At 56.9% G+C, this 57671-nt stretch carries 52 protein-coding genes and 4 pseudogenes (2 of these 56 cut by a window edge); 35 read left to right on the plus strand and 21 right to left on the minus strand.

The window, feature by feature from the left end:
- The 4 genes and pseudogenes from GTU79_RS11050 to GTU79_RS11065 form a co-directional block, all read left to right on the plus strand.
- A pseudogene (locus GTU79_RS11050) lies at positions 1 to 9 on the plus strand (dihydrodipicolinate synthase family protein); it begins 878 nt to the left of the window's first position.
- Between the two features lie 24 nt (positions 10 to 33).
- Positions 34 to 1347, plus strand: coding sequence for an MFS transporter (locus GTU79_RS11055; protein ID WP_203521892.1), 1314 nt, complete (start codon positions 34 to 36; stop codon positions 1345 to 1347).
- 53 nt (positions 1348 to 1400) lie between these two features.
- Entirely contained in the window at positions 1401 to 2996 is a 1596-nt protein-coding gene (locus GTU79_RS11060; protein WP_203521891.1) for a UxaA family hydrolase, read from the plus strand.
- Between the two features lie 260 nt (positions 2997 to 3256).
- Positions 3257 to 4030, plus strand: coding sequence for a triose-phosphate isomerase (locus tag GTU79_RS11065; protein ID WP_132922195.1), 774 nt, complete (start codon positions 3257 to 3259; stop codon positions 4028 to 4030).
- A 66-nt stretch (positions 4031 to 4096) separates the two neighbouring features.
- Here GTU79_RS11065 and GTU79_RS11070 read toward each other — a convergent pair whose 3' ends face one another.
- The 4 genes from GTU79_RS11070 to GTU79_RS11085 form a co-directional block, all read right to left on the minus strand.
- Positions 4097 to 4948, minus strand: a complete 852-nt coding sequence (locus GTU79_RS11070; protein WP_203521890.1) for a sugar phosphate isomerase/epimerase family protein — start codon at positions 4946 to 4948, stop codon at positions 4097 to 4099.
- A 60-nt stretch (positions 4949 to 5008) separates the two neighbouring features.
- The gene (gene dhaL / locus GTU79_RS11075; RefSeq protein WP_203521889.1) at positions 5009 to 5653 is read right to left on the minus strand and encodes a dihydroxyacetone kinase subunit DhaL; all 645 of its coding nucleotides are present in this window, start codon (positions 5651 to 5653) and stop codon (positions 5009 to 5011) included.
- 2 nt (positions 5654 to 5655) lie between these two features.
- Complete coding sequence (locus GTU79_RS11080; RefSeq protein ID WP_203521888.1) at positions 5656 to 6657, minus strand: dihydroxyacetone kinase subunit DhaK; 1002 nt, start codon at positions 6655 to 6657, stop codon at positions 5656 to 5658.
- 129 nt (positions 6658 to 6786) lie between these two features.
- On the minus strand, positions 6787 to 7248 hold the full coding sequence (locus GTU79_RS11085; RefSeq protein ID WP_203521887.1) for an RpiB/LacA/LacB family sugar-phosphate isomerase: 462 nt from the start codon (positions 7246 to 7248) through the stop codon (positions 6787 to 6789).
- 490 nt (positions 7249 to 7738) lie between these two features.
- Here GTU79_RS11085 and GTU79_RS11090 point away from each other — a divergent pair, with 490 nt between their 5' ends.
- On the plus strand, positions 7739 to 8653 hold the full coding sequence (locus tag GTU79_RS11090) for a sugar phosphate isomerase/epimerase family protein (RefSeq protein ID WP_203521886.1): 915 nt from the start codon (positions 7739 to 7741) through the stop codon (positions 8651 to 8653).
- A 22-nt stretch (positions 8654 to 8675) separates the two neighbouring features.
- Here GTU79_RS11090 and GTU79_RS11095 read toward each other — a convergent pair whose 3' ends face one another.
- The 3 genes from GTU79_RS11095 to GTU79_RS11105 form a co-directional block, all read right to left on the minus strand.
- On the minus strand, positions 8676 to 9611 hold the full coding sequence (locus GTU79_RS11095; protein ID WP_203521885.1) for a 2-hydroxyacid dehydrogenase: 936 nt from the start codon (positions 9609 to 9611) through the stop codon (positions 8676 to 8678).
- Positions 9612 to 9678: 67 nt separating this feature from the next.
- Positions 9679 to 10068: an MFS transporter gene (locus GTU79_RS11100; RefSeq protein ID WP_214513931.1), complete on the minus strand. Its 390-nt coding sequence runs from the start codon at positions 10066 to 10068 to the stop codon at positions 9679 to 9681.
- A 59-nt stretch (positions 10069 to 10127) separates the two neighbouring features.
- Positions 10128 to 11000: an MFS transporter gene (locus tag GTU79_RS11105; protein WP_214513932.1), complete on the minus strand. Its 873-nt coding sequence runs from the start codon at positions 10998 to 11000 to the stop codon at positions 10128 to 10130.
- Positions 11001 to 11360: 360 nt separating this feature from the next.
- On the opposite strand from GTU79_RS11105, the gene GTU79_RS11110 reads away from it, so the two are divergent.
- From GTU79_RS11110 to GTU79_RS11135, 6 genes are all read left to right on the plus strand, one after another.
- Positions 11361 to 11912, plus strand: coding sequence for an SIS domain-containing protein (locus GTU79_RS11110; RefSeq protein ID WP_203521883.1), 552 nt, complete (start codon positions 11361 to 11363; stop codon positions 11910 to 11912).
- Between the two features lie 99 nt (positions 11913 to 12011).
- On the plus strand, positions 12012 to 12971 hold the full coding sequence (locus GTU79_RS11115; protein WP_203521882.1) for a sugar-binding transcriptional regulator: 960 nt from the start codon (positions 12012 to 12014) through the stop codon (positions 12969 to 12971).
- A gap of 498 nt (positions 12972 to 13469) precedes the next feature.
- Positions 13470 to 14420 (plus strand): substrate-binding domain-containing protein, encoded by a 951-nt coding sequence (locus tag GTU79_RS11120; protein WP_132922186.1) that lies wholly within the window; start codon positions 13470 to 13472, stop codon positions 14418 to 14420.
- A 63-nt stretch (positions 14421 to 14483) separates the two neighbouring features.
- On the plus strand, positions 14484 to 15992 hold the full coding sequence (locus tag GTU79_RS11125) for a sugar ABC transporter ATP-binding protein (RefSeq protein WP_203521881.1): 1509 nt from the start codon (positions 14484 to 14486) through the stop codon (positions 15990 to 15992).
- Entirely contained in the window at positions 15982 to 16947 is a 966-nt protein-coding gene (locus GTU79_RS11130; RefSeq protein ID WP_214513933.1) for an ABC transporter permease, read from the plus strand. The genes GTU79_RS11125 and GTU79_RS11130 overlap by 11 nt, the downstream gene beginning before the upstream one ends.
- A 66-nt stretch (positions 16948 to 17013) precedes the next feature.
- The gene (locus tag GTU79_RS11135) at positions 17014 to 17898 is read left to right on the plus strand and encodes a sugar phosphate isomerase/epimerase family protein (RefSeq protein ID WP_203521879.1); all 885 of its coding nucleotides are present in this window, start codon (positions 17014 to 17016) and stop codon (positions 17896 to 17898) included.
- A gap of 115 nt (positions 17899 to 18013) precedes the next feature.
- Here the strand turns inward: GTU79_RS11135 and GTU79_RS30215 are convergent, their stop codons facing one another.
- The 7 genes from GTU79_RS30215 to cfa all read right to left on the minus strand — a co-directional run bounded on the left by GTU79_RS30215 (position 18014) and on the right by cfa (position 26463).
- On the minus strand, positions 18014 to 18319 hold the full coding sequence (locus GTU79_RS30215) for an ABC transporter permease (protein WP_253073538.1): 306 nt from the start codon (positions 18317 to 18319) through the stop codon (positions 18014 to 18016).
- An 82-nt stretch (positions 18320 to 18401) separates the two neighbouring features.
- Positions 18402 to 19040: an ABC transporter permease subunit gene (locus GTU79_RS30220; RefSeq protein ID WP_253073539.1), complete on the minus strand. Its 639-nt coding sequence runs from the start codon at positions 19038 to 19040 to the stop codon at positions 18402 to 18404.
- Positions 19037 to 20617 (minus strand): sugar ABC transporter ATP-binding protein, encoded by a 1581-nt coding sequence (locus tag GTU79_RS11145; protein WP_203521877.1) that lies wholly within the window; start codon positions 20615 to 20617, stop codon positions 19037 to 19039. Before GTU79_RS11145 ends, GTU79_RS30220 begins: the two co-directional genes overlap by 4 nt.
- Positions 20618 to 20882: 265 nt before the next feature.
- Entirely contained in the window at positions 20883 to 21986 is a 1104-nt protein-coding gene (locus tag GTU79_RS11150) for an autoinducer 2 ABC transporter substrate-binding protein (protein WP_243701428.1), read from the minus strand.
- Positions 21970 to 22956: an ABC transporter permease gene (locus tag GTU79_RS11155; protein ID WP_203521876.1), complete on the minus strand. Its 987-nt coding sequence runs from the start codon at positions 22954 to 22956 to the stop codon at positions 21970 to 21972. Before GTU79_RS11155 ends, GTU79_RS11150 begins: the two co-directional genes overlap by 17 nt.
- 274 nt (positions 22957 to 23230) lie before the next feature.
- Entirely contained in the window at positions 23231 to 24877 is a 1647-nt protein-coding gene (fumA, locus tag GTU79_RS11160; RefSeq protein WP_203521875.1) for a class I fumarate hydratase FumA, read from the minus strand.
- Between the two features lie 437 nt (positions 24878 to 25314).
- A complete protein-coding gene (gene cfa / locus GTU79_RS11165; RefSeq protein ID WP_203521874.1) occupies positions 25315 to 26463 on the minus strand; it encodes a cyclopropane fatty acyl phospholipid synthase in 1149 nt (382 codons plus the stop codon).
- Between the two features lie 205 nt (positions 26464 to 26668).
- On the opposite strand from cfa, the gene GTU79_RS11170 reads away from it, so the two are divergent.
- Positions 26669 to 27433, plus strand: coding sequence for a helix-turn-helix domain-containing protein (locus GTU79_RS11170; RefSeq protein ID WP_203521873.1), 765 nt, complete (start codon positions 26669 to 26671; stop codon positions 27431 to 27433).
- 23 nt (positions 27434 to 27456) lie between these two features.
- Here the strand turns inward: GTU79_RS11170 and GTU79_RS11175 are convergent, their stop codons facing one another.
- Together GTU79_RS11175 and GTU79_RS11180 are read right to left on the minus strand one after the other, a co-directional pair.
- Complete coding sequence (locus GTU79_RS11175; protein ID WP_203521872.1) at positions 27457 to 28149, minus strand: CidB/LrgB family autolysis modulator; 693 nt, start codon at positions 28147 to 28149, stop codon at positions 27457 to 27459.
- Entirely contained in the window at positions 28139 to 28555 is a 417-nt protein-coding gene (locus GTU79_RS11180; protein ID WP_203521871.1) for a CidA/LrgA family protein, read from the minus strand. The genes GTU79_RS11175 and GTU79_RS11180 overlap by 11 nt, the downstream gene beginning before the upstream one ends.
- 315 nt (positions 28556 to 28870) lie before the next feature.
- Here GTU79_RS11180 and GTU79_RS11185 point away from each other — a divergent pair.
- The 13 genes and pseudogenes from GTU79_RS11185 to GTU79_RS11250 all read left to right on the plus strand — a co-directional run bounded on the left by GTU79_RS11185 (position 28871) and on the right by GTU79_RS11250 (position 42651).
- A pseudogene (locus GTU79_RS11185) lies at positions 28871 to 29913 on the plus strand (dipeptidase).
- A 96-nt stretch (positions 29914 to 30009) separates the two neighbouring features.
- Complete coding sequence (gene pqqA / locus GTU79_RS11190; protein ID WP_071789594.1) at positions 30010 to 30081, plus strand: pyrroloquinoline quinone precursor peptide PqqA; 72 nt, start codon at positions 30010 to 30012, stop codon at positions 30079 to 30081.
- Between the two features lie 54 nt (positions 30082 to 30135).
- Positions 30136 to 31050, plus strand: a complete 915-nt coding sequence (pqqB, locus tag GTU79_RS11195) for a pyrroloquinoline quinone biosynthesis protein PqqB (protein WP_203521869.1) — start codon at positions 30136 to 30138, stop codon at positions 31048 to 31050.
- Between the two features lie 2 nt (positions 31051 to 31052).
- A complete protein-coding gene (pqqC, locus tag GTU79_RS11200; protein ID WP_214513934.1) occupies positions 31053 to 31811 on the plus strand; it encodes a pyrroloquinoline-quinone synthase PqqC in 759 nt (252 codons plus the stop codon).
- Positions 31811 to 32089 carry a pyrroloquinoline quinone biosynthesis peptide chaperone PqqD gene (gene pqqD / locus GTU79_RS11205; RefSeq protein WP_413726918.1) on the plus strand — a complete coding sequence of 93 codons (279 nt, stop codon included), beginning with the start codon at positions 31811 to 31813 and terminating at the stop codon, positions 32087 to 32089. Before pqqC ends, pqqD begins: the two co-directional genes overlap by 1 nt.
- Entirely contained in the window at positions 32082 to 33221 is a 1140-nt protein-coding gene (gene pqqE / locus GTU79_RS11210) for a pyrroloquinoline quinone biosynthesis protein PqqE (RefSeq protein WP_203521867.1), read from the plus strand. The genes pqqD and pqqE overlap by 8 nt, the downstream gene beginning before the upstream one ends.
- A complete protein-coding gene (locus GTU79_RS11215) occupies positions 33218 to 33904 on the plus strand; it encodes an insulinase family protein (protein ID WP_214513935.1) in 687 nt (228 codons plus the stop codon). Before pqqE ends, GTU79_RS11215 begins: the two co-directional genes overlap by 4 nt.
- Before the next feature lie 17 nt (positions 33905 to 33921).
- Positions 33922 to 35328, plus strand: a complete 1407-nt coding sequence (locus GTU79_RS11220) for a hypothetical protein (protein WP_214513936.1) — start codon at positions 33922 to 33924, stop codon at positions 35326 to 35328.
- Positions 35226 to 35864, plus strand: coding sequence for a hypothetical protein (locus tag GTU79_RS11225; RefSeq protein ID WP_214513937.1), 639 nt, complete (start codon positions 35226 to 35228; stop codon positions 35862 to 35864). The genes GTU79_RS11220 and GTU79_RS11225 overlap by 103 nt, the downstream gene beginning before the upstream one ends.
- A gap of 673 nt (positions 35865 to 36537) precedes the next feature.
- Positions 36538 to 38534 (plus strand): annotated as a pseudogene (locus GTU79_RS31800) (membrane-bound PQQ-dependent dehydrogenase, glucose/quinate/shikimate family).
- 1084 nt (positions 38535 to 39618) lie between these two features.
- Positions 39619 to 40725, plus strand: a complete 1107-nt coding sequence (locus GTU79_RS11240; RefSeq protein WP_214513940.1) for a Gfo/Idh/MocA family protein — start codon at positions 39619 to 39621, stop codon at positions 40723 to 40725.
- A gap of 176 nt (positions 40726 to 40901) precedes the next feature.
- Positions 40902 to 41938: pseudogene (locus GTU79_RS11245) on the plus strand (IS630 family transposase).
- 152 nt (positions 41939 to 42090) lie between these two features.
- Positions 42091 to 42651, plus strand: coding sequence for a DsbA family protein (locus GTU79_RS11250; RefSeq protein WP_203521861.1), 561 nt, complete (start codon positions 42091 to 42093; stop codon positions 42649 to 42651).
- A 10-nt stretch (positions 42652 to 42661) separates the two neighbouring features.
- Here the strand turns inward: GTU79_RS11250 and GTU79_RS11255 are convergent, their stop codons facing one another.
- Complete coding sequence (locus tag GTU79_RS11255) at positions 42662 to 43087, minus strand: MarR family winged helix-turn-helix transcriptional regulator (RefSeq protein WP_203521860.1); 426 nt, start codon at positions 43085 to 43087, stop codon at positions 42662 to 42664.
- A gap of 283 nt (positions 43088 to 43370) precedes the next feature.
- Here GTU79_RS11255 and GTU79_RS11260 point away from each other — a divergent pair, with 283 nt between their 5' ends.
- Entirely contained in the window at positions 43371 to 44798 is a 1428-nt protein-coding gene (locus GTU79_RS11260; RefSeq protein WP_203521859.1) for a non-oxidative hydroxyarylic acid decarboxylases subunit C, read from the plus strand.
- 24 nt (positions 44799 to 44822) lie between these two features.
- Positions 44823 to 45056 carry a non-oxidative hydroxyarylic acid decarboxylases subunit D gene (locus GTU79_RS30225; RefSeq protein ID WP_253073646.1) on the plus strand — a complete coding sequence of 78 codons (234 nt, stop codon included), beginning with the start codon at positions 44823 to 44825 and terminating at the stop codon, positions 45054 to 45056.
- Between the two features lie 11 nt (positions 45057 to 45067).
- Here GTU79_RS30225 and GTU79_RS11265 read toward each other — a convergent pair whose 3' ends face one another.
- Both GTU79_RS11265 and GTU79_RS11270 read right to left on the minus strand, forming a co-directional pair.
- Positions 45068 to 46639, minus strand: coding sequence for an MFS transporter (locus GTU79_RS11265; protein WP_203521858.1), 1572 nt, complete (start codon positions 46637 to 46639; stop codon positions 45068 to 45070).
- Between the two features lie 87 nt (positions 46640 to 46726).
- The gene (locus tag GTU79_RS11270) at positions 46727 to 47641 is read right to left on the minus strand and encodes a LysR family transcriptional regulator (protein ID WP_214513941.1); all 915 of its coding nucleotides are present in this window, start codon (positions 47639 to 47641) and stop codon (positions 46727 to 46729) included.
- A gap of 135 nt (positions 47642 to 47776) precedes the next feature.
- Between GTU79_RS11270 and GTU79_RS11275 the strand changes: the two genes are divergently transcribed.
- A complete protein-coding gene (locus tag GTU79_RS11275; RefSeq protein WP_203521856.1) occupies positions 47777 to 48433 on the plus strand; it encodes an O-methyltransferase in 657 nt (218 codons plus the stop codon).
- Between the two features lie 36 nt (positions 48434 to 48469).
- Here GTU79_RS11275 and GTU79_RS11280 read toward each other — a convergent pair whose 3' ends face one another.
- Positions 48470 to 49477, minus strand: a complete 1008-nt coding sequence (locus GTU79_RS11280; protein WP_203521855.1) for a Gfo/Idh/MocA family protein — start codon at positions 49475 to 49477, stop codon at positions 48470 to 48472.
- A 393-nt stretch (positions 49478 to 49870) separates the two neighbouring features.
- Here GTU79_RS11280 and GTU79_RS11285 point away from each other — a divergent pair, with 393 nt between their 5' ends.
- From GTU79_RS11285 to GTU79_RS11305, 5 genes are all read left to right on the plus strand, one after another.
- A complete protein-coding gene (locus GTU79_RS11285; protein WP_203521854.1) occupies positions 49871 to 50893 on the plus strand; it encodes a TRAP transporter substrate-binding protein in 1023 nt (340 codons plus the stop codon).
- Between the two features lie 62 nt (positions 50894 to 50955).
- Positions 50956 to 52830: a TRAP transporter large permease gene (locus tag GTU79_RS11290; protein WP_203521853.1), complete on the plus strand. Its 1875-nt coding sequence runs from the start codon at positions 50956 to 50958 to the stop codon at positions 52828 to 52830.
- A 54-nt stretch (positions 52831 to 52884) separates the two neighbouring features.
- Positions 52885 to 53934 (plus strand): LacI family DNA-binding transcriptional regulator, encoded by a 1050-nt coding sequence (locus tag GTU79_RS11295; RefSeq protein WP_253073540.1) that lies wholly within the window; start codon positions 52885 to 52887, stop codon positions 53932 to 53934.
- Positions 53935 to 54113: 179 nt separating this feature from the next.
- Positions 54114 to 54878 (plus strand): SDR family NAD(P)-dependent oxidoreductase, encoded by a 765-nt coding sequence (locus tag GTU79_RS11300; RefSeq protein WP_214513943.1) that lies wholly within the window; start codon positions 54114 to 54116, stop codon positions 54876 to 54878.
- Between the two features lie 75 nt (positions 54879 to 54953).
- Complete coding sequence (locus GTU79_RS11305) at positions 54954 to 55370, plus strand: RbsD/FucU family protein (protein WP_132922156.1); 417 nt, start codon at positions 54954 to 54956, stop codon at positions 55368 to 55370.
- Here GTU79_RS11305 and GTU79_RS11310 read toward each other — a convergent pair.
- The gene (locus GTU79_RS11310) at positions 55348 to 56271 is read right to left on the minus strand and encodes an AraC family transcriptional regulator (RefSeq protein WP_203521850.1); all 924 of its coding nucleotides are present in this window, start codon (positions 56269 to 56271) and stop codon (positions 55348 to 55350) included. The genes GTU79_RS11305 and GTU79_RS11310 overlap by 23 nt on opposite strands.
- Before the next feature lie 102 nt (positions 56272 to 56373).
- Here GTU79_RS11310 and GTU79_RS11315 point away from each other — a divergent pair, with 102 nt between their 5' ends.
- Both GTU79_RS11315 and treZ read left to right on the plus strand, forming a co-directional pair.
- Positions 56374 to 57108, plus strand: coding sequence for an SDR family oxidoreductase (locus tag GTU79_RS11315; RefSeq protein WP_203521849.1), 735 nt, complete (start codon positions 56374 to 56376; stop codon positions 57106 to 57108).
- A 108-nt stretch (positions 57109 to 57216) separates the two neighbouring features.
- On the plus strand, positions 57217 to 57671 hold the start of the coding sequence (treZ, locus tag GTU79_RS11320) for a malto-oligosyltrehalose trehalohydrolase (RefSeq protein ID WP_214513944.1). 1333 nt of this gene lie beyond the right edge of the window; the window shows 455 of its 1788 coding nt (coding positions 1–455); the start codon lies at positions 57217 to 57219; the stop codon falls past the right edge of the window.

A 57671-nucleotide genomic window follows, 5' to 3' on the forward strand; every position in this document is an offset into this window, starting at 1 on the left:
GCTGGTTAATAATTATTTCCCTCTGGAGGAATTATGAAAACCATAACTGTCTTTGATAATCCGGTGTTAAATTCCGCAGTTACCAAAGCATGGAAAAGATTAGTACCACTCATGTTTTCCCTGTATTTTATCGCGTTTATCGATCGTGTGAACGTCGGTTTTGCCAAAGAGGCGATGCAGACCGATATAGGCTTATCCAATGCGGCTTTTGCGCTGGGAGCCGGTATATTCTTTGCCGCCTACGCGCTTTTTGGCATACCGGCAAATCTGATCCTAAACAAAATCGGGGCGCAAAAATGGCTGAGTTTTACCGCCGCCTTATGGGGTGTTCTGTCTGCCCTCACCGGTTTGGTACATAATGAAACTCAGTTCGTCATTCTGCGTTTTTTGCTCGGGCTGGGTGAAGCGGGTTTTTATCCGGGAATTTTGCTGTTGGCTTCCATCTATTTCCCAAACAAAATTAGGGCGTCGGTGGTGGGCATCTTTGTCTTGGGCGTACCGCTGGCCCTGACTCTGGGCTCGCCTATTTCCGGCGCATTACTCGAGTTGCATGGATTCCTGGGCAGACCGGGATGGTTCTGGATGTTCCTGCTCGAGGGTATTCCGGCGGCGCTTATGGGCATATTCGCCTTTTTTTATCTTGATGATAACCCGGCAAAAGCGCGCTTCCTGACGCAGGAAGAAAAAACTGCGTTGATTGCCCAATTAAGCACGGAACAGCAGCAAACGGTGACCGGTAGCGCGTTAACCGCGTTGAAGAGCATCAAGGTTTGGCATCTGGCGCTCATTTACGGCACCATTCAAATCAGCGTGTACGGCCTGATGTTTTTCCTGCCGTCGCAGGTTGCCAGCCTCATGGGTTCAACCATCGGTTTCAAGGTGTCGCTGGTGGCGGCCATTCCCTGGGCCTGCTCTGCATTCGGCGTGTACTTTATTCCACGAATCGCGGATAAATATCCGGCGCAGCGCGTAAGTATTTCTGTGCTATGCATGCTGGCCGCGGCCCTTGGCCTGGCCCTTTCGGCGTTCAGCGGGCCGGTTATGGCAATGGCGGCGCTGTCGCTTTCCGCCATCGGCTTCCTTTCCGTTCAGCCTATTTTCTGGACTTTCCCTCCCCAGATTGTATCCGGCTCCGCATTAGCCGCGGCGATAGGCTTTTGTACCACTATGGGAGCCTTCTGCAGTTTCCTTGCACCGATGATTCGCGTTGAAGTCGAGCAGTGGTTTAACAGCAATACCGCCGGACTTATGGCTTTGGCGTTCATCACGGTATTTTGCGCGCTGCTCATCGCCTGTCTCAGTAAAAAGAAGGCCGCGGGAAAAGTGGCTCAGCCACATCATTCCTAAATGCAATTGAAAAACCTTGCGTTCAGTTGCCTGAAAACCCAGAGGAAAATATCATGCAAAACATATTAAAAATCGACTCAACTGATACCCTCATTGTTGCCCTGAAGGATTTAAAAAAAGGTGAGAAAGTCAGCTGGGATGATGAAGAATATGTCCTGAAAACGGATGTAAAAGCCAAGCACAAATTCGCCACTCGGGAGATCCCGGTCGGCGGCGTCGTTTCTTTATACGGGGTGCCGGTTGGCAAAGCAATAAAAGCCATTGCCCAGGGCGCGGCCGTTACCGTTGATAATATAAAACATTTCGCGGCTCCTGTTAGCCTGGATGATAGCGAATCCTATCAATGGGACGTTCCCGATGTGTCGGAATGGAAAGATGCCACTTTTAAAGGCATTATTCGTGGCGATGGCCGGGTAGGGACGGCGAATTACTGGCTGGTCTTCCCGCTGGTTTTTTGTGAAAACCGGAATGTGCAAAAAGTCACCGATGCGTTGAATGAGGCGTTGGGCTATGCCGATAATGGATTGAAGGATTTCGCGCATCAGTTGGCTGCAAGCAGCGGCGAGCGGCAAGCTTCCGTACGCCCCTTTCCCCATCTGGACGGCGTTCGCTGTTTTACCGTAACGTCGGGGTGCGGCGGCGCGACCTCAGACAGCATGACCATGTGTGACGTTCTGGCCGCATATGCGGACCACCCCAATGTCGCGGGGGTAACGGTTTTCGCACTGGGCTGCGAAAAGGCGCGTATCGTTGATTTCAAGGCTGCGCTCAAAAAGCGCAACCCGGACTTTAGCAAGGAAATCATCTATTTCCGGCAACAAGACTGGGATAGTGAAGAAAAAATGATGCGGGATGCCCTTAAGGCGACCTACGGGGCCATTCAAAAAACGCCGGTGGCGGAACGCGTTGATGTCCCGCTTTCCCATTTGAAGCTCGGGGTAAAATGCGGCGCTTCAGATGGTTTTTCCGGTATCAGCGCCAACCCGGCGATGGGGCTGGTTTCCGACTGGCTGGTGGCCCTGGGCGGCGCCTCGGGCTTAGCCGAATTTCCGGAACTCTGCGGGGCGGAAGGGGATATTGTCAAACGCTGTATGACCCGTGAATTGAAAGAGAAATTTTTGAGCCTGATGAAACATTATGAACATGTGGCCAATTTCTTTGATACGTCCATTTCCGATAATCCAAGCCCGGGAAATATCGCTGACGGCCTGATTACCGATGCCATCAAATCGGCCGGCGCAGCCAAGAAGGGCGGCCGGGCGCCTGTCAGTGCCGTTTGCGATTATGCGGAGCCCATGGCGGAGTCAGGATTGTCCCTGGTGTGCACGCCGGGTAATGACGTACTTGCGGTGACGGGTTTGGTTGCGGCCGGATGCAATGCGGTTATCTTTTCAACCGGGCTGGGAACGCCGACGGGAAACCCCATTGTTCCGGTGTTGAAAATTTCAACAAACTCGGCGATCGCAAAACGGCTGGTGGATATGATTGATTATGATTGCGGCCCCATTATTGATGGCACACCGCTGCCGATAATCAGCCGCGGACTGTTCAAGACATTAATCGAAGCCGCCAGTGGTTCCTATAAAGTGAAAGCGGATCGGCTGGAGCAATCCGATTTTATGCTGTGGAAGCGCTCCCTCGATTTGTAGCCTGCGCACCCGCTCCGCTTGCAACAATAACCGTAATGCTGCAAGTCGATTATGTTGGCAACAGGGTATTTTACCTTGTTGCCTGTCATGATGGATTCTTTTTCTTCCATAGGAAGGGGCTTGCCATGATTTGGCCATCGCGCGCTATGAGTACAGTTTCATTCGTCGGTAGCATTTTTTGATCCTGTGATTTATGGCGCATAATTTTTTTGAGCAATAGTTCAATATTTGTTCATATGAACAAGTATTGAAGAGCGAACATGGCGGCAAAATTAATCGGTACCAGTTGGAAAATGAACAAAACGCTTCCTGAAGCGTTGGATTACTGTGCTGCTCTGGCGCAGGGTGCGCCGCTGCCCCATCAGTTGCAGCCGTTTGTTATTCCCCCTTTTACCCTGGTGCGAGAGGTGACCCAGGCGTTCAAAAAGGCGGGCATCAATTGTCTAACAGGTGTGCAGAATATGCACTTTGCCGATCAAGGGGCTTTTACCGGTGAGATCTCACCCCTGATGGTGAAAGACACCGGCGCTACCCTTGTGGAGATAGGTCACTCCGAGCGACGGGAATTTTTCGGCGAAACCGACGAAACGGTGCAGCTTAAGGCCGCCGCCGCGCTGCGCCACGGTTTGACGCCGCTTATTTGTATCGGCGACAGCCTGCGCGAGAAACAGTGGGGCGTTTCCGAAGAGACGGTCGTCCGCCAGATGAAAGCCGCGCTGGCGGGATTGGCGCCCGAAAGCGTGGCGCGGGTGATAATCGCTTACGAACCCATTTGGGCCATCGGGGAGCATGGCGTGCCGGCGACAAACGACGAGGCGCGGACAATGCATCAGCGCCTGTATCGCGCCCTGGAGGAGAGCTACGGCGGGAAGATTGCCCATCGGGTACCGCTGCTCTATGGCGGCAGCGTTAACCATGACAATGCGCTGGCGCTGCTGTCTTTGCCGCACGTGGACGGCCTGTTTATCGGCCGGGCCGCGTGGGACGGGGCGTCTTATCTGCAACTGCTGAAAACTATCGCAACGCGTTGTTAGATTGCCCCCCACGGTGCCCGGCGCCGCCGTGCCGCCCTCCCATCGGAGGGGCGGGGCACAGACGAATCATCCGAGCGCCCGGCCCAGCATGGTTTCCAGCGCCTGGCGCGATTGCAGCAAGACTTCGCGGCTTTGTTCCACCGGAACAGGGTTGGCGCCGCGCAGCGGCATGGTGTTGGCCTGGCGGTGCATACGCAGCGGGATCTCCAGGCTGCATGGGATATTGTGCTGCTCCAGCGCCGGCAGCAGCGGCCGGTAGTCCAGCTGTCCCCGGCCGATAGCCGTGAAGAAGAACTCGCCGTTTTGGGTCCGTATATCTTTGATATGGCAATGGCGCATGCTTCCCAGCATCTCAAATCCGTGCTCAATGGGCGCCACGTCCGGCCGCAGCGAGACCATATTGCCGGCGTCGAAGTTAAAGGCGACGGCGTCGTGCCCCACATCTTCCAGCAGTTGCCGCCCTTCCTGGGCGACTGAAAACGCATCGTAATCGGGATCGCCGCCGTTCTCCACGCATATCACGCAGCCGTGATCGGCGGCTTCGGGGGCCAGGGCCCGTAAATTATGCACCAGCCGGTCATAATCCCCTCGTTTGGCGGTGCAGGTATTCAAATAGGTCGCGCCGATTTTAGAAGCGAAGCTAATACGTTTGCTAAATTGCGCCACCGCATCCTCTCCCGCCAGGTTGATGGTGCAGCCCAGCGCCACGGAGCGTAGCCGATATTTATCAAACAGCGCCTTGACCCTGGCGGCGTTCTCGTCGCCGAACAGCGCCGGGTCGAGATCGCCGACATAACCTTGGTTATAGGCCAGTTCAATGATGTTAAAGCCTGTTTCATGCACGATTCGAAAGGTGGTTTCCTGGTCGATACCGTCGAACATGGCGGTATTTACGCCGACGATTAACGGGTATGTCATAGATAAGTCCTCATGATCCGGCGGTGGCTGGCCAATGCATTGGGGATCGCCACGACGTTGTTACAGGGCGACCGGTTCATGTCGTTTGATGCCTTCCGCCATGAAAGAGAGGATAAGCGACATGGAAACGGCGCCGGGATCGGGATGGCCGATGGAGCGTTCGCCGAGGGCTTTCGCGCGGCCGAATGCCGCCACCATCTGTTTGGTCCCTTCGGCGCCCTGGCCGGCCGCCCGGGCGATTTTCGGCAGTGCGGCATACAGCGGTTCGGATCCCAGCGACTGCGAAACCGCCGCCGCCGCCGCCAGCGCGTCAACCATGGTTTTATCACCGGGTTTGGCGCCGCCGCGTTTGCATACCGCGTCCAATCCGCTGCTCAGAAAACGGCTCAAGAGCGGCGTGGTCAGGACGGTTTCTCCGGTCAGGCTTTTGCCGCCGGCGCGGAACAGGGTGCCGAAAATAGCCCCCGATGCGCCGCCCATGCTGGACATCAGTTCGGTGCCCACGCGGGTCAACAGCACACCGATATCCTCGGCCTGCCCCGGCGCCTGGGACAGTAGCTTTTCCACCGCGGTAAAACCGCGCTGCATGCCGACACCATGGTCGCCGTCGCCCACCGCCATATCCAGGCGGGTGAGTTCCGGTTCGCTGGCAATCATTTTATTGGCGACAAACCGAAGTAAGGATGACATTTCAGTGGCGTTCATGCTTATTTCCTCCAGGCAAAACTATGGCAAGGTGCGTCATAGAGTGATTTCAGTTCGTCATCCAGCTTGAAAAACGTAATGGAGTAGCCGGACATTTCTTGCGAGGTACAATAGCTGCCTATCAAAGTATCGTGGATACGGATACCGCGCTCCGCCAGCAGTTGATGGACCTTGCGGTTGGCGATAAGCAGTTCGCTGTAGGTTGACGCCCCCAGATTGTTTACCAACAGGCAGATTTCATCACCGGTGGCCAGGGCCAGATCCCCGTAAAGACTGTCCACCAGTTCGGTCACCAGTTGGTCGGCGGGAACCATTTTCTGGCGGCGTACGCCGGGCTCGCCGTGAATGCCCATGCCCAGCTCAAACTCATCTTCCGGGATGTCGAAGTTAAACTCCCCGGTTTGCGGCAGCGAACAGGGGGATAACGCCACGCCGATGGTGCGGGTATTATCATTGGCCTTTGCCGCCAGCCGGCAGACTTCATCCAGCTCGCGGCTATGGCGACCGGCGGCGCCGGCGATTTTCAGCACCATCATGTCCCCGGCCACGCCGCGCCTGTCCTGCATGCGATGGGCGGGAGCCGAGGCCATATCGTCATTGACCCGCACCGTGCGTGTTGGAATGCCTTCTTCTTCCAGCAATTCGGCGGCAATATCGAAGTTCATGTTATCGCCCGCGTAGTTGCCGTAGATAAAAAGCGCCCCTTTGCCGCGATTGGCGCTCTTTACCGTGTCCATGATGACGTTAGGGGCCGGGGAGGTGAATATGTCTCCCAGGGCGGCGGCGTCCGCCAGCCCGTCGCCCACATAGCCGGCGAACATCGGTTCATGCCCGCTGCCGCCGCCGGTCAACACCAGCACCTGTTCATCGCGTAATCCCGCGCGCACCACGGCGCTGATCCCATCAATTTTTTGCAGACTGCCGCCGCAGGCGGCGATCAGCCCTTCCAACTGCTCCCGGCAAACATCAATGGGGTTATTCAGTAATTTTTTGGGTTTTCTCATAACCAACTCCACAGAGGTCCAAAGATATTCGCGTCAGGTTTATCGTTAATGACATTAACGAGGTTTTAATAATGAAAACCCGACGATCTTAAATATGCGGCCAATTAACCTGTCCCTGTATTCAATGACTTAATTACCGGTAGCGGTGTGTTTATGAAATTTTTTGTCGTAATACTGGATGCGTTCCACCTTCGGCGCCGAGCCGCCGGCTTCGAATTCCGAGGCCAGCCAGGACGTTAAGATGCTTTTTGCCAGTTCGGGGCCGATCACCCGGGCCCCCAGGGTGATGATTTGCGCATTGTTGCTTTTGCGCGCGCGTTCCGCGGAATAATTATCGTGGCAAAGGGCGGCACGGATACCCGGCACTTTATTTGCGGAAATAGACATGCCGATACCGGTACCGCACAAGAGAATACCTCGCTCATGCGTGCCGTTAACGATCTGTTCCGCCAGGTAAACCGCAATATCCGGATATATATTACCCGTATCGCTATAGTCTTTTACCTCCAGTCCTTTATTACGCAGGAATTCCACCAGGGTATCTTTTAATCCCGTAGCGGCATCATCGCCGCCGATAGCAATAGGTAGCATGGCTTCTCCAGAAGGCTGAGCTGCTCCGGTATATCGCAGCCCTGATTGATGAATAACACGCCGATACTCGGCCAAACAAAAGAACATATGTGATACTTTTGTTCATTTTATAGTTAATTTTATTATTAAAAATTGAGATAAGTCGCAAAACCGGCTGTGGAGGGCGTGGAAGCTACGTAATTGTTAACTGAAACGTATCAATAGGCTTATTAAAAATATCAATCATTGAACAAAAGTTCTTACTGGACGCTATCTCCGGACAAATGCTCTTTTTTACAGAGCGGCTTCGCCGCGGCTGCCTTCACCGCAAAAATCAAAACGAGATGTGCCTCAAGTTTATTTTTTACGTTCCATGCCATTTTTATACACATGTTCATACATGTAACATATGTATATGTACTTCAATCATTCGAGTTACGGGAAAGCCAACGCACCTGCAACTTGAAGTATGACGAATATAGCCGCGTGTTTTACCTTATAGGGGGGCGCCATGACCAAAACCCACAGGCTGTATCCTTCCGCGCATATCGCCGAGCTTTTTTTCCCCTTAACCCGGGATGAAAACGCCGTGGCGCAGGTGGTTCGGCGCATCGCCGACGGGGGGTATTATCGTGGATTTGAAACCGGCATCATCCATCAGCCGCCTGTTGCCGAAACGATCCGCGCCATCGCCGGGCAACATGGGTTAAACGTAACGCAATGGCTGACGTTTGAGCTGCTGAAAGACCGGCTTAACCTTAGCAGCCTCGATACCGCCCTGCGGGAAAAATCCATTAAGCGGGCCTGCGAACTGGTGCATCTGGCGGCGGCCTGCGGCACCAGTAAGCTGTCGCTGGTGAGCGGCGACGATCCGGGAGATGAGCGACGGGAAGAGGCCAAAAAGGGATTTGCCGAAGCGCTGGTGCGGGTAGGCGAGACCGCCCGGCAATACCCGGACATGCTGGTTCAGGTGGAGCCGCTGGATCGCTTCGCCCACAAGCGCCAGCTGATAGGGCCCACCGGCGAGACGGTGGAATGGATGATGCGCCTGCGCCCCGATTGTCCGCGTCTTTATCTGGCGTGGGACAGTGCCCATGTCGCGCTGAACCAGGAGGACCTGGCGGACTCCCTGAAGCTTGCCGCCCCTATCATGTCGCAGATGCATTTGGCCAATGCCATCCTCGACCCGCAGGCGCAGGGATACGGGGATTATCATATGAAGTTCGGTGAACCGGGATTTTTAACCGCCGGAGTGGCGGCGCGCATCATCCGGACTGCTCTGGCGCTCCCGCTGTCGCCGGAACTAAAGGCAATTTCCATCGCCGTTGAGATGCGAACGGGTGAAGGGGATGATTTATGGGATAACGAACGGCAATGCCGCGCATTTCTGCAGAGGGCGTTGGCCGCCGCGGAAAACCCCGGCTGATCCCGAAGCCGGGCCGCTGCGGTTATTTGCCGATGGGGGTCAGCAGGGGCTCGCCGGCGTAAAAAGCCGTTATATTGCCTAAGACCAGTTCGGCCATCGCCCTGCGCGTATGCTGTGTTGCGCTGCCGATATGCGGCGTCAGCACTACATCGTCCCGTTTTAATAATGCCTGCGGTACGTCGGGTTCACTGGCAAATACGTCCAATCCGGCCCCGGCGATGGTCCCGTTCTCAATCGCGGCAACCAGCGCGGGTTCATCGATAATGCTCCCGCGGGCAATATTGATGAGAATGCCGTTTTTACCCAGCGCGGCTAATACCTCGTGATTGATTAATTTCAGGCTATCCGGCCCGCCGCTGGCACAGATCATTAAAAAATCACTATTATCCGCTAATTCCATAATAGAGGGGAAAAACGTACATTCCGGATCGTCAGCGGGATATTTGTCGTAATAACCCACAGGCATATCAAACCCTTTTGCCCGTTTGGCAACCGCATGGCCCACCCGGCCGAATCCCACAATACCCAAGCGGCGTCCGCTGACTTTGGCCGTCAATTTATAGGGTTTGCCGTGCCATTCGCCGTTTTCAATAAACCGCTGCGCGCCGAAGATTTGTCTGGACGCCGCAAGCATTAACGCCATTCCTAAATCGGCAACATCATCAGTCAATACATTCGGCGTGTTGGTCACTTGTACCTGTTGTTGGAATGCGGCATGTGTATCCACGCCGTCATAACCGACGCCAAAAACAGCGATGAGTCGCAAATTGGGTAATTGGTTAATCAGCACAGCGTCAACCGTTGATTCCCCGCTGGCCAATATGACCTCAATATCATTGGCGATCGCGTTGAATTCTTCCGCGCCCATTTTAATATACTCATAGAGATCGTAATGCGATGACACGAGATCCGCTAACGCATCAGGCACTTTGTTTACTCGTAAAATGGCGTTCGGCATAGTGATATCCCGCTGTGTTGTTTATAAAAAATCAACGTAATATTGAAAAGTCGTTGTGACTCCTTGGCTATTTCTGATAAAGTAATTGGCCCTTTTTCGTCGGCAGCCGGTTAAAGTTGATGCATAACGTTCCTAACGTATAACACCCGGCACAAACCGCGAAGTAGACGAGCACGCTCTCATAACTGCCCGTGGCCTGCAGAATGACCCCGACCAAAATAGGGACCAGTATGCCGGCGCAGCTGTTAGCCATATTCATTATTCCGCCGATCAACCCAACGCGGTCCTTGGGGGCCAGAATGGCGGGGAAACTCCAATACAGGCTACCGAACATCATAAAGAAGGCGGCGACTGATAATAAACCGACGGCGAGCACCGGATCTTTGATGGTGGACAAGGCAAATAACACACCCAAACCCACAATACCGGATAGAGACAACAGGCTCTTTAACGCCACGTTATGGCTTACGCCCCGTTTAACCAGATAGTCAACAAAGAAGCCACTGAATAAACACCCTAATGCCCCAGAATAAAAATGAGGAAAGTCGAGTTTCCGATAGACGCCAGATTCAAACCTTGCGCCTGTGCCAAATAACTTGGTCCCCAGGTGAGCAATCCCCAATAAACCATACCCCATGATGCGCGGCCCACCATAATGGCGATCATGGTAAACCAGCTGATACCCAACCCTTTTGTCGGTGTCGTATCATTCGGGTCATCACCGGCGACAATATTCCCCGCTGTAATATAAGCCAATTCTTCCTTATCGACTTTTGCATGCTGTGACGGGCGGTCCCTTAGAATTCTCCAGGCGACGGCGCCTAATAACATGGTAAAAAGGCCGACAATAACAAACGTGATACGCCAGGAGTCGAATAATACAATGAGGTGCGCGACCACTATACCGCCCACCGCCACGCCCAACGGGCTGCCCGCATCCATGATAACGGCGCCTCGTCCTCTTTCCGATTGAGTTAACCAGGTCGAGCTGAGTTTAGCGCCGCTCGGCGAGACGGGGGTTTCCATTGCGCCTAAGCCGAGCCGGGCAATTATCAGGGATATTCCGCCGGTGGCCAAACCGATTACTGCCTGAAAAAATCCCCAGCCTATAAGCGCGCCGGTAATAACTTTCCGGGGTCCAAAGCGATCCAGCATCCATCCGCCGGGAACCTGCAATAATGCATATGTCCAAAAAAAGCTACTGAGGATAAGACCTTGCATGGTAGGAGAAAGGCTAAATTCCTCTTTTATATAAGGCATTCCTATTGATAGCGTAATACGGTCCATTAAATTAACCGCTAACAGGAAAAACATTGTTGTAAATATAACCCAGCGAAAATGGGTTGGTTTTTGTGGCGGTGTTGACGGGCTTATTATGGAATGAGTCATGGTCCACCCTCGATTTAATTCGAAATCTATGGTAGTTATTTCATCGTTAAGTTGTTCATAAGTTCAATGCGTGAACTTATGTTTGGTTACTAAAACACATATAATGAAATAAGAATGCGGTATTTATCACATATCATCGATAACCAAGGACCGAAGAAAAGAGTGCTGTCGCCGCGCCAGCAATCCTGATAAAGATCACGTTTGTCTAAAAAAGCCCGCCAAAACAATTGTAAAAAAAATTATCCATATGTATTATCAGCTCCAGCCTCCGCCGCCGGCAGGCAAGCGCCCACCTCACAGACAGCGATAAACAGCACCGCGGGCGATATCATTTTCGGAAGATTTCAGAAGAGGCAAGCCATGACGTCATTTTATGAACGGGCGCTGCGGGAACTGGCAATCGTCTTTGAAAATTTAAATGGAAACTCGGTGCAGCAGGGGCTGGATCTTATCCAACAGGCGCGGCGTATTGCCGTCTACGGCGTCGGTCGCGAGGGACTCCAGATAAAGGGATTTGCCATGCGTCTTTATCATCTTGGACTCCACGCCGCGGTGGTGGGGGATATGACCACGCCCCCTATTGGCCAAGGCGATTTGCTGATAGTTTCGGCCGGGCCGGGCTGGTTTTCCACCGTTGATGCGCTGCTGACCACCGCCCGTCGGGCGGGCGCGGCGACGCTTTGTATCACCGCCCAGGGCACCGGCGCCTGTGCGGCGAAGGCCGATGGGGTGATTACCCTGCCGGCGCAAACCATGGCCGACGGGCAGGGCGCCGCGAACTCGGTATTACCCTTGGGGTCTTTATATGAAGGCGCGTTATACCTGTTGTTTGAGGGCATGATTGTCCACTTGCAGCAAAAACTGGCCGTTTCCTCTGCCGTGATGTCCGGCAACCATACCAACCTCGAGTGAAAGCCGGGTCGTCGGGGGATTAACCTCCTGGCCTGGCGAGTTTGCCATTCATCAGTGATATAATGTCGCCGTTTGCTATTGCGTTCAAAGGGGGGAAGCGTGCAGGGAGAATTCAGCGGAGAAACGGAAAATGACCATTTGCGGGCGCGTATCGCCTGGTTTTATTTTGTCGGCGGTCTCACGCAGCAGCAAATTGCCGACCGACTGCGTATCACGCGCCTGCGGGTAAATAAAACCATTGGGCAAATCCGTGCTGACGGCAGCGTACTGGTGGAACTGCGCATGCCGTTGGTGGACTGTATCGACCTCGAAGAAAAACTCAAGGCAAAATTCAATCTCGAGGATGTGAGCGTGACGCCCTCCATGCCGGATTATATCGAACAGCAGCGCACCATCGGCGAGGCGGCGGGCATGATGCTCGATACGCTGATCCAGGGTTATAAAGGAATCGGCGTCGGCTGGGGCAGGACCCTGAGCTTCAGCGTGCGCCGCATTACCGCCAAACTGCCGGCGGGGTCCTGGGTGGTGGGGCTGATGGGCGGCGTAACCCGGGGATCCGGCACCAATACCTTCGAGGTTTCCACCGCGCTGGCACGGGCATTGGATGTGGAATGCCACTATCTCACCGCGCCTATCTACTGCCACTCCATGGAAAGCCGCGCGACGCTGCTGATGCATGAGGAACTGGCCGAGGTGATGCGCCGGGCCGAGGATGCGCAGGTGGTGCTGGTTTCCTGCGGCGATTTGTCGGAACGGTCGCCCATTACCCCGATAAACATTGTGCGCGAACATTTGGCCGAATTAATCGAGCTCGGCAGCATCGGGGAAATCCTGGGGTGTTTCCTGGATAAGGATGGCGGCGTTATTTCCCACCATGTTAATGAATCCATTATGGCGCTTCCGCTGGAGAAATTGAGGAAAAAACCCGTTTCCATTCTGGCTTCTGGCGGGCGCAATAAAATCAAAATCATTCGCGCTATCCTGCGCGGTAAATATATCAACCGACTGGTGACGGATGAAGATGTTGCCCGCCAGCTATTAATAGAACGGGATGATTAACATTCTATAATGATCGGTGCAATGTAAGCCCACCGGAAGATTATCCTTCGGCGCCGTTGCCGGCGCTGCCGTTATTAATAGGCAACGCTGAATGGCTTCTTTTTCAAAGGGTAATAGCGCCCCATCTCCCGGTTATCAAGTTATTATTAACCTGCTAATTAAATTCACCTTTGTCGCGGCTTCTTTCTTTCAGCCGCCGGCGGAATCGATTCACCTCCCAGTATAAATTTCCCTGCATTTTTTTATTTGGCGAAAGAGTTCAAATCTATTAATCCGAATGCGTTGACAATGCTGTTTATGTGAGCTTGGCCGCAGATTAAGCCTAGATAAAATGAGAAAACGAAGGTAAGAGATAAATGTATTTTAAATTTTACAAATGTACTATTTTTATCTCCAGGCATCTGAGCAGGGTTTTTTCGGAGAGCTTAAGACGCTCTTTATCGATCATCGGTTGTTCAACCTCCCCATGCGGATAACGTTTTTTCTATGGAGTGAACTATGAATAAAATTACTCTGGGTATTATGGCCGCCGCCGCTTTGATGTTACCGTTCGTGGCTTCATCGCAGGACGATCAGGCCGGCCTTAAAAAGAAAGACAGTTACAGATTTGTTATCATCCCCAAAGTCGTCCACCCTTGGTTCGACAAGGTGAATAACGGCGCCAAGCAGGCGGCCGCCGTCATCAAGGCTCAGACCGGTTCCGATGTCCAGATTATCTATAGCGCGCCGCAGCAGGCCGATGTGGTTTTGCAAAACCAGATTCTGGAAAGCTCCATTGCTACACGCCCGGACGGTATCGCCATCGATTTACTGGACGAGAAGGGCAATCGGGCTTCACTGGAGGAAGCGGTGGGCCAGAAGATTCCCGTGACGATATTTGACTCCGTCGCCCCGGCTGATATGAACCTGACCAGCATCGGCAATGATTTTTGCGAACAGGCGCAAATCGCCTCCCGTCGTTTGGCCGAGCTGCTGAACGGTAAAGGGGAAGTGGCGATTATGATGGGCGTCCCCAGCGCGCCGAACCATGCCATCCGCGCCGACTGCCATCAGAAAACCTTTGCCACCTATCCCGGCATCAAGGTGGTGGCTACCGGTATCGATAACGACGATATAGAAACGGCGCAAAAACAGGCCGCCGCCATCATGCAGGCACATCCGAATCTCAAGGGGTGGGTGGCATCGGATGCGGCGGGTCCCATCGGTATCGGCCAGGCAATCAAAGAAGCCAATAAGGCGCATCAGGTGTTGATGGTGGGTTTGGATGATTTGACGGAAATGCTGCAATTGATCCGCGACGGCGTCGCCGACAGCACCTCGTCCACCAAGCCGGAAATGCAGGGGTATTGGGCGGTCATGACCATGTGGCAAAAGGCCATGGGCATTCCCACCCCCAAATATATCGATACCGGTATCGCGATAATCAACAAGGACAACGTAGGGAAATAACCCGGCCGTTGGACGTCATGACAGGATGTCGTTGATTATTCCCTGACCAAGGAACCTTACAGCATGGCTATTCTGGAAGTTGAAAACCTGGGCCGCGACTTTCCGGGCGTCACGGCATTGAATAATGTCAATCTGGCCTTTGACCTCGGCCGGGTACATATCCTTGCCGGGGAAAACGGCGCGGGTAAATCGACCCTGGTCAAGGTGCTGACCGGCGCCTATACCCCCAGCCGCGGCACGATCAGGATCGATGGCCGGGATCCGCTGGAAAACAGAGAATTGTTTAACTGTGTCGCCTATGTTCCGCAGGAGCTCAATCTATTTCCCCATATGAGCGTGGCGGAAAATCTGTTTATCCCCTACGCGCGCTCGGGGTTCGCCGGACGGTATGTGGATTATAAGGCTATCAACCTTGCGGCGCAGGGTTACCTGGACACATTCTCCATAGAAGCGCGACCGGATGAGCTGGTGCGCAATATCTCGATATCCGATAGGCAATTACTGCAAATCGCCCGGGCATCCACCAACAAGCAGATGAAGGTGCTGATTCTTGATGAACCCACCTCCTCGCTGACCAAGACCGAAGTCGAGCGGGTATTCAGGGTTATCGCCGACTTGAAGGCGCGTAACCACGCCATCCTGTTTATCTCCCATAAACTGGATGAGCTGTTCGCCATTGGCGACGACTATACCGTTTTGCGCAACGGCGAAAAAATTGAAAGCGGCAAGATAAAAGACACCACCGAAGCCGGCCTTATCAAAGCAATGTCCGGCGCCGATATGAAAACCAATGAACATTTCCGTCCATCATCTGTTGTCGGCCCTGGGGCGGGGGCGACGATTATCGAGGTTGAACATCTTTGCGGACGGCGTTTCAACGACATTTCCTTCCGGCTTAAGCGCGGGGAAGTCTTGGGGTTTGCCGGACTGGTGGGGGCCGGGCGCAGCGAAGTCATGCAGACCTTATTCGGTTATCTGCCGGCCACCGGGGGGCGCGCTACGGTTAACGGCCGTGCATGGAAGCTGGGCAGCCCACCGTTTTCGGTGCGAAACGGCATGCTGTACCTGTCGGAAGAGCGAAAACTGCACGGCATTCTGCCCATGCTGAGCGTACGGGAAAATATCGGTATTTCCGTCATCAAACAAACGCTCTCATGGCTTGGGATCTCCGCCGGCAAGGAAAAATCGCTGGTGCTGGAGGTGATCAAGGCCTATGACGTCAAAACCTCAGATATGGAAACCAAAATTGCCTTTCTTTCCGGCGGCAATCAGCAAAAAACCATTATCGGACGCGCAATGGCCACCAAACCGGACGTTCTTATCTTTGATGAACCCACCAAAGGTATTGACGTCATGACCAAGGCGGAAATTTACAAAATCATGCGGGCGCTGTGTGAAAGCGGCGTCGGCATTATTCTCGTGTCATCGGAAATGGAGGAGTTATATAAATGCGCGAACCGGATTATCACCATGCATAACGGTGCGATTACCGGCGATTTCCCCACTGCCACCACCGATAACGAAACGCTTGTCCGGGCGATTTTTGGTACGGAGAACCATTATGCAGCGTAGCCGTTTTTCCATTCTCGCCACCAATCCCCTGGCCGGGGTAATGGTGGCCCTCGTGATCATTTTTGTGCTGTCGTCGTTAATCTCGCCCTATTTCCTCTCGCCCTACAATATGTCGGTGGTGGCGAGAACCCTGGCTTTTATCGGACTGATAACCGTCGGGCAGTCAATGCTGCTTATTCTTGGCGAGCTTGATCTGTCGCTTGGTGTGATTGGCGGACTATGCGGGGTTATCGCCGGCATCTTTATGGTGAACTTCGGCATTGAACCCACCGTCGCCTGCGTCATGGCGCTGGCGCTTGGCGCCGTGCTCGGTTTTCTGAACGGCCTGCTGGTAACCAAGCTGCGGCTGCATTCTTTGGTGCTGACCATCGGTACCGCCGGAATTTTCGGCGGCGCGAATCTGGTGCTGACCAAGGGAGTGGCCATCACCGGCATTCCGCCCAGTATCCAGTATTTCGGCCGCGGGGATATCCTCGGCTTGCCTTTACCGTTTGTCATTATGCTGGCGGTGGTGGCGGTTGCGACCTTTTTTACGCTCAAGACGCCGTTCGGCCGTTATATGTATGCCCCCGGCAATAAACGGGCCCGCAGCCCGGGTGGTGGGGAATCAAAGCGGTCGGGGTGCGTATTTGGGGTTTTCTCCTTTGCCGGTTTTCTGGCCGCATTGGCGGGTATTTTGATGGTCGCCCGCCTGGGGACCGCACAGCCCTCCATCGGTGAAAGCTGGGTGCTGCCGCCGATTGCCGCGGCGGTAATCGGCGGTGTCGCCACTACCGGCGGCGTGGGTACTCCCTTTGGCGCCATTATCGGCGCCACCATTATCGGCATTATCGAAAACATTATCGTGCTTTACGGCGTATCGCCCTATTGGCAAGGCATCGTCAGCGGCGTTCTGGTGGTGGTCGCCATTTCATTTGATGCCGTTTCACGGCGCTATATCCGTAAAGAAGAGTGATTCGACCTGGCGACCCGCGCGACAGCGGGTCTGGTCTCAGGCGTTGACGAATACGAGGAGGAATAGATGAAACTCGGATTAAACCTCTCTTTTGCCATCAAGCGTTGGCTTGGCGGCGGGCAATTGGCAAACGTGGTGAAGCATGAACTGGGCATGGATCTGGTCCAGTTTACCTGGGATTTGGTGGACCCCTGGTGGCCGGCGGCAGCGCGCGACGCAGTTGCGCGAGAGTATGCCGATGCCTTTCGCGCCGCGGGCATTACCATCGAAAGCACCTTCGGCGGGTTGGCTTCCTATACCTATAACCATTTCCTGGCGCCCACCGAGACCCTTCGCGATTTGGGCAAGGAGCACTTCATGCGCGCTATCGACATGACCGCTGAAATGGGGGTTCCGGCGGCGGGCATGCCCCTGGGTTCCTATTCGGCGCAGGACGCCCTTGACCCGGGCCGGCGGGAAGACATTTATCAGCGGGCGCTGCAATCCTTGGTGGATGTATCCCGTCATGCCAAAAGCCGCGGTCTGTCGACGCTGCTGATTGAGCCGGTGCCGCTGACCACCGAGTTCCCGTCATCCGCCCGGGATGCGCTGCGTTTGATGACCGATCTTGACGGCGCGACGGATATTCCCGTGCGGCTGCTGGTGGACTGGGGCCATGCGCTGTTTAAACCGATCTTCGGCGAAGACGCCAATATGGAACATTGGATTAAGCAGTGCGGAAACTATATCTCCGCCTACCATATCCAGCAAACGGATGGCCTGCTCGATCGCCACTGGAGTTTTACCCAACCGGGCATTGTCACGCCGCAGCGCCTCAGCGCATTTTGGCGCGATCAGCGTTTAACCCATCAGACATACCTGCTGGAAATCATCTATCCGTTTGAGCAAACGGATGAATTTGTGCTGCGCGATATGCAAGAAGGCATCAAACTGCTGCAAAGCGCCGGCTGATGTCCCTCTGCCGTGGGGCCTCCGTGGAACATGCCTAATTGCCGTTCGAATTCTGTCAGGGGCGTGCCAGCGGAAATGATAGCCTTTGCATACGCTGGGAACGCCACCGGATGGTTCACCGGGTGCGTTTGATGGAAAACAGCATACCGGCCAGTACTATAAAGGCGCCGATAATGGCCAATTGCCAGGTGCTCGGGATGCCCACCAGGATCAGTACGTTATTCACCAGCGTGATCAGGATGACGCCGAGCAGGGTGCCTACCACGCTGCCGGAGCCGCCGGTGATGCGGGCGCCGCCGAGAATAACGGCGGCGATAACCTCCAGTTCGGAACCCGCCAGGTCGAAGGGATTGGCTAGGCGGTTGCTGGCGACATGCATAATACCGGCGATGCCGGCAAGCAGGCCCGCATAGGCGAACACAAACACCCGCACGTTACGCAGGTTATAGCCAAGCCGTTGGGCAATGTCGGCATTACCCCCACCGCATAGATGGCCCGGCCCATCAGCGTACGCTGCAGCAGGTACCAGGTGGCGACGGCGGCAACCGCCAGCGCCAGCACGTAGGCGGGAAGAGCCGACGTCCGCCGCCGGCGCTCTGGTGATGGAAAAGCGCATATTTGCCGAACGCATCCATCGATGCCGGGATGTTCATAAACAGCGCCGTGCCGACAAAGGTCAGCAGGAAGCTGCGGATCACATACTGCGTGCCGATGGTCACAATCAGCGACGGCGCCCTGAGGACGCTGACCAGCAGGCCGTTGGCCGCCCCCAGCAGCGCGCCGCCCGCCGCGGCCATCAGCAGGATGGGCGCCATGGACATGCCGGGCGCCAGGTCCGTCACCAGCTTGGTGATGACGTACATCACCAGGGCGGCGATGGCGGTGAAGGAGACGTCAAGCCCGCCCGCCGCCAGCACCACCAGAACGCCCAGCGCAAACAGGCCGCTTTCCACGGAGGAGCGCGCCATGTCGAACAGGTTCGACACCTGCCAAAAGGCGGGGTTGAGGGTGCCCACCACCAGGCAGACCAGGACTATCAGCAGCAGCGTCACCGCCGGCGGATGATGAATGAACCAGCGGCTGAGGCGTACGCCGTGGCTTGCCGTGCCGTCGCGGCGATGCTGTGTTGCGATATCGGTCATTGTTGCGTCTCCGGGCGCTCTTCCGCCGCCATGGCGCGGTACAGCGCCCCTTCCTCAAGGTTATCCGCCGCGAACGTCGCCGCCACGGCCCCCCGGCGCATCACCAGGATGCGGTCGCAGTTTTGCAGCAGTTCCGGCAGGTCGTCGCTGATGATGATAACGCCCATGCCGTCGCCGGCGAGCCGCTGGATGATGCGATAAATGGTGTCCTTCGAGCCCACATCCACCCCCGCCGTGGGCCCGTGCAAAATCAGCAGCCGCGGCTCGATGGTCAGCCAGCGGCCAATGAGCACGCGCTGCTGATTGCCGCCGGAGAGCGACATGACGGGGTTGTCGCTGTCGGGGGTGACAATCTGCAGGTCATCGATGGTCCGCTGGGCGGCGGCGTGATTGCGTTTGCCGTCCAGCAGGCCGAACGAGCCGCGCAGGCGGTCGAGCATCGCCACGATGATATTCTCCTTAATCGATTTCTCCAGGAACAGCCCCTCGGACAGCCGGTCCTCCGGCACATAACCGATGCCGGCGCCGATGGCCTGCGCCGGGCTGCCGAGGGTGATGGCGGCGCCGTCCAGCGCTATCCGGCCGCTGTCCGCCGGTAAAATGCCCGCCAGGGACAGGGCCAGTTCATTGCGGCCGGAATCCAGCAGCCCGGTGATGCCGAGGATTTCACCGCGCGCCAGCTGGAAGGACACGTCCCGGTAGCCGCCGCGCCGGCCGAGGCCGTCGACGCCCAGCAGCGCCTCGCCGCCGTCAAAGGCGGCGCGGTACCGGGTGTCATCCAGCTGCTTGCCGGTCATCCAGAAGGCGAGCTGCTGCTTTGACTGTCCGGCCACATCGCATTCGGTGACCTTCAGGCCATCGCGCATGATGATGGCCCGGCCCCCGATAGCCTTGCACTCGTCGAGCTTGTGCGTGACGAACAGCACCGATACACCCTGCGCCTGCAGTTTGCCCACCACCGCAATCAGGTTGTCCACCTCGCGCCGGGTGAGGGCGGTGGTGGGCTCGTCCATGATGACCAGGCCGGCGTCCGACGCAATGGCCCGGGCAATGGCAATCAATTGGCGGGTGGCTATCGGCAGTTCTTCCACCGGCGTGTCGAGAAACGCCGCATCGGCGGGCAGGTTGACCTTGGCCAGCGCGCGCACCGCGGTGTCCTTGAGCATGCGCAGGTCCAGGCGCCGCGCCAGACTGCCGCCGGCGGCCACCAGTTGGCGGGTCAGCGCGACGTTTTCGGCCACGCTGAGATTGGGCAGCAGCGACAAATCCTGATAGACGGTCTCAATGCCGGCGGCCAGCGCGCCCACCGGCGTCAGCTTGTCCACCCGCCGGCCGTTGATCAGCAATTCGCCGCCGTCGGACGGCTGCGCCCCGGAAATGATTTTTATCAGCGTGCTTTTGCCGCAGCCGTTTTCCCCCATCAGGTGATAGACGCGGCCGCGTTCGATAACAAAACTGATGCCTTTAAGCGCCTTGACGCCGCCAAAGTGTTTTTGCAGATCGCGCACCTCGAGAAAAGGCATGGTCTGCGCCGGGTTGCCGGCGGGCGTGGTATCGGCTTGAACGGTCACGGGCATCTGTATCATCCGGGTTGGTTTACGGGTGGGGAACGGCGGATGTCCGCCGATCCGAGTTTGTTGACAAAGTGCTTGGTCGGGACAGGCTGCCAGATCGTAAACACGCCGTGAATCCATCCCTGGAGGCTCGATCCGCGCCATCCCTGGCGCGGACGGTTTACTCTTCTGGCAGCCTGTCCCTCCCTATTAATTTTGAGTACTTTGTCAGCAGTCTGAGACCGGCGGCCGGCCGCCGATCCGTTGCACTCTCTATGGCCTTAGAGACTCAGAACGGGTATTGCCGGTAGTTGGACTTGTTGACGTCAACCCAGGCCTGACCGGTGACGATGATGCCCTTGCCGGGACCTTTTTTCACCGACACCTTGTTATAGCCGGGTACGCCCAGGTCCATGCCGTCGGTAACCTGCTTGCCCTCCAGCAGCATCTGCGCCACCTTGTTCATGATGTAGCCGGCGTCCTTGGGATCCCAGAAGGAGATGCTCTGCACGGTGCCGGATTCCAGATACTTGCTGGTGTCCTTCGGCAGGCCGAGCCCGATGACGCACACCTTGCCGGAGAGGCCGGCTTCTTCCACGGCGCGGCCGATGCCGATGACATCAATAGCGGAACCGCCCTGGAAACCCTTGATATCCGGGTATTTACGCAGGATTTCGCGCGCTTTTTCGTAAGCTCTGTTGGCGTCGTTGAAGGATTCATTCTTGGGGGACACCAGCTGCATCTGCGGGTACTTCTTGGCGTTTTCGGCGCCGCCGTCGGCCCACTGCACGTGGGTCAGGCTGCCGAGGGAACCGACGAACGACGTCCATTTCCCGCTTTTGCCCATGCATTGCGCCAGCTGTTCGTTGAAGTGGGCGCCGAAAGCGGTATTATCGAACGCCTCGATATCCACCAGCGTGTTTTTCAGGCTGTCCCCCTCATGGGTAACGACCTTGATGCCGCGATCCATGGCGCGTTTGAGCACGCCTTCAATGGCCGAGGGGTCCATCGGCACCACGGCGATGGCGCTGACGTTCCTGGCCACCAGATCCTCTATCAGGCGTCCCTGCTGGGCGGCATCGGCCTTGGCCGGGCCGATCTCGCTGGTGGTGACGCCGGGATTGTCCCGGCCGTAGGCAACGACGCCTTCATTCATGCGGGTGAACCAGTTCTCGCCGGTTATCTTTACCACCGTCACGATGGACGGCGCGTCTTTCGCGAGCAGGGGCGGCGCCGCGCACAGGGCGCCCAGCGCAACGGCGAGGGCGGTAAGTTTACGTATCATTGGCATCAACGTTTCCTCATTATGGTTGTGTTGCACGTAGGGTAAGAGTTCGCCGCCGGCGCCGATAAGACGCCGGCGGCGATAAAACGCGTCACGTTCGTGACGCAAGCCAAGACCGGATATCGACGCGCGACACCGCCAGGAACAGCAGCAGCAGCAGGCCCCAGGCGCAGTCGCGGAAAAAGTTGGAAATATTCAGGAAATTGAACAGGCTGGCCAGCATCTGCAGCGCGGTGGCCGACAGCACGACGCAGACGATGCGCCCGTAGCCCCCGTCCGGCCGCACGCCGGCCATCACCACAATCAGGATGGCGATAAGTACATAGGAGCTGCCATAGTCCCACTTCACGCTGGAGGTGCGGGCGGCGATGACGATGCCGGCGATACCGGCCAGAACGCCGCTGGCGGTGTAGGTGAGAAACAGCATCTTTTTCAGCGCGATGCCGGCGTACCGCGCGGCCTTGGCATTGCTGCCCATCAGATAGAGCCGCAGGCCGAAGGGGCAAAAACGCAATACGATGCCCAGCAGCAGCGCCACCGCCAGAAACAGCGAAAAGCACAGCGGCAGGCCCAGCACCGGCGAATTGCCGAAATCGTCCAGCGGTTCGATATAGCCGATGCTGATGGCCGACCCGTTGGTCAGCACCACCGCGATGCCGGTGAAGAACATCTGCGTGCCCAGGGTGGCGATAATGGGCGTCAGGCCGGCATAGGCTATCAGGAAGCCGTTAAGCATGCCCCCCGCCAGCCCCACCAGCAGGGCGACGGCCGCGAAGGCCCAAACGAACAGCAGCGGGGCGTCATCAGCCGACACCCAGTGGCGCACCAGCAGATAGGACAGGACGCCGGCCAGATTGGCCAGGGCGATGCCGGACAGGTCGATGCCGCCATTGCCCGAAATCATCGCCAGCATGACGCCCAGGGCCAGCAACCCCAGTTCGGGCACCTGCGCCGACATGGATTGAAAGTTGTACAGGGTGATAAAGTTGGCGCCGGCAAACGCCACGCCGGCCGCTAACACCAGCACGTTGGCCGCGGCCAGAAAATTGAGCTGACGGTCCGACAGAATGTTACGCATCGATCATCTCCTCCTAACGGCGCCCTCTTTACGCTGCGCCGGTCCGGAAATCCACCGCTCAGCACATACATAAGTATGCTATATTTTACATTAGTATTTGTCGACCCGTCAGTTGCAAATATATGGCCGCGATCACTGCTGTGATAATCATGGCGTGCAGGAAATATCCGGAAGCGGGGGGAAAGCGCGGGGCGGTGCATTGAACAAGCTGGCTACGTCTACCAATAAAAAAGGCTTGCTCTTTCAGGCAAGCCTCGGGTCTGCAGTCTGACGGTTACTTTAGGCAATCCGCACAGGCATTGCGCTGAATTTGCTCGAAGAAATCGTTGCCTTTGTCATCAACCAGAATGAATGCCGGGAAATTTTCCACTTCAATTTTCCAGATGGCTTCCATTCCCAGCTCCGGATACTCAATACAATCCAGGCTCTTGATGCTCTGCTGGGCCAGCACGGCCGCCGGGCCGCCGATGCTGCCCAGGTAGAAGCCGCCGTGTTTATGGCAGGCGTCCGTCACCTGCCGGCTGCGGTTGCCTTTGGCCAGCATGATCATGCTTCCGCCCCGTGATTGCAGCAAATCCACATAGGAATCCATCCGCCCGGCGGTGGTCGGCCCCAACGAACCGGAAGCATATCCGGTCGGGGTTTTGGCCGGGCCGGCGTAATACACCGGATGATCCTTGATGTACTGCGGCAGGTCCTCGCCGTTATCGATACGCTCCTTGAGCTTGGCGTGGGCAATATCCCGCGCCACAATAATGGTACCGCTTAGTGAAAGGCGGGTGGATACCGGGTATTGGGAAAGCTGGGCGAGAATGTCTTTCATGGGGCGGTTCAGGTCCACCTTCACCGCGTCGCCTTCACCCTGCTGGCGCAGGGACTGCGGAATGTAGCGGCCCGGATTGTGTTCGAGTTTTTCAATCCAGATCCCGTCACGGTTGATTTTGGCTTTGATATTGCGGTCGGCGGAGCAGGACACGCCCATGCCCACGGGGCAGGAGGCGCCGTGGCGCGGCAGGCGGACCACGCGGATATCATGGGCAAAGTATTTGCCGCCGAACTGTGCGCCCAGCCCCAGGTTCTGCGCTTCCGCCAGCAATTCCTGCTCCAACTGCACGTCGCGGAAGGCCTGTCCGTGTTCATTGCCTTCGGTTGGCAGACCGTCATAATAATGGGCGGATGCCAGTTTGACGGTTTTCAGCGTGCTCTCCGCTGAAGTGCCCCCAATCACAAACGCGATATGATATGGCGGGCAGGCGGCGGTTCCCAGCGTGCGCATTTTTTCCACCAGATAGGTTTTCAGCTTCCCGGGGCTTAGCAGCGCCTTGGTTTCCTGGTAGAGATAGGTTTTGTTCGCCGAGCCGCCGCCTTTGGCGATGCACAGGAACTTATATTCGTCGCCATCCACGCTGTAGAGGTCAATTTGCGCCGGCAGGTTGGTGCCGGTGTTCACTTCTGTATACATATCCAGCGCGCTGTTTTGTGAGTAGCGCAGGTTATCTTGGATGTAAGTGTTATAGACACCCTGCGCCAGGCGGGCCTCATCGCCGCCGCCGGTCCACACGCGCTGGCCCTTTTTACCCATGATAATCGCGGTGCCGGTGTCCTGGCAGGTGGGCAGCACGCCTTTCGCGGCGATTTCAGAATTTCTCAGAAATTGCAGCGCAACGTATTTGTCGTTTTCGCTCGCCTGCGGGTCATCAAGAATGGACGCCACTTGCTGCTGATGGGCAGGACGCAACATAAACGCGGCATCGTGGAACGCCTGTTGCGCCAGCAGCGTAAGGGCTTCGGGGGCAACCTTCAGCATTTCCACCCCCTCAAACTCAGTGATGGAAACATGGTCCCGGCTTAACAGATAGTATTCGGTGTCCTCGTGGGAAGAGGGAAAAGGGTTTTGGTAATGGAACGGTTTATTCGACATTTTTCGCTCACTTCATCCGTTATTGTATTGTCGCCATTCATCCAGGGATCTTCGGGAAATATCAATGGCGACATCTTGTTCATTTTGCCGCGGCCAAGCCGCCGTTTCGACGGGCCGGCTGCGGTGATGGATAATGACCTATGCCTTCGTGCTTGCGTATCTGCGGCCCGGCCGTTTATCAGAACGTCATCGCCACCCAAGGATAACCAATAACCACCGGCGCAACCAAGACGACGGCGCCAAAAATGGTACCCAGTCGCCAATAATCGCCATATTTTATGCTCTGAATAATTGGATTTGCAGGAAGGCGGCGACGCGGCGACAATCCTGCCTGGAGCGGATTTCAACGCTGCTTGCAGCGGCCCCGTAGGAGCGAGGCCCTGGGGGGGCGAGAATTGCCAACGCACCGGCAACGTGAAGTATGGCGGGTATATACGTTAATGCGGGACCCTTAGCCCTGGCTGGAGACCACGGGTAAAGACCACTTGCCATAATTGAATATCCCTGGCCCGAAATGCCCCTGCGCAGGCATTAAGATAATAGATAAACATTCTTTTGAATCGTTCGGAATAATTCACCTTCAACTGAGGCCATTCCGCCAGGAAATGCTCATGCCAAGCCATTAATGTTTTATCGTAATCTGAACCGAAGTTATGCCAGTCTTCCATGACAAAGCGTTTTTCACTGGCGTTGGCAATTTGTTTTATCGAGGGAAGGCACCCATTAGGGAAGATATATTTATTAATCCAAGGATCAACATTATGGGTTGTTTGATTGGCGCCGATAGTATGCAGAAGAAAAATACCGTCCGATTTCAGGCAGCGGTCGACAACCTTGAAATAAGCGTCGTAATTTTTCGGGCCGACGTGTTCAAACATGCCCACGGACACGATGCGGTCATATTGCTGCCGTATATCACGGTAGTCCTGCAATAGAATCCGGATGTCCAGTCCGCCGTAATGCTTGGCCGCAAAAGCTTGCTGCTCGGCGGAGATGGTTACGCCATGAACGGTGACGCCGAAGTTTTGCGCCGCGTAGGCCGCCAGTCCGCCCCAGCCGCAGCCGATGTCCAGCAGCGTCATACCCGGCCGGAGCCGGAGCTTGTTACAGATCATATCCAGTTTATCCCGCTGAGCATCATACAGGTTGTCGGCCCGCTTCCAGTACCCGCAGGAATACTGCATGTAGGGGTCAAGCATCAGGCAGAACAGGTCATTGCCCAGATCATAGTGCTCTTTTCCCACGATCCAGGCGCGTTTCCTTGACTGGAGGTTGGTTAGCCGGGCAATGGCAATGCGTAGGATATCATGAACGCGAGACGGCATTTTTTTATCGAGACGGGCGCTTAATAGTCGTTGAAAGAATATATCCAGCCTGCGGCACTCCCACCAGCCGTCCATATAGCTTTCGCCCAGCCCGACGGATCCCTGTTGTAATACCCGTTTGAAAAACAGCGAATTGTTGACCTGAATATCCCAGGGCTCTGAGCCATTGATACTAATGCCGGCCTGGTTAAGCATACTGTCCGCAATACGACGCCATTCGTTTTTATTACCGCGGCTATTGACCACGCTTATATCATTCATAATGTCACCCTGGTTCAATCCTAAATGACGACGCTAACCGCTCACGGTAACAGGCCATAAATTAGAGGCTATTTGCAATCGCGGATGCGACGGATTTATTATCGAACAAATCACGCAGGCCCGTGTTATCATAAAAGGACAATCTATGTAGATTAACGGCCATTCCATGCCATACCCGTCCCGTTTGCCCCTCCATGAGGACGCGATGATTCAGCTGGTCGCGGTGCCTGACCGACTGACTCTGCCCCGTTCCGTTTTTTTCCGCACCTGCTTTTTGCCAAAAGGCGTGCTCATCAGCCAGCATCAGCACCCGTTTGTCGAGTTTCTCTACGCCCGCGAAGGCGGGATGCGCGTAGAGATCGAAGGAAAGGCGCTTATTGTGCCGGGCTTCCACGGCATCTGGATCCCGGCGAATGTACCCCATCGTCTTCTGACCACCAGCGATGTGCTGCTGGAAAGCCTCTATATCGAACAGGATTCCGTAACGATCAATCACAATAACTGCCGGGTGGTGGTGATCAGCAGCTTCGTCAGGGAATTCATCCATCATGCGACGGAACATGTGCCAGAACAGTACGACAGCGCCGGGGATGACGGCATGCTGGTCAATGTGCTGAGCGCACAGATCCAGAAACTGCCGGATGCCGGTTTTTCACTAGCGTGGCCGGTCTCCCAGACATTGATGCGTGTGTGCCGGGAAATCCAGGAAAAGCCGGATGAGGAGCACAGTATTGATAAGTGGGCGGCCAACACCGGCATGTCGGTACGGACCTTTTCGCGCCGTTTCAAGAAAGAAACCGGCGTCGCCTTCGGCGAATGGAAGAAACGGATGCGGCTTCTGGAGTCCGTGATCATGCTGAAAAATAATCGCAGCGTAACCCAAGTGGCTCTGGACCTCGGCTACTCCGGCAGCGCCTCTTTCTCCTATGCTTTCCGGCAGATGTTTGGCGTACCGCCGACCCGCTATTAGAGGTTGACCCGCCGCCTTTGCCATCAGTGCATGGCAATCAGCAGCGGGAACAGGAAGGGCGCCACCAGCGAGGTAATGATCCCGCAAATGACCAGCGCGAGCGAACTGAACGCCCCTTCTTCATAATCCAGTTCGGCGCAGCGGGCGGTACCCAGCGCGTGGGAGGCCGAGCCCATCGCCAGGCCGCGCGATGCTTTGGTATGGATATGCATCGCGTTCAGGAGAATATGTCCGAATACCGCTCCCAGTATCCCGACAAAGATCACGCAAACCGCGCTGATGGCGGGAATACCGCCGATACTGTTGCCCACCGCCATTGCGATGGGCGTAGTGACGGATTTGGGCATGATGGACGCGGCAACGGCGGGTGTGGCGCCCAGCCGCAGCGCAATCCATGTGCCGGAGATCATCGCCACCAGACTGCCGAGGAAGCAGATGCTGATAAGTGACTTCCACCGCCGCCTGATCTGGTGCAACTGCTCATACAGCGGATAGGCCAGCGCCACGACGGCGGGCTGAAGCAGGCTGTTGAGCAGCTCGCTGCCATTGAAATAACGGGTGTAGGGTATTTTTGCCAGTATTAATAAAACTATCAGTATGATCATCGAAATCAGCAACGGGTTGAATAACGGATTATTCAGCCGTGCCGCCAGCCGGCGAACCAGGAAAAACACTACCAGCGTCAGCGGTAGCGACCACCAGATATCATGAAGCATGGTTTATTCCTTTCTTGCCATCGGCTTTGACCAGCGATGCTTTTTCCCGGTGTATGGCGTGCGAACACCAACTCACCGTAATAAGTACAATCAGGGTGCTGGCGGAACAGGAAACGACCACCGGGGCGAATTGCGCCCGTAATAAATCAAAATACTGCATGACGCCGACACCAATGGGCACAAACAGCAGCGACATATGGCGGATCAACAGATGGCATCCTGGTTTTACCCATTGGCTTGGGATGATTTGTAACGACAAGAGCATAAACAGGATAAGCATGCCGATAATGCTGCCCGGCAGCGTGACGGGTAATACGGCGGCAATAGCGACTCCGGCATATAAACAAGCATAAATCAGTAAAAACGCACGGAGCAGCTGAGAAAAACGGGTGATGAATAGAGACATGACGTTTTTTTTACCAAAAGTAATGGGCCAAAGAATTGAGGCTTATTATCATGCAATTGATCTGTCTTTATTTATTAAATGAAGACAATCTCTATCTATTTAAGGACAAAATCGCCGCGATTATCAGGGCGGTTTAGTGCAGTCCCGTTAAATGGAAATGACGTGTATTGACCTGCGCTTTAACATAGCAGCCACTGATAAACAGCAATTTTGTTACAAAATTTCGGCGTCGGACCGGCGCAAAAATCACGTTGAAAGGTAATACTGTGACTAATGAATAATTTCTGGTGAAAGTGAAGATGCGGTCCTGGCTCAATGAATGCTGATAAGCCCCAACGTTTTTTTGACGGTCACAACGATCTGTTGCTGAATTTGTGGCTGCATCATGGCGCCAACCCGGCGGAGGCCTTTTTCGCCGGCCTGGCGCCTGGGCATCTCGATTATCCGCGCATGGGCCGCGGCGGTTTTGCCGGCGGCTTGTTCGCGGTATTTGTACCGCCGGCGGCCTATCTGGCCCAGATGCGCAAACGGGCGTCAGCCGCCGTTGCAACCCAGAGCGATCCATTGGCCATTACCACGGCGCAGATAGCGATATTGCATCAACTGGCGCAGGGTTCCGCGGGCCGGGCCCGTCTGTGTGGTTCAACGGATGAAATTGAATATTGCCTGCGGCATAATGTGCTGGCGATGGTGTTGCATATTGAAGGGGCGCAAGCCCTCGATCCGGATCTGCTGTTGCTGGATCAATTTTACCAGCAGGGCCTGCGCAGCATCGGCCCGTTCTGGAATGAACAAAACCAGTTTGGCGCCGGCGTGACGGGAGATTTCCCCGGATCGCCTGATAGCGGTCCCGGCATGACGCCGGCAGGCAAGGCGCTGATTCATGCCTGTAATCAGAAAAAGATTCTGATCGATCTGTCGCATATGAATGAAAAGGCGTTCTGGCAAACCGCCGAACTGAGCGACGCACCCTTAGTGGCGACCCATTCCAATGCGCATGCCCTTTGCCCGCAGCCGCGCAATCTCACCGATGGCCAACTGGCGGCCATTGCCGCCAGCGATGGCCTGGTGGGCGTCAACTTCGGCACGGCATTTGTGCGGGCGGACGGCAAGCGCGAAGGTGATACGCCGATAACCGACATCGTCACGCATCTGTGCTACCTCATGGACAGGGTGGGTGAAGACAGGGTGGGCTTCGGTTCCGATTTCGACGGCGTTAACGTGCCGAACGCCTTGGGTGATGTGGCGGGCATGCCCTGCTGCTGGGGGCGATGGCCCATGCGGGGGTCAATGACGCATTGCGCGAAAAGCTCGCCTGGCGCAACTGGCTCAGGGTGTTGAAGCGCACCTGGTCTTAGCAGGGAATAGAATTTTTGTTGTTCTTCGGATTACCCCCCAGAGTATGGGGGTCAGTGATCCTTCATTTTAACGCTAAGAGGAGAAACATGATGACTGTGTGGACAAAACCGACGTTCGTAGACCTGCGTCTGGGTCTGGAAGTGACTCTGTACATTTCCAACCGTTAATCTCTGATGCCCGCGCTGTTGCGGGCATATTCTTTTTTAATTCCCGGTCAGCTTATGCAGATAAAAGTGTTAGGCTCCGCCGCGGGCGGAGGATTTCCCCAATGGAACTGCAATTGTGGAAACTGCCGGGGCGTACGCGCCGGCACGATAAAAGCCTCCCGGCGGACGCAATCTTCCATTGCCGTAAGCGATAACGGCACGGAATGGGTGCTATGCAATGTATCCCCCGATATTTGCCATCAAATCCTGGCGACCCCGGAATTGTCGCCTCCGCCCGGCGTGCTGCGCGGTACCGGCATCGGCGCCATTATCCTTACCGACAGCCAGATCGATCATAGCGCGGGCTTGCTCAATTTGCGGGAAGGCTGCCCGCACCAGGTATGGTGCACCGCCGAGGTCCATCAGGATCTCACCTCCGGTTTTCCGGTGTTCAATATTCTTTCGCACTGGAACGGCGGGCTTGAGCATCACCTTATAGTGCCCGGGCGGCCGTTCAGCGTCGCTGTGAGCCGGACGCTGCAATTTACGCCTATTCCGCTGCTGAGCAATGCTCCGCCTTATTCCGCGTACCGCGACCGTCCGCTGCCGGGCCATAACATCGCGCTGTTTATTGAAGACGGCCGCAGCGGCAAAACCCTGCTTTACGCGCCCGGCCTGGGCGACCCGGACGACGTGTTGATGCCGTGGCTGCGCAAGGCGGACTGTCTGCTGATTGACGGCACGCTGTGGCGTGATAACGAACTCGCCCTCACCGGCGTGGGCCGGCATACCGGCAAAGACATGGGGCATCTGGCGCTGGGGGAAGAGCAGGGGCTGGCGGCGCTGCTGGCCTCGCTGCCCGCTCAGCGCAAGATTCTGATTCACATCAATAATACCAATCCCATCCTCGATGAAGACTCCGCTGAACGGCAAAGTCTGACGCGGCAAGGCATCGAAGTGAGCCGGGATGGGATGCTGATTGAGGTATAGCCATGACACAGACGCAACCGCTGTCTCCCCGGGCCTTTGAACAGGCGCTGCGGGACAAAGGCGCCTACTACCATATCCACCATCCCTACCATATCGCCATGCATAACGGCCAGGCGACCCGTGAACAGATCCAGGGCTGGGTGGCGAACCGCTTTTATTATCAGACCAGCATCCCGCTGAAGGACGCAGCCATCATGGCGAACTGTCCGCATCCGGACGTGCGCCGCAAATGGGTGCAACGCATCCTGGACCATGACGGCCACGGCGGCGGCGGCGACGGCGGCATCGAGGCCTGGCTGCGCCTCGGCGAGGCCGTCGGCCTAAAGCGCGAAGCGCTGCTGTCCGATGACATGGTGCTGCCGGGCGTGCGCTTTGCGGGGGACCCTTATTTCAACTCCGCCCGCCGCGCCAACTGGCAGGAGGCCGCGTGCAGCTCCCTCACCGAGCTGTTTGCGCCGCAGATCCACCAGGCGCGCCTCGATACCTGGCCCGGCCACTATCAGTGGATCGAAGCGGAAGGCTATGACTACTTCCGCAGCCGGCTGAGCCAGGCGAACCGCGACGTGGAGCATGGGCTGCAGCTGGCGCTGGAGTATTGCGACAGCGTGGAGAAACAGCAGCGCATGCTGGAAATCCTGCAGTTCAAACTGGACATTCTCTGGAGCATGCTGGATGCCATGAGCATGGCGTATGAACTGAAACGTCCCCCTTACCATACCGTCACCACCGGGTCGGCCTGGCACAAAACGAGGCTGGTATGATGGAGCCGACGCTATCGCAGACGCCGGTGTTCCGGCGCGGTTTTCGCCTGCAGTGGGAAGAGACGCAGCAAAGCCATGTGATCCTCTACCCGGAAGGCATGGCGAAGCTCAATGACAGCGCCGCCGCCATTTTGCAACTGGTGGACGGCAAGCGCACCCTTGGCGATATTATCGCCGATCTCTGTGCCCGGTTTCCCGAGGCGCAGGGGCTTGGCGATGACGTCAGCGAATTTTTCGGCCAGGCCTACCGGCAAAAATGGATTATCTTTCGTGAATGATCAAAAACCGGCGGTTAATCCGCCGCTCTGGCTGCTGGCGGAACTTACCTACCGCTGCCCGCTGCAGTGTCCGTACTGCTCTAATCCCCTCGATTTCGCGTCGCAGGATAACGAGCTGACCACCGCCCAGTGGATCGAGGTGTTCAAGCAGGCGCGCGCCATGGGCAGCGTACAGCTCGGTTTTTCCGGCGGCGAGCCGCTGATGCGCAAAGATCTGGCAGAGCTTATCGGCGCCGCCCGCGGTCTCGGCTTCTATACCAACCTTATTACGTCGGGTATCGGCCTGACGGAGAAAAAGCTGCAGACCTTCGCCGACGCCGGCCTTGATCATATCCAGATCAGTTTCCAGGCCAGCGATGAAAGCCTGAACGCCGCGCTGGCGGGGTCGGAAAAAGCCTTCCGGCAGAAGCTGGCGATGGCAAAGGCGGTAAAGGCCCATGGCTATCCCATGGTGCTCAATTTCGTGCTGCACCGCCATAACATCGATCAGATTGACCGCATCATTGAGCTCTGTATCCAGCTTGAAGCGGATGATGTCGAGCTGGCCACCTGCCAGTTCTACGGCTGGGCCCAGCTGAACCGGGAAGGATTGCTGCCGACCCGGGAGCAAATCGAGCGCGCCGAGCAGGTAGTGAAGCGCTATCGTGAACGCATGGCGCAGAGCGGCAGTTTGACCAATCTGCTGTTCGTTACGCCCGATTACTACGAAGAACGCCCCAAGGGCTGCATGGGCGGCTGGGGCGCCATCTTCCTCAGCGTCACGCCGGAGGGCACCGCGCTGCCGTGCCACAGCGCACGCCAGCTACCGGTGAAATTCCCTTCGGTGCTGGAGCATGACCTGGACCATATCTGGCGCCACTCCTTTGGCTTTAACCGCTATCGCGGTTTCGACTGGATGCCGGAGCCGTGCCGCTCCTGCGATGAAAAGGAGCAGGATTTCGGCGGTTGCCGTTGCCAGGCATTTATGCTGACCGGCAGTGCCGACAATGCCGATCCGGTCTGTGCAAAATCATCCCACCACGACAAAATTCTCGCCGCGCGCGAGGCGGCCAACCGCACGCGGACGCAGATCCATGAGCTGCAGTTCCGCAACCGCGTCAACTCGCAGTTGATCTTCAAAAACAGCCCATGAACGTGAACGGGGACCGGCAGGAAGAGCAGCTTCGGCTGCCAAATGGTTTACGCCTCTGCCTGCGGCATGAGGCGCAGGCGACAGAGGCCGCCGCGCTGCTGCGGGTGGACGCGGGGGGCGATGACGAACCGCCGGCCTGGCCGGGCCTGGCCCATCTGCTGGAACATCTGCTTTTCGCCGGCAGCGGCGCCTATCAGCAGCAGCAGCGTCTGTTAGCCTGGATTCCGGCGCAGGGCGGCCGGCTGAACGCCACCACCCGCGGCGACCGGACCGCCTTCTTTTTTGCCGTCGATCCTCCGAAGCTGGCGCCGGGCCTGGCGCGTCTGGTGGATATGCTGGCCGCGCCGCTGTTTGATCCTGCCGCCCTCGAACAGGAGATAAACGTCATCGAGGCCGAGTATCGGCTGCTGATGAACGATGCGGATACCCTATGCGACGCGGCGCAGTTGTCCCTGTTCGAGGGGACGCCGGCCCTGGCGCGTTTTCAGGTGGGCAGCCGCGCCGGGTTCGGCACGGACCTGCCGTCTTTGCTCCGCGGACTGCGGGAGTTTCATCAAAACCATTACCACGCCGGCAGCATGACGCTGTGGCTGCAGGGGCCGCAGCCGCTGGCTGAGCTGCGCGCCCTGGCCGGCAGCTGCGGCGTCCAACTGCCCGCGGCCCGGACCGCCGCCCGGCGCTGACGGCGCCGGGCGATGACATGCTGAATACCGGGTCCGGCAGTGGCGGCGTCTGCCCGCCCGACCCCGGCGGCGCTCCGGCTGACGGCGCGGGGCGACGCCATGCTGAATGCAGCGGGTCCCCGCGGCTGCGGCTGAGTTTTGCCCTGAACGGCTGGCGGGATTGTGATGCCGGCTGGTTTGGCGTTTTGCGCGTGCTGTTGAATGACGAGGCGGACGGCAGCCTGATGGCCTGGCTGCGAGAGTGCGAGTGGTGCGACGGCGCACGCCTTATCCTCAGTTGGCGCGGTCAGGATGCGGCCATCGCGGCGGTGGAATTTACCTTAACCCGGGCCGAACCCGCCGTCGGCGCGCAGGTGGAGCGGGGGTTTTTGTCTTGGCTACAACAGTTGTCCGCCCTGTCGGATCAACAGCTGCGCCATTATGCCCGGCTGGCGCAGCGGCGCTTGAACAGCCAAACGCCGCTGGATCAGCTGCGGGACCTGGCTTTTGATGCCCCCGCGCTGCACCGCATCGCCCCTCCTGCCTGGCAGCGCTGGCTATCTCGATTCCGGCCGGAGGGCGTCAGCCGTTTGTGGATAACCGGGCAGGTAAGGGGGGATCCGGTGCGCAGCCGGGGTTTCGACCTGCGGCTCGCCCCGTTCATTTTGCCTGCCGTGACGCCCGCTCGGCCGCCGACGCTCCGTTTTTATGCCGGCAACGCCTCCCCCCGGACGCCACCCTTGCCATGGAGGCCCCCGGTATCGCCGAACGCCCCGCCGGCCGAGTCCGTCCCACTGCGGCACATCGCGGCGAATGAGGCTCCGGTACTGATGCTTTATCCGGCGCCCGGCAGTGATTTTACCGAGGTGCAGGGGCATATTCTGCAGGCGGCGCTGCGGGCGCTAGGGGGAAATCTGGTGCATATCGGGGGAGAGCTGCGCATCGAGCGGCGGCAGGATGTCTGGCTGCTACAGCTTGGTGCCGATGAGATGACAATGCCCGCCGCGCTGGAGGCGATAAGCGCACGGCTGCGGGTTCTGACCCAGGCGGTCATCCGCCAGGGACGGCGCGCCCGGCAATATGAACTGCGGCGCGAGCAAGAGCAAATCCCGGTGCGCCGGCTGCTGAGCCAACTGCCGCGCTGGCTGCGGACGGCGGACGGGGCCGGAGCGGAGCAGGGACCGGAGCAAGAGGATGGCGCCTCCCGCCGGCTGACGGAAATCTCCTGGCAGGGGACGCTCTACGGCGGGTCCGACGGGCTGCGCCAAACGCTGTCCCGCATGCTGGGCCGTTTTCCCGGCGCCTTTACGGCAGCGTCGTTCCCGGCCGCGGCGGATGCGGCATGTTCATCCGCTGCCGCATTTCCTCCCTCGCCGTGCTTGCATCCGGCGATGCGCCGGCTCGCGCATTCCGCGGGCAACCGGCCGCGGCGCGCTATACGCTGACGCAGGACCTGGGAGATAACGCCATGATACTTTTTTGCCCGCCGCCGGCCGCCGACGTCGACACCCGGCTGGCCTGGCGTCTGCTGGCGCTGATTTACCAGCCGCTGTTCTTCCAACAGCTGCGCGTGGAACAGAATATCGGCTATGTGGCCAGCTGCGGCTTTCATAATACGGTCTGGCATGAAGGCGTACTGTTTGCGCTGCAGTCACCGCATCTTAACGGTGAAGAACTGTTTCAGCGCACGCTATCATTTTTGCGGCAAATGGAACAGCGGCTTGGCGAGATGCCGGCGGATCGGCTGGCAGAGCGGCGCTCCACGCTTTGGCGGATGCTGGCCCACCGGGATGCAAACCGCTTTATCCGCGCCGGCCAGGAATGCTTCGCCCTTGACCTGGCGCTCACCACGCCGCAGGCACAAGCGCGCCTGGCACACATGGACCAAAAGAGGCTCAGGGGCTGGCATCGGGTTTTTACCGACTCCGCCACACACAGCGTCGGCAGCCTGTTGGCCATCACCGTCCCTAAGGCCCCCTAGGCGGTTGAAGTCAGTTAAGTAAAATTTATTGATTAATCGTAATTAAATATGACTGTCACCCCGTCATCGATTCCCGGCCAGCGGTTTAATTCTATATTTTTATAGCAAGGATTTGTCAGAGAAATGGATTGGAGCATCGCAAGGTTCTCGTGCCTGATTCTCATTAATCCTTATATTTTCTGATGTAAATAAAAAGAAAGACAACCGCAAACCGTCGGCCCGGATCACTCTTAAAGGCTGTCTGCTCCTTCATACACATTTTCAAATACAGGGTTATTCTATGGAGAACACAATACATCCAAAACGCCCCTGGCTCATCGCGTTATTACTGCTGTTAATAGGCTTGGCGATGACGATTGGCGGTGTCTGGCTGACCGCGCTGGGCGGCTCGCCGTTTTACCTGCTGGCCGGCATCGCACTGCTGATAGACGCGGGATTGGCCTGGCGCAGGCATAGCGCCGCGCTGTGGGTTATGGCGCTTATTCTGCTGGCCACCATAATCTGGTCTCTCTCTGAGGTGGGCTTCAACTTCTGGCAGCTTGAGCCGCGCCTGGTCATGGTGACGGTGCTCGGCATCCTGCTGCTGCTTCCCTGGGTGCGCCGCAAATTATTTCCCGTCGCCCGCGCGGCGGGACTGGCACTGGGGATAGCCGTGGTCGCCGCCGTACTGGTGATGATCTTTGCCGCAACCCGGCCGGTAGGCGTTTCCGGCACAGCGGACTTCACCGCCCGGACACAGGATGCCCATGATACATCGGTGCCCGACAGCGACTGGCTCTATTATGGCCGCACGGCGCACGGCGATCGCTTTGCCCCCCTCGATCAAATCAATGCCGGCAATGTGCAAAACCTCAAGCTCGCCTGGAGCATGCGCACCGGCGATACCATGCAGCCCGGTGAAGATCAGGGCGGTACCGATGCCGGGCATGAATTCAACTTTGAAGACACGCCAATCAAAGTCGACAATACCCTCTATGTCTGCACCGGCCACAGCTGGGTTGAAGCCATCGATGCCGCCACCGGCAAAGTTAACTGGAAATTCAATCCTAACGCCGATACCAAGGCGGATGTCTATCTGGCCTGCCGCGGGGTCAGCTACTACAAGGCTCCCGAAGGGACGGTAACGGATTGTCCGGAGCGTATTATCGCCCCGGTGCTGGATGCGCGCATGATGGCGCTGAACGCCAAGACCGGCCGGCTTTGCCAGGATTTCGGCGATCACGGCTATGTTTCGCTGACGCAATATCTCGGCCATGTCCCCGCCGGCTACCATTTTGTCACGTCGCCGCCGATGGTGGTAAACGATCGGGTCATTCTCGGCGGATGGATATTTGACAATCGGGCGACCAATGAGCCCTCCGGCGCGGTACGCGCTTTCAATCCCATCAACGGACAGCTGATTTGGGCCTGGGACATCGGTCATAATCCGGAAAACTGGACACCGGGTCCGAATGATGAATTGACGCGCGGTACGCCCAACGCCTGGGGCGTATATACGGCAGATCCCAAACTCGGGCTGGTTTATCTGCCCACCGGCAACGCCACGCCTGACTACTACGGCGGCGAACGCCGTCCGTTTGACGAAAAATACAGCAGCTCCACCGTCGCACTGGACATCAACACCGGCGCCCCTCGCTGGCATTTCCAGAACGTTCACCACGACCTGTGGGATTTTGACGTTCCGGTGGGCCCGTCGCTGGTGGATCTGCCCGGTCCGGACGGCAACCCGGTTCCTGCGCTGGTGCAAACCACCAAACGGGGCGAGTTTTTCATGCTGAACCGCGAGACCGGCCAGCCCATTGCGCCGGTAGAAGAGAAAAAAGTGCCCCAGGGCGCGGTGCCGGGGATCATACCTCGCCGACCCAAGCCTTCTCGGTGGGCATGCCTTCTCTGGCGCCAAAGGATCTGACCGAGCGCTCGCTGTGGGGCGCGACCCTCATTGATCAGATGGTATGCCGGATCCAGTTCCGTAATTCCGTCTATCACGGCCAGTTCACTCCGCCCCAGCTGAAAAATACCATTGTTTATCCCGCCTTCGACGGCGTGATCGACTGGCACGGCGCAAGCATCGATCCCACGCACAAGATCCTGATTGCCAATGCCAATTACATACCCTTTATGGTAAGCCTGGCGCCCCGCGGTCCCGCGGAACAGCAAGGCCTGGTACAGAAATGGAATGGCAGCGGCAACGAACCGCCGGTGAAAGGGAATTTCTCCCCCCAGTACGGCACGCCTTATATTGGTAAAGTCCATCCCTGGCTTGACCCGATAGGCGTCCCCTGCAACCCGCCGCCGTGGGGCACCCTGACCGCCATCGATCTGGTTAAACGCCAAATCATCTGGCAGCATCCCATCGGCACCACCCGCGATACCGGTTTGTTCGGTACCCACACCAACGTGCCGTTGCCAACGGGTATCTTCAATATCGGCGGCAATATGGTGACTAAAGGCGGGCTGGTATTTATCGGCGCCACGGCGGATGATTATCTGCGCGCCGTGGATGAACGCACGGGCAAGGTGGTATGGAAAGCGCGTTTACCCGCCGGCGGACAGGCCACGCCCATGTCTTACACCGTGGGGGGTAAACAGTACATCGTGATTGCGGCGGGGGGCCATGCCGGACTGGGCACCCGCTCGGGGGATTACGTTCTGGCTTATGCATTGCCTTAAGCCCGCCCTCGGCACTATCCTGCGCACCTCGCCAGGTTAGGGCTATTCTCTCCGGCTCCCGCAACGGGGGCCGGAAATCGCTTAACCTCCATCCGGGCGTTTTAGAAAACAGCGCATAGGTATCCTCTCTTGCCCGTGGACTTCCCGTAATAATCTTTCGGATCGGGATGATAACCGATGGCTTTACCGTCGCCTTGCGCGGCACACTCTTTATTTCCCTCATCCTGATACATCGCGGGGACGGGGCCGAATAATTTTGCGTTATTCCAAAACTGTTTTTGCCCCGGCGGGCTAACGAGCTTAGGCGAGGTTGCCGAGGGCTTATCGCCAGGGGTGAAATTAAAATAGGCACAGCCGGACAAGAGCATGACATAGACGCCAAAGATAATTGAAGTCAAAATTTTACCATAATATGTATACCTAATGATTAGCTGCGTGTGTAATAATCTCGGTATGATAAAACCATCGAGATAAAAGGTTTGATAAAATTAAAATCATTACATTGTGGTTATTTCATATTCACTGAAAAATGCCGGATTTTTACCTGCCCTCGCTCCAATAAATTATTGTGTTTTATAATTAAGCTTTAAAATATATTTACACCCTTTAATCATTACTGGCATCTTTTTAAGCTACATCGCATTATTGAAAGTAGCAATTGCGACTTTTAGAATACATTGCAATAAACCTAATTTGAGAAAAAACTTATATGAGAATAATTAAAATTTGATTACTTTCAAGTATTAATGAGGAAATTAACTTATTAACTCAGATGAAAACTTACCGCACATATTATTAAGTGCTGATTCCGGCAAATTGCTGTTGCTGGCATTGCCATTGACGTTTATTAATGGCGTCTTGCTCCAAAACTCATGTTCATCGCATTTTTCTATTGCGTACGGTTAAACGACCAGGGGGCCGGCCAATTTTCTCTTTGCCGCAGCGTACCGGCTGCGGCGTTGCGCCAACTTGAGCGGGGGAAAATTGCTGCGACAGCACTTTTTGGCCTTATCCCGGCCTGTCCGGCGGTTATTTTAGACTTAATAAGGTGGCAAGTTACGCTTTTCGAATAAGGGAGGGGGCAATGCATAAACATCGGTTGCGGGTCGGTATTATCGGATTACAACCCGGGCAAAGCTGGGCCGCACGGGCCCATATTCCCGCTCTGCGGGCATTGCCGGATCGGTTTGACATCGCGGGCGTGGCCAACAGAAGCCGCTCAAGCGCCGAAGAGGCAGGAAAAGCCTATAATATTAGAGCCTTCGCCAGCGTGGACGAGCTGGTGAATTCCCCGGATGTGGATATCGTCACGGTGACGGTAAGGGTTCCCAATCATAAAGAGGTGGTCAGAAAAGCGATTGCGGCAGGTAAATCCATTTATTGTGAATGGCCTCTTGGCCGGGATCTCGGCGAAGCCGAAGCGCTCGCCGCGATGGCGGCGGAACACCGGATTAAAACCGTCATCGGTACCCAGGCGCGGCTGGCGCCCGAAATGCTTTACCTGCGCGAGCTTATGGATAAGGAATATCTGGGCGGGATACTTTCGTCTGCTGTTTTAGCCTACGGCAGGGGCTGGGGCGCCACCATCAGCGACGAGAAAAGGGAAAGCTATCTACTGGATAAAGCCAACGGCGCCACCATGTTATCCATCCCGGTGGGCCATACGCTGGCGGCGATGCAGGATATCATCGGCAGTGTCAAAAAGGTTTCATCCAACGTCGGCAACCGGCGCAATTCGGCGCTTTCTTTACAGGATGGGAAATCCATCGCCATGACCGCCCCGGATCAGGTGCTGGTTAATGGCGTGACCGATAACAATATCCTGTTCTCTCTCCATTATCGCGGCGGGACTGCGCCGGACGGCCATGGCTTGATTTGGGAGCTGAACGGGACAAAAGGCGTTATCAGAATTACCGGCCCGTCGGGACATACGCAGATGGTCCCTCTGAAGATTGAATGCTGCCTGTTTGGCGATACCGCCTTCAAACCGGTGCCGGTGCCGGAAACCTTTTTACAGGGCGGTCCCGCGGATGTGATTCCGGGTAATGTGGCCAGAATGTACAGCAGGCTGGCGTCGGATTTACAGACCGGCATGCACACCGCCACCGGTTTTGGTGATGCGGTACGATTGCATCGTTTATTAACAGCTATCGAAAAGTCATCAGAATGCGGAACGCGCATTACAGTCTAATAGCCATACGCCCTCCGCCGGGTGAATGGGTATTGCCCCGGCGGAGTCATTCCTGCTGATTGGTTTGCTGTCCCCTAAATAACTGCGCCTAATAGTAGATCACCGAAGGGAACTCAATCCGGTTTGAGCGATCTGATCAATCGCCAAACATCACAAATCACCAACCGGACTGAGTTATGCCGATCATAGCACCCATACCCAGAAATGAACGACGCCAGATGCAAAAAATTGTCCAGAAAACGGCAGATAAGAATCATGCCAGACGCCTTATCGCCATGTTGATGTTGCACCGGGGTGAATCGCTGACTTGCGTTGCTAAAACCCTATGTGCCGCCCGTTCTTCCGTCGGACGCTGGATTAATTGGTTCACGTTATTTGGTATTGAAGGTCTGAAAAGTCTGCCACCGGGCCGTCAAAAAAAATGGCCTGTCGACGCCATGCTGCGAATGCTCAATTTGCTTGTTCAGCGCTCCCCGCAAGATTTTGGCTATCTGCGCTCACGCTGGAGTACCGAGATGTTAACGATTGAAATTAATAAGTTATTTAACTCTACGTTGCATCCTGGCTCACTTCGCCGTTGGTTGCCAGGAGCCGGCATTGTCTGGCGCAGAGCGGCTCCGACCTTGCATATTCGGGATCCTCACAGGAAGAAAAGCTGGCTGCAATTGATGAGGCATTGGCAAAGAACAGTGCTGAACATCCCGTGTTTTACGAGGATGAAGTTGATCTCGATCTCAACCCAAAAATCGGCGCGGACTGGCAGAAAAAAGGTCAGCAGAAACGCATCCCTACGCCGGGTAAAAATGAAAAACATTACCTTGCAGGTGCGCTGCATGCTGGAACGGGCAGAGTGGATTACGTGAGTGGAACACGTAAAAACTCAGGCTTGTTCATCGATATGCTATGCCAGCTGAGAAGCACGTATCGCAGCGCCAAAACGATCACCCTTATTGTCGATAATTACATCATTCACAAAAGTAAAAAGACATTGAAGTGGTTGAAGAAGAATCCAAAATTTATTCTTATTTATCAGCCGATTTACTCGCCATGGGTGAACAAAATAGAGCTCTTATGGTTAGCATTACACGAAACGGTGACCCGCAATCATCACTGTAAAACAATGTGGGAGTTACTAAAAAATGTCAGACAATTTATGAAAACCGCATCACCTTTCCCAGGCAACAAACCTGGACTAACAAAAGTGGAGCGGTAATAGGCGCAGTTATTTAGCGCCTTTTTCATCGTACCCGCACCGATCGGCGGCTTGGCCGGGGCGGTGCCGGCACCGGAGTGCGTTTCTTTTTCCTTAGGGTAAAATAGCGGTTAAAACTCTTCACGCAATAAACACGCTAATAGGAAATGACCATGAATAACACAGTAACACTCCATGCTGACCCGCTGGTCTGGGGACACGGACTGAAGGTTTTCGAAGTTTTCCTTGAGCCTACCTGTCCGTTCTCGGTGAAGGCGTTTAACAAGCTCGATGCTTTGCTGGCGGCAGTGGGCGAAGACCAGATGACGCTTAAAATCCGCCTTCAATCCCAGCCATGGCATATGTATTCCGGCGTTATCGTTCGTTATATCCTGGCTGCTTCCACGCTGCCGGCGGGTAAAGCCGATGCCAAAGCGGTACTGAAGGCCGTGGCCTTACACCGGGAAGAGTTCGAGTTCACCGATCATTGCGCCGGCCCCAATATGGACGCCACGCCCAATGATATCCTGGCCCGGTTGAAGCGCTACAGCGGCGTGGATGCCTATGCGCCTTTCGCCCGGCCCGAGCTGCAAGCCGAGGTCAAATGGCACTGCAAATATGCCCGGCAAAACGGTATCCATGTTTCGCCCACGTTTATGATAAACGGACTTGTGCAGCCGGATATCAGCAGCGGCGATGATATCAGCGAATGGGCAAAACGGATCCTGGCGTAGCGCCAAAGCGCTAGGTTGCCTTGGACTCAATGCCTCGCCGCATCTTTGCCATTATTTGAACCAAGGCCTCCCGTTCTTCGGCGGACAGCGTTTGCAGCAAGCTGTTCGAGACGCGTTCGGCCACCGGCCGGGCTATAGCCAGCATAGCGCGGCCTTCCTGAGTGAGCTGGACGAGACGGCGGCGGCTATCGGCGGGATCCGCGCGACGGGCGATGAGCTGCCGTACTTCCATGCGCCCCAGCATTTCCGCCAGGGTCGCCTTGGTGGTGGCGCTCGCCTGTCCGAGCGTGGCTTGATCGAGTCCGTCCGGCGAGAGGGCCAGCGCCTCCAGCACCGCATATTGCGGTTTGGTGAGATCGGGCATCAGCGAGGTCCACCTGGCGGTATGCTCCTGCAGGACGACGCGCATAAGGTGAAATAACGTCTTGTCAAACATCCACTCTATCCTATCCAGTATGTTTCCGTTTACGCCCGTGCGGCGGCGGAGGGGTATTATTGCCGCTGCGTGCGGCCGGCACAAGCATATCCCGGGATGACCGCTTGGCCGGCTTGACGTTCGTATGCGAACTAAATACACTGGCCGGGAAGTATCTTTAAGAAAAGTATGCTCGCATATATAGAACGTATACGAACAATAATCTATCTCTTTACTTCGATCGCGCGGCCCTCTTCGTTATCTCTGGCGCCGATCGCCTCTTCATAATGAATAGGGATTTAACATGATATTCGATGACTTGCGCCAATTCCTGAAGGCGCTTGATGAAAACGGCCAACTGCTGCATGTGAAAGAACAGGTCCAGGCCGAGCCGGACCTGGCGGCGGCGGCCAACGCCGCCGGCCGGATCGGGGATAAGGCGCCGGCGTTGTATTTCGATAATATCGAGGGTTTTACCGACGCCAGGGTGGCGCTTAATACCCTGGGTTCGTGGCCTAATCACGCTATTGCCATGGGCATGGATCCCGGCACCTCAACCAAGGACCAGGTGGCGGAATTCATCCGGCGCTGGGACGAATTCCCCGTGTCCGTGCAGCACCGTGAAAATCCGCCGTGGCAGGAAAATTGCGTCGTAGGCGACGATATCAACCTCTTTGAGATATTACCGCTGTTTCGCCTTAATGACGGCGACGGCGGCTTTTATCTGGATAAAGCCGCCGTCGTCTCGCGGGACCCGGCAGATCCCGGCAATTTCAACAAACAGAACGTCGGCATCTATCGCATTCAGGTCAAGGGCAAGCGCCGCCTCGCCATCCAGCCGGTGCCGGTCCACGATATCGCTATTCATCTCAAGGCGGCGGAAGAACGGGGCGAGGACCTGCCGGTGGCAATCACGCTGGGTAACGATCCGATTATTACGCTGATGGCGTCGACGCCTTTGCGCTATGACCAGTCGGAATACGAGATGGCCGGGGCGCTTAGGCAGGCGCCTTATCCAGTAGCGACGGCCCCGCTGACCGGGTTCGACGTGCCGTGGGGCTCGGAGGTCGTTATCGAGGGCGTGATCGAAGGCCGCAAGCGCGAACTGGAGGGGCCGTTCGGCGAATTCACCGGAAATTATTCGGGCGGACACAGAATGCCGGTGATAAGGATCGACAGGATTTCTTACCGAACACAGCCGATCTTCGAGTCCCTGTATCTCGGCATGCCCTGGACGGAAGTGGACTACCTGATCGGTCCGGCGACCTGCGTCCCGATTTACAAGCAGCTCAAGGCTGATTTTCCCGAGGTTCAGGCCGTCAATGCCATGTATACCCACGGCCTGCTGGCGATAATTTCCACCAAAAAACGGTATGGCGGATTCGCGAAAGCGGTGGGGCTGCGCGCCATGACGACGCCCCATGGGCTGGGTTATGTGAAAATGGCAATCGTGGTGGATGAGGACGTGGATCCGTTCAACCTGCCGCAGGTCATGTGGGCCCTGTCCACCAAGGTGAATCCCGCCGGGGACCTGGTACAGCTGCCCAATATGTCGGTCGTCGCGCTGGACCCCGGATCATCGCCCTCCGGCGTGACCGATAAGCTGGTTATTGATGCGACCACCCCGGTCGCTCCGGACACGCGGGGCAATTACGGATTGCCGGTACGCGATCTGCCCGAGACCGCTCAATGGATCGGCCGGCTGAATGCGCTGATCGCTAAAAACCATTGAACCGATACAGATAAGGAAAACATGATGATTTGTCCTCGTTGCAGGCATCCTAAGACGGGCGTGTTGTTTGAAAGCCCGGTCCAGGGGGTATGGACCGTGTTTCAGTGCGAGAGCTGTTTGTACACCTGGCGCACGACCGAGCCGCCGCGCCGGTCTGATCCTGAGTATTATCCGCCGGCGTTTCGCTTAAACCCCGATAGCCTTGAACACGCCGAGGCGATACCGCCGGTTCCGGATCTGGCGGCCGGGAACCGGTAGGAAACGCGGCGCTATTTTTCAGTTGCCTTCGCCGAGGCCGGATACCAAAGCGTCACCAGAATAACGGCAACGGCCATCACCAGCATCACCAGCAAAAGGGATTGCGCCGTCGCCGCGACGAATGCCTGCCGCACCGCGGGAATTTGGCTGCTCAATCCGGGTGTTGACCGGGCGTAGGCTAACGCCGCGCCAATGGATTGTGTTGTCGCACCGGGCGCCTGCGCCAGGGCGGGGGGCAGACGTGAAGGGAAGGTTGTCGCCAGCAGGCTGCCGAAAAGGGCAATGCCCAACGCGCCGCCGATTTCACGCGTGAAGCTGTTGATGCCGGCACCGACGCCGGCTTGGCGCGGCGGTAGCGAGCCGATGATAGCACTTGAAAGAAGAGGATTGGATAAACCGGATCCCATGCCGACGACGCCGATGCTCAGTGCGAAAAACCAGTAGGGCGAGTCGGTCCCGCAGTGGCGAAGCAGGCCCAGCCCGGCAACGAGCGCGACCAGTCCGGCCGCCACCACCGGCCGTGGGCCGATACGCTGGGCAAGCCTGATGCTGCGCGGCGACACCCAGAACACGACCGCCACCAGGGGCAGGATGGCAAGGCCGGCCAGCGCCGGCGGGTAGCCCTTGATGCTCATCAGATATTGGCCGTTGAGATAGAACATCGAATACATGCCGATAAAGGAAACCGCCATGCCCAGCATGCCGGCGCACAGGCCGCGGGCGCGGAAGATGCCAGGATCCAGCAGGGGATGCTTTCGCTTCGCCTCCATCCAGACAAAGATAGCCAGGAACAGCCCTGACAAGCAAAAGGCGCCGATAACCATTGCTGAAAGCCAGCCAAGCTCCTGGCCTTCAATCAGGCCCGTCAACAGGGAGAAGATACCCAGCATGAGGATGGCCGCGCCCATAAGGTCCAAGGGATGTTCATGACCGGCCAGCCTCGGGGCCAGCCATGCCGTAAGGACCAGACCGGCCAACGCCAGCGGTACCGCTACCGTGAAAATGGCTTGCCATTGTGCGAACTGCAGCACCAATCCGCCGAGGATATTCCCCAGCGCGCCGCCCAAGCCGGTCATGGCGGTCCACATGGCGATGGCATGGGATTTTTGGTGCGGCGGATAGACCTGGACCAGAAGCGCGAGGCTGTTAGGCAGAATCAATGCCGCGCCCGCGCCGGCCGCCGCCCGGCCAACCAGCAGCGCCGGCACGCCGGCGGCCGCGGCCGACAGCAGGGAGCCGAACGCCAATAAGGCCAGGCCCGCCAGCATGGTCTGCTTGCGGCCATACCGGTCGCCAATGGCGCCGGCGGGGATGAGCAGACAGCCGAAGACCACCAGGTAGGTATCGACGATCCACAGGACCGCCGTGGCGGAAGGATGGAGCGGGCTGGTGGCGATGCGTCCGATGGCCAGGTTGAGGCTGGCGCCGAGGCCGAAAACCAGGGCGGCGCACCCGACCATGACCGCAAGGAAAGCCTTGCGCCGGGCGACGGGTTCCGGCGAGGCGGGCGGCGCATCCGCCTCCGTGATGTCGGGCGTCGATGGGTTGCGCATCACGGACGCCCCTCGATTAGTTGTATGCATGATGATCTCCTTTTGGGGGATATCATCTTCTTCCTGATAGATGCAATCCAGTGCATATCACGAAGAGTATTAATGCATCATATGCATTTATAAGTCCGGGCAAGCGCTTCGCACGCGGGCCCGGAGCCAGCGATGGGCGGCATCTTTCTCGTAGCGCGGGTGCCAGGCGATGGAGATCGGCGGCGGCGCATCGATCTTCACCGGCAGGTCGAAGGCATGGAAATCCCGGCGATACCAGCCCGAGGAGCGGGCCGGCACCAGTACAATATGATCTGACTTGGCAACGATGGCGAGCCCGTCGGCAAAGTTCGCCACGGCGACGGAGATGGTTCTGCGCAGGCCCTGCAACGCCAGGGCCGCATCCACCGGGCCCTCGAAGCGGCCGCGTCGCGAAATGGACACATGGGGGTAGGCGATAAAGGCTTCAACGGTAACCGCCTGCCGCGCCAGCGGATGATTGGGGCGCACCACGCCGACAAAACGATCGCGAAAGAGCGTTTGTAAACGGATTTCCGGTCCCATGGCGGCGTCAATAACCCCGATGTCAAGGTCTATGCTCCCATCCCGCAGCGAGTCGACATCCTCGTTGCCTTCGGCCACGAAACGCAGCCGGGCTTTCGGCGCCTGTTCAATCATGGCCTGAGCGATGGCGGCGCCGAAGGTGCCGACAAAACCGTCGCTGGCCCGCAGGGTGAAGGTGCGATCGATCTGCGCCGGAACGAGCTCGCCATCGCCGCGCACCAGGTTTTCCGCGTCCTGGATAAGCTGTCGCAACTGTCTGCGGAGGGCTTCGGCGCGCGGCGTCGGCACCAAGCCTCGACCCGCGCGGACCAGCACCGGATCGTCCAGCAGATGGCGGATACGGGCAAGCTGCCGGCTCATGGCCGGGGGGCTGAGATTGATTCGGTTCGCCGCGCCGGCAACGCTGCCTTCGGACAGCAGGGCATCCAGGGCGACCAGCAGATTAAGGTCGAGGGCCGGACTGGGGGAGGGGGATGTCATGGGTTGCGTCTCGATATGGAATGCAGGTTATGCATTTATATAATAATAAAGATGCACTGTATGCAACCATGGTTAGCGGATATCTTTTTGCCACGACGCGTCGTACCGGCATATCACAACGCTAAAGGCATCCAAATGACAACACTCACGACATCCCCCCTTGCCCCACTGCTGGCCCGTCTTTTTGACGAAGCCGCCGCCGCGACGAGCCCCGCAATGGTTAGTATCCCGCGTGAGGAGCGGATGTGTCTGATGCGGAGCAAAACGGAGTATCTTGATTTTTATGAGAAGATGAAAGACCTTTGGCTTCCTGTCTCCCGCGAAACCGGCGCGCTGCTGTATATGCTCGCACGGGGCGGCGCGGCGCGGACCATTGTTGAATTCGGTACCTCGTTTGGCATTTCCACCCTGCATCTTGCCGCTGCCCTGCGGGACAACGGCGGCGGTCGTCTTATCACCACCGAGTTTGAGCCGTCGAAAGTCGCCAGGGCCCGGAAAAATCTCGCCGCCGGCGGCCTTATTGATCTGGTGGAATTCCGCGAAGGCGATGCGCTGCGCACGCTGGCCGCGGATCTGCCTGATTCCATCGATTTGCTGCTGCTCGACGGCGCCAAGTCTTTGTATCCGGACATTCTGAATCTGGTGGAAAGCCGCTTACGGCCCGGGGCGTTCATCGTTGCCGACGACGCCGACTTCAGCCCCGACTACCTGGCTTACGTGCGTTCGCCGGCGGCGGGTTATCTGTCCGTCCCCTTTGCCGGAGACGTGGAGTCCTCGCTGCGGCTGAAGTGAGCCGACTAAAGGTATTGCGCTGGCTCCCTGACCTTTTTATTGAACTTGGCGATCTTTCCCTGGATCTTCACCTGGATAGACAAGCCCGATCTGCTTTCTTATCGTATCCAGGGTTTCCATGATGAGTACGCTTTCGTCAGGGGGCATAATCGCCGAGGCCGTGCCTGTTCTGACCAGGCGTTCCATTTCAAATGCCTGGAACTGCATGCCGCGTTCGGCCACCGTCTCGGCGTAATCTTCGAGTACGTTGCCCTGATAGTCCTCAAGGCGAAATGAGGTGGGCGCGTACCAGACCGGTGCGATGACGATGCGCGCCTTGGAACCATAGATGGCGGCGGCATTGGGACCGGCGCAGTCAAGGGCGGACACGCTCGTTGAAATAGCGCCGCCCTGATGCTGCATGATGGTGGCGATTTCAGCATCGACACCCGTATCCTTGAATCGGGCCGTCGCCGTTATCGAGGTGGGAGCACCGAGAATATCGAAGGCGAAAGAGAGGGGATAAATGCCCAGATCAAGGAGAGCCCCGCCGCCAAGTTCCGGCGCATTGAGACGATGCTTTGGGTCCGTCGACAGGAATTGGCGGTGTTCGGCAGTGACCGACCGCAATTCACCCAAGACACCGGAGTCAATGATTTCATGGATACGCTTCATGTGCGGCAGGAAGCGCGTCCACATGGCCTCCAGTACGACAAGGTTCTTTTCGCGCGCGCGCTTGACTATCGTCCTGGCCTCATCGGCATTCAGCGTGAACGGCTTCTCGATAAGAACGTGCTTGCCGGCTTCCAGCGCCAGCAGGGCGGCTTGGGCATGTTGCGGATGGGGTGTCGCCACGTAGATGATATCAACGTCCGGATCCGTGACAAGCGCCTGGTAACTGCCATGTGCGCGGGGGATGCCGAACCGCCGGGCGAAAGCATCGGCCGTTTTCCCGGATCGTGATCCTACCGCCGCGACGTTCAGTCCGGACGCAACAAGATCATGGGTAAATAATTCAGCAATCCATCCGGTAGCAAGAACGCCCCAGCCAAGTGACTTTTTCATCGGTTTTCCCTCAGTTGTTCAAATGCGCCGTTGACGACCGTGAAGATTGCAAGCCGCCGGCGTTATCCTGACACAGTCGCTTATCATGAAATCACGGCACGTAATAAACTGTGACTAAACACCAACTAGACTTTGTATCTTTTTTACCATTACATCATTGCCGCTCCGGCTTGACTCACAAAATCACGCTTTCCCTGCCCAGTAAGCTCAACCAGGTGTTGATCGGGTAAAAATTCCTCTATATCGTCCGCTGTGACGTTTTAGTGTAACGTTACAGAAAAAACGATTACTAAAAACCCTTGCTCCCGCCATCCCCCTTTTTGACTCGTCGGGAACGATAATTTTGCATGCCCACGCTGAAGGATCATGATGATGAACACTCAACGGCACCCTATGTTACACCAAGTACTGGTCTGTACCTTTTTAAGCTCGGTTCTGTTCGCCGCGGGCGGCGCGGCGGCCCAGGCGCAGGCTGCGGTCAATCTGCGCGTCTACTCGTCACTGACGGCGGACGATAACTCGGCGCACTACATTTGGTTTAAGCGTTTTCAAGCCAATATCGACAACAATGCGAAACTGAAAGACCAGATTAAACTTAGTTATTTTCCAAACGGCATGCTGGGCAAAGAGGCCGATGCCATCCAACAGGTGCGCATCGGCGCCATCAACGTAATGATCTCCGGAACCTCCATCTGGGCGACGCTGGTGCCGGAAATCAGCGTACTGGACCTGGGGTATTTGTTTAAGAACTTCGACCAGGTGGGCAATGCGCTGGACGGGCCGGCGGGCAAAACGCTGTCCGATCTAATGCTTAAAAAATCCAACGTCGTTGTGCTTGGCTACGCATATAACCTTGGCGCCAGAAATATCTACACCAAAAAACCCATTGAGAAACCCGAGGATCTTAAAAACCTTAAAATACGCGTGTTGCCGGTGCCCAATTTTATCGCCACCATCAACCACATGGGAGCGGTCGCCGTACCGATGCCGGGCGGTGAAGTCTATTCCAGCCTGCAAATGGGCGTGATCGACGGCCTGGAACATGATTCCGCTACCGTGCTGGCCAACAAATATTATGAAATCGCCAAAAACGCCACGCTGACGCAGCACATCTACAACCCCATCATGATCGCCATGAATAACAGCAGCTTCCAGCAGATCCCGGAACCGCTGCGCCCAGAACTGCTGGCGGCGGCGAAAGAAGCCACCCAGTATGAACGCCGGCAATCCGGCCTGATCGAACAGAAGGCGGTGGAACAACTGAAAGCGCAAGGCATGGTTTTCCGCGAAATCGACCGGAATTATCTGCGCGGCGAAGTCAAACCGGTCTGGGATGATTTCCTGGCCAAATACCCGCAAATGAAGCCCGTGGTCGATGAAATCAATGCTGCCGGATCGTCTGCCAGTGCGCAGTAATGTTCCTGTACCCCGTGCTTTAGGCCGGCCTTCTTCTGACAGGAACCATTGAGGGGTTCAACATGGTAGACACATCTATGGCGACAAAAGGGCATACGGGACCGCTGGTTTATCTCAGTCGGCTCAGTAAATTCCTGACAATGATAACCTCCTGGGCGGGCGCCCTGGTTTTGCTGATTAACGTGCTGGTGGTGTTTCTCTCGGTAATCTGGCGTTATATGTTGCATTCCCCCATCGAGTGGGCGGAAGAAGTGGCGCGCGCCATGATGATCGCCCTGGTGTTCTTCGGGGTCGCCACGTCTACCGGCCGCGGCGGGCATATCGGGGTCGACCTGTTTTTGCGGTTTATCCCTGAACAAATACGCCCTTATATTGTACACGCCAGCCGCTGGGTGCTGTTTCTGGTGGCCGTCGGGCTGGTGATTTCCAGTTATGATCTGGGCCAGGCGTCCTGGCTGCAAACCACGGAAACCGGCCTGCCGCAGGTCATCTACGTGATCCCGGTCATCATTGGTTCGGTGGTCATGATGGTGGCGGCCCTTGAACACGCCCTGCGCGAGCGCGCCAAAGTGGTGCTGGTCAGCGGCGCGGGGATTGTGGTATTAGCACTGCTGGGCTACCTGAAACTTTCCATGATGCCCGATCCTTCAAGCGCAGCGGCGGGATTCATGCTGATCTGTTTTGTGCTCGGCATCTTTGCCGGCGTGCCGATCGCCTTTACGCTCGGTATGTCGGCGATGGTATTTTTTATCTGCGATCCGTCGCTGCCGTTCGTATTCTTTTCCCAGCAGGTTATCTCCGGCGTGGATCACTTTGTCTTGCTGGCGATTCCGTTTTTTCTGCTGGCCGGCGCCGCAATGGAAATCAACGGCATGTCGACCCGGCTGGTTGAGCTGGTGGTGCGCGGCATGGGCCGCTTTCGCGGCGGGCTGAATATGACCACCGTGCTGTCGATGGCGTTCTTCTCCGGGATTTCAGGCTCCAAACTGGCGGATGTCGCCGCCGTGGGCGGGGTATTGATGCCGGCCGTGCGCCGCGCTAATCAGAACAGTGAAGAGGCCGCCGGGGTATTTGCCGCTTCCGCGGTGATTTCCGAGACCATCCCCCCCTGCGTCAACCTGATTGTCCTTGGGTTCGTGGCGAATATCTCCATAGGCGCGCTGTTTCTCGCCGGACTGATTCCGGCCGCTTGCCTGCTGGTGCTGATGCTGATAGCGGCTAACCGCTTCGGCGGCAAAATCAATATCAGGGAAGCCTACCCAAAGATGCGCCCGCTGCTGCAGCTGTGGATTGGCGCCATTGTCGGTTTGGCGATGATTTTCATGATTGGCCGCGGTGTGATGATGGGCATTGCCACCTCCACCGAAATTTCCGCCTTTGCCGTGGTATACGCCATCGTCGTCGGCCGGCTGGCCTTTGGCGAACTGACCTTCCGGGCAACGGTGAAGATGTTTGTGGATACGGCCGCCATGTCGGGGGTTCTGCTGTTTATCGTGGCCTGCGCCACCAGTCTCTCCTATGTATTGACCATCCAGATGATCCCGCAGGAAATCGCGCAATTTCTGGTGGGCATCGGTGTGAAGCAGGGCGCCTGGGTATTCCTGATGCTGACGATTGTCCTGCTGATCGTATTCGGCGCCGTGCTGGAAGGCGCGCCGGCGCTGATCATCTTCGCGCCTATTCTGGTACCTATCGCCACGCAGCTGGGATTTAACCCGCTGCACTTTGGCATTGTGATGATTCTCTCCATGGGGTTCGGCCTGTTCTCGCCGCCCATCGGTTTAGGGCTATACACCACCTGCGCAATCTGTGGGGTGGAGATGAAAAATGTTATTCCGCCGATGATTAAATACCTGGCTGTCTCGCTGTTCGGGATTATTGTCATCGCCATGGTGCCGACCATCAGCACCTGGCTGCCCCGATTGGCCGGTTATTGAAGCCGGATTAACCAGGATACGCAGAGAATCAACCGCAAAGTAATGAGGGAAGGTATGGCAAATATTCGGGATGTCGCGCGTCACGCCGGGGTTTCAGTAAGCAGCGTGTCCAATGTGCTGAACGGCCGCTCCGATCAAATGCGCCTGGCGACCTTGGAACGCATCAGGCAGGCCATGCAGGAGTTAAACTATCATTCCAACCGGGTGGCGCAGCAGCTTAAAACCGGGCAGGCCAAAATGATTGGTTTACTGGTTCCGTCCATCGTCAACCCAAGCTTTGCGGTTTTGACGCGTGAAGTGGACCGGGCCGCCAAAGCGCGCCAGTACCGGGTGCTGTTAGGCAATACCTATCGCCAGGAAGACGAAGAACAGGCCTTTTTGGAAGATATGTTCGCGCACGGCGTGCAGGGAGTGATTGTGGCGGCCAGCGCCATGGAGCGCCCGCACTTCGCCAATGCCGCCAGGCTCGGGCTGGTGATGGTGAACTACGACAGCCGGATGCCGAGCGACGCGCTGCTCGGGAACCTGCCTTTTGACAGCGTATCGATGGATAACGTTGCGGCCGGCCGGATGGCGGCGGAACACCTGATAGAGCGAGGATGCCGGCAGTTGGCATTCGTCACGGAAGCTTTCTTGACCATCAGCCGCGCGCATAAAATCGAAGGCTTTTTTTCCGCGGTCAGGGACCACGGTCTGACGGACAGCGCCAGGGTGATCGAAGGGAAAGCCCTGGCGGCTTATGGCGATACCGAAATGACCGAGCTAGGGCGCACCCTGGCGGCCAAAGTATTGCAACAAGCCCCCCGGCCCGACGGCATTGTGGCGATCAACGATGCGCTGGGTATCGGGCTGATGGCCGGGCTGCGGGACGCCGGCGTCCGTATTCCGCAGGATATTTCCGTTATCGGCATCGATAATATTCCCCTGGCGGATCTCGTCCACCCCGCGCTGACGTCCGTCATGCCGCCATTAACGGAAATGGTGGCGGTAATGGTGGAAAGGCTATTGGCCAGAATAGAAAATCCGTCGATTACGCCGGGAGAGTTTTTATTTCCTCCCCGGTTGATTTCTCGTCATTCGGTAATCGATAGCACTGAACCTTGATTTTTTAAGCAGGCCCCCGGGCTCACAATAATGTCGCCGGCCCGGGGAAATTTATTTAGCCATTTATGGCAGGGTCTCCTATTGCCCGGCGCAGGAGAACGCACCTGAGACAATAACGGATTCACTCGCAAGCACTACGTCATTCGAACACATTTCACACTGAAAAACAGGAGATCGGTATGGGCAGTTTGTCAGGAAAAAAAGTATTTATTACCGGCGCCGAGCAAGGCATTGGCAAAGCGACGGCAATAGAGCTGATCAAAGCGGGCTGTGATATTTATATCCATTTTTTCAGCAATGAAGAGGGCCCCAAAGAACTCGTTAGCCTGGCGACCTCTTTAGGGCAATGGGCCGCTTATGGTTATGCTGATTTAACCAATGAAGACGACACGAAAAAATGCGTATTGGCGGCGGCGGAGTTTTTAGGCGGCGTCGACATTCTGGTTAATAACGTCGGCGGCATTATCGCCAGGAAATGGCTGGGAGAAATAGATAGCCAGTTCTGGAAAACGGTCATTGACGTCAATATGACTACCATGCTGAACGTTACGCAAAGCGCGCTGCCTTATTTAAAACAGGCGCCGGACGGCGCCAGCGTCGTCAACCTGGCCTCGCTGGCCGGGCGGTCGGGCGGCCACTCGGGCTCGCTGGCATATTCCACGACCAAAGGCGCCGTGCTGGCCTGGACCCGCTCTCTGGCAGCCGAGCTGGGCCAGTATGGCATCAGGGTTAACGCGGTCGCGCCGGGACTGATTCTGGGCACCCGGTTCCACAATCAGCACACCACCAAAGAATCCGCCGACGAAACCATCAGCGCGATTCCGCTGGGCCGGGCCGGCACTGCCGAAGATGTTGCGCGGGTGATCAAATTCCTGGCCGCGGAATACGATGGCTTCGTATCAGGAGCCACGATAGATATTAACGGCGGCATTTACCGTATGTGATGTATCGCTGGCGGAACGGACAAGACTACCCTATGCCAGACGGTATGACGTCTGGCATTTGCCTTAGGAAAAATCATGATCAAATCTGAAATATTGCACCCTGAATTATTAAGCTGCCTGGCAAAATGCGGACACAAAACCAATATTGTCATTGCTGACAGCAATTATTCCTTTGTCACCAATTCGGCGCCTCATGCCACCATTATCTATCTTAATTTTGCGCCCGGAATGATACGAAGCACCGTGATCCTGGAGAAAATCCTAAAATATATTAATATCGAAACGGTGACCTTCATGGAATATCCCGCCGATTTTGACAATACCATTGAAGCGGAATATAAAGCCATTCTGCCGGCGGGTACCGATATTGCCTACGTCGGCAGAAATGAATTTTACGCCGCCGCCAAATCGCCGGACACGCTGCTGGTTATCGCCTCGGGAGAAGCGAAACGATTCGCCAATCTTATTATTACCGTCGGCGTGGTGTCTTAGAAAGAATATATGAGCGCGAATATTGCTTCGGGGCGAGGGCATAAACGCGTTTGAACGCGTGCCCGAATGCGCTCTCGGAGGAGTATCCCACCCGGAAGGCCGCCGCGGCAACCGTTGAACCGCGTCGCAACATATCCCGCGCCAGCCGCATTCTCCAGCGGAGCAGGTAGTCAAGGGGCGACAGGCCGACTATGGATTTGAACCGTTTTGAAAATGCGGAACGCGACATGGCCGCCGCGTTGGCCAATGCCTCTAGCGTCCAGGGGTAAGCGGCATTACCATGCATTAGTCCGATGGCTTTACCGATCCTGACATCCACCAACGCGCCCAGCCAGCCGAAATCCTCCCCGTTTCCCTGATCCAGCGCTGCCCGCAGCACCTGAACGAGCAGGACGTCGGCCAGCCGGTCGGTGAGGACGGCGGTGCCTATCTGCGTCCCCCGGATCTCATGGTCGAGAATCTGCAGCGTGGAGCGAATAACCGATGCCGAAGGGTTGCCGGCCGGTATCAGCAGAAAACGCGGCAGCGAGCCGAGAAGCAATTGTGCATCCGACGCTTCAAAGCTGAAGCTGCCGGCCAGCAAAACCGTGTCGTCCCCTTCATGATGCGCGATATCCGACTGCGCCCAATCGAACGCCGTGATGCCGTCTTCCGGCGCCCGGTGTTCGTCATTCGCCAGCACATAGGCCGGCGCGTTGGCGAGCAGAAAACAGTCCCCCGCCGCGAGCTGATGGCGTGGTTGGTCGCTAAAATCGATCCAGCAGGCGCCACGGGTCACCGCGCCGAACTTTAATGCGGGTTTCGCCGGAAAGCGATAGGACCAGCCTCCGCTGGCTTCAAATCTTGTGCAACGCGCGGCGCGAACGTTTAAAAGAGAAAAGACTTCAGAGAGAGGGTCCACAGATTGAGCCGATCGCGACGGTTTTAAAGAGTTTCAAGCATAGATCGTCCACTTTTCCCGTGCAAGAATCATTTTCCAGCCACCTGAAAAGAGACACGATAAATGAGTATTGAAGGTAAGGTCATCGTCATCACCGGCGCCAGCAGCGGGATCGGCCGGGCCGCCGCGCTGCTGCTTGCAGAACGCGGGGCCAGTATCGTACTCGGCGCAAGGCGGTCCGACAGGCTCGCGGCCCTGTCCGAGGCGATCGTGGCCAAGGGAGGGAAAGCGTCATATCTCGTCACCGATGTCAAACGGCGCAACGACGTCATCCGACTCGTGGCACACGCCGTCGAGCGATTCGGCAAGCTGGACGTTCTGGTCAATAATGCCGGGATCGCCCCGATTTCCCTGCTGGACGACCTGAAAGTTGAGGATTGGGAAGACATGATCGACGTGAACGTAAAGGGCGTACTCTACGGAATTGCCGCGGCTTTGCCCGTTTTCCGTCGCCAGGGCTTCGGGCATTTCGTTAACACGCTGTCCACCGCCGGCATACAGATTGTCCCGGCCATGGCAGTCTACGCCGGTTCGAAAAACGCCGTCAGGGCGATCTCCGAAGGACTCCGCCAGGAGGCCGGCCCGTCGCTTCGGGTGACGACCATCTCCCCCGGCTATGTGGATACGGAACTGCCCTCGTCGATGACGGACGCGGCCCTGCGGGAACGGGGCGAGGCGAGTATGAAGGCAATGGCGATTCCGGCGGGCGCCATAGCCGAAGCTATTGCATTCGCGGTGGCGCAGCCCGACAACGTGGATGTCGGCGAGGTAGTGGTGCGTCCCACTGCCCAAGCGTAAGAATTAAAATTCCCGCATCTTGGTCTATTATTCTTCTTATGCCGCTTGGTGTCGGGACAATCGGATACCGTTCAAACATCCCCGTTCTGAATTTAATGAGGCCAATGAATGGATTCCAAATCATTTTTCAAAAGTTGGGGCGCCGAATATGTCGCCGACGGCGCCGTCCGCTTTCGCCTCTGGGCGCCCGGCCAGGACAGGGTGACGCTCAGGCTTGCCGGCGAAGACGCACAGATGAGTCCCCTCGGCGACGGCTGGTTCGAACGGCTGGCAACCGGCGTGTCCCCCGGCGCGGAATATCATTTTGTTCTCGCCGACGGCACGGCGGTGCCGGACCCCGCCTCCCGCGCCCAGAAGGCGGATGTCAATGGCCCGTCCCTGGTCATCGACCCCAGGCGCTACGGCTGGCGGAACGGCGAATGGCGCGGCCGCCCCTGGGAAGAAACGGTTGTCTACGAAATGCACATCGGCACCTTCACCCCGGAAGGCACGTTCCGGGCCGCGATGGAAAAACTGCCTTATCTCGCCGAACTCGGTATCACCATGATCGAGGTGCTGCCCGT

It is taken from the genome of Sodalis ligni (assembly GCF_016865525.2).
In the GTDB taxonomy this organism is placed as follows: Bacteria; Pseudomonadota; Gammaproteobacteria; order Enterobacterales; family Enterobacteriaceae; genus Acerihabitans; species Acerihabitans ligni.

Excerpts from the sequence above, each read along its gene's own strand:
- GTU79_RS11155 (WP_203521876.1), bottom strand. The coding sequence starts at position 22,956 with ATGCGTAACATTCTGTCGGACCGTCAGCTCAATTTTCTGGCCGCGGCC.
- GTU79_RS11095 (WP_203521885.1), bottom strand. The coding sequence starts at position 9,611 with ATGCCGAACGCCATTTTACGAGTAAACAAAGTGCCTGATGCGTTAGCG.
- GTU79_RS11300 (WP_214513943.1), top strand. The coding sequence starts at position 54,114 with ATGGGCAGTTTGTCAGGAAAAAAAGTATTTATTACCGGCGCCGAGCAA.
- GTU79_RS11135 (WP_203521879.1), top strand. The coding sequence starts at position 17,014 with ATGAAACTCGGATTAAACCTCTCTTTTGCCATCAAGCGTTGGCTTGGC.
- GTU79_RS11315 (WP_203521849.1), top strand. The coding sequence starts at position 56,374 with ATGAGTATTGAAGGTAAGGTCATCGTCATCACCGGCGCCAGCAGCGGG.
- pqqD (WP_413726918.1), top strand. The coding sequence starts at position 31,811 with ATGGAGCCGACGCTATCGCAGACGCCGGTGTTCCGGCGCGGTTTTCGC.
- GTU79_RS11260 (WP_203521859.1), top strand. The coding sequence starts at position 43,371 with ATGATATTCGATGACTTGCGCCAATTCCTGAAGGCGCTTGATGAAAAC.
- GTU79_RS11225 (WP_214513937.1), top strand. The coding sequence starts at position 35,226 with ATGTTCATCCGCTGCCGCATTTCCTCCCTCGCCGTGCTTGCATCCGGC.
- GTU79_RS11055 (WP_203521892.1), top strand. The coding sequence starts at position 34 with ATGAAAACCATAACTGTCTTTGATAATCCGGTGTTAAATTCCGCAGTT.
- GTU79_RS11080 (WP_203521888.1), bottom strand. The coding sequence starts at position 6,657 with ATGAGAAAACCCAAAAAATTACTGAATAACCCCATTGATGTTTGCCGG.
- GTU79_RS11130 (WP_214513933.1), top strand. The coding sequence starts at position 15,982 with ATGCAGCGTAGCCGTTTTTCCATTCTCGCCACCAATCCCCTGGCCGGG.
- GTU79_RS11285 (WP_203521854.1), top strand. The coding sequence starts at position 49,871 with ATGTTACACCAAGTACTGGTCTGTACCTTTTTAAGCTCGGTTCTGTTC.
- pqqC (WP_214513934.1), top strand. The coding sequence starts at position 31,053 with ATGACACAGACGCAACCGCTGTCTCCCCGGGCCTTTGAACAGGCGCTG.
- GTU79_RS11070 (WP_203521890.1), bottom strand. The coding sequence starts at position 4,948 with ATGACATACCCGTTAATCGTCGGCGTAAATACCGCCATGTTCGACGGT.
- GTU79_RS11180 (WP_203521871.1), bottom strand. The coding sequence starts at position 28,555 with ATGTCTCTATTCATCACCCGTTTTTCTCAGCTGCTCCGTGCGTTTTTA.
- cfa (WP_203521874.1), bottom strand. The coding sequence starts at position 26,463 with ATGAATGATATAAGCGTGGTCAATAGCCGCGGTAATAAAAACGAATGG.
- GTU79_RS11250 (WP_203521861.1), top strand. The coding sequence starts at position 42,091 with ATGAATAACACAGTAACACTCCATGCTGACCCGCTGGTCTGGGGACAC.
- GTU79_RS11060 (WP_203521891.1), top strand. The coding sequence starts at position 1,401 with ATGCAAAACATATTAAAAATCGACTCAACTGATACCCTCATTGTTGCC.
- GTU79_RS11305 (WP_132922156.1), top strand. The coding sequence starts at position 54,954 with ATGATCAAATCTGAAATATTGCACCCTGAATTATTAAGCTGCCTGGCA.
- GTU79_RS11220 (WP_214513936.1), top strand. The coding sequence starts at position 33,922 with ATGCTGAATACCGGGTCCGGCAGTGGCGGCGTCTGCCCGCCCGACCCC.
- GTU79_RS11110 (WP_203521883.1), top strand. The coding sequence starts at position 11,361 with ATGACGTCATTTTATGAACGGGCGCTGCGGGAACTGGCAATCGTCTTT.
- GTU79_RS11105 (WP_214513932.1), bottom strand. The coding sequence starts at position 11,000 with ATGACTCATTCCATAATAAGCCCGTCAACACCGCCACAAAAACCAACC.
- GTU79_RS11265 (WP_203521858.1), bottom strand. The coding sequence starts at position 46,639 with ATGCATACAACTAATCGAGGGGCGTCCGTGATGCGCAACCCATCGACG.
- GTU79_RS11215 (WP_214513935.1), top strand. The coding sequence starts at position 33,218 with ATGAACGTGAACGGGGACCGGCAGGAAGAGCAGCTTCGGCTGCCAAAT.
- pqqB (WP_203521869.1), top strand. The coding sequence starts at position 30,136 with ATGCAGATAAAAGTGTTAGGCTCCGCCGCGGGCGGAGGATTTCCCCAA.
- GTU79_RS11275 (WP_203521856.1), top strand. The coding sequence starts at position 47,777 with ATGACAACACTCACGACATCCCCCCTTGCCCCACTGCTGGCCCGTCTT.
- GTU79_RS11065 (WP_132922195.1), top strand. The coding sequence starts at position 3,257 with ATGGCGGCAAAATTAATCGGTACCAGTTGGAAAATGAACAAAACGCTT.
- fumA (WP_203521875.1), bottom strand. The coding sequence starts at position 24,877 with ATGTCGAATAAACCGTTCCATTACCAAAACCCTTTTCCCTCTTCCCAC.
- GTU79_RS11090 (WP_203521886.1), top strand. The coding sequence starts at position 7,739 with ATGACCAAAACCCACAGGCTGTATCCTTCCGCGCATATCGCCGAGCTT.
- GTU79_RS11170 (WP_203521873.1), top strand. The coding sequence starts at position 26,669 with ATGATTCAGCTGGTCGCGGTGCCTGACCGACTGACTCTGCCCCGTTCC.
- GTU79_RS11270 (WP_214513941.1), bottom strand. The coding sequence starts at position 47,641 with ATGACATCCCCCTCCCCCAGTCCGGCCCTCGACCTTAATCTGCTGGTC.
- GTU79_RS11145 (WP_203521877.1), bottom strand. The coding sequence starts at position 20,617 with ATGCCCGTGACCGTTCAAGCCGATACCACGCCCGCCGGCAACCCGGCG.
- GTU79_RS11295 (WP_253073540.1), top strand. The coding sequence starts at position 52,885 with ATGGCAAATATTCGGGATGTCGCGCGTCACGCCGGGGTTTCAGTAAGC.
- GTU79_RS11280 (WP_203521855.1), bottom strand. The coding sequence starts at position 49,477 with ATGAAAAAGTCACTTGGCTGGGGCGTTCTTGCTACCGGATGGATTGCT.
- GTU79_RS11240 (WP_214513940.1), top strand. The coding sequence starts at position 39,619 with ATGCATAAACATCGGTTGCGGGTCGGTATTATCGGATTACAACCCGGG.
- dhaL (WP_203521889.1), bottom strand. The coding sequence starts at position 5,653 with ATGAACGCCACTGAAATGTCATCCTTACTTCGGTTTGTCGCCAATAAA.
- GTU79_RS11125 (WP_203521881.1), top strand. The coding sequence starts at position 14,484 with ATGGCTATTCTGGAAGTTGAAAACCTGGGCCGCGACTTTCCGGGCGTC.
- GTU79_RS11290 (WP_203521853.1), top strand. The coding sequence starts at position 50,956 with ATGGTAGACACATCTATGGCGACAAAAGGGCATACGGGACCGCTGGTT.
- GTU79_RS11255 (WP_203521860.1), bottom strand. The coding sequence starts at position 43,087 with ATGTTTGACAAGACGTTATTTCACCTTATGCGCGTCGTCCTGCAGGAG.
- GTU79_RS30225 (WP_253073646.1), top strand. The coding sequence starts at position 44,823 with ATGATTTGTCCTCGTTGCAGGCATCCTAAGACGGGCGTGTTGTTTGAA.
- GTU79_RS30220 (WP_253073539.1), bottom strand. The coding sequence starts at position 19,040 with ATGACCGATATCGCAACACAGCATCGCCGCGACGGCACGGCAAGCCAC.
- GTU79_RS11085 (WP_203521887.1), bottom strand. The coding sequence starts at position 7,248 with ATGCTACCTATTGCTATCGGCGGCGATGATGCCGCTACGGGATTAAAA.
- GTU79_RS11120 (WP_132922186.1), top strand. The coding sequence starts at position 13,470 with ATGAATAAAATTACTCTGGGTATTATGGCCGCCGCCGCTTTGATGTTA.
- GTU79_RS11175 (WP_203521872.1), bottom strand. The coding sequence starts at position 28,149 with ATGCTTCATGATATCTGGTGGTCGCTACCGCTGACGCTGGTAGTGTTT.